This window comes from Myxococcales bacterium, assembly GCA_016720545.1.
Classification (GTDB): domain Bacteria; phylum Myxococcota_A; class Polyangia; order Polyangiales; family Polyangiaceae; genus JAAFHV01.
The window spans coordinates 56,640-113,248 of sequence record JADKKK010000034.1; the positions used below are offsets into that span (position 1 = coordinate 56,640).

At 70.6% G+C, this 56,609-nt stretch carries 51 protein-coding genes and 1 tRNA gene (2 of these 52 cut by a window edge); 13 read left to right on the forward strand and 39 right to left on the reverse strand.

Going from position 1 to position 56,609, the window contains the following annotated elements:
* The 3 genes from IPQ09_26950 to IPQ09_26960 all read right to left on the reverse strand — a co-directional run.
* Nucleotides 1-169 carry the 5' portion of a hypothetical protein gene (locus IPQ09_26950; GenBank protein MBL0197787.1) on the reverse strand. Its footprint begins 992 nt before the window's first position, so only the first 169 of its 1,161 coding nucleotides appear in the window; its start codon is at nt 167-169; its stop codon lies off the left edge, out of view.
* Between the two features lie 86 nt (nt 170-255).
* Nucleotides 256-327, reverse strand: a tRNA-Gly gene (locus IPQ09_26955).
* Between the two features lie 329 nt (nt 328-656).
* Complete coding sequence (locus IPQ09_26960; GenBank protein MBL0197788.1) at nt 657-1,040, reverse strand: hypothetical protein; 384 nt, start codon at nt 1,038-1,040, stop codon at nt 657-659.
* 67 nt (nt 1,041-1,107) lie between these two features.
* Here IPQ09_26960 and IPQ09_26965 point away from each other — a divergent pair, with 67 nt between their 5' ends.
* Nucleotides 1,108-2,973, forward strand: a complete 1,866-nt coding sequence (locus tag IPQ09_26965) for a hypothetical protein (GenBank protein ID MBL0197789.1) — start codon at nt 1,108-1,110, stop codon at nt 2,971-2,973.
* 500 nt (nt 2,974-3,473) lie between these two features.
* Here the strand turns inward: IPQ09_26965 and IPQ09_26970 are convergent, their stop codons facing one another.
* The 3 genes from IPQ09_26970 to IPQ09_26980 all read right to left on the reverse strand — a co-directional run bounded on the left by IPQ09_26970 (nt 3,474) and on the right by IPQ09_26980 (nt 5,752).
* A complete protein-coding gene (locus IPQ09_26970) occupies nt 3,474-3,983 on the reverse strand; it encodes a hypothetical protein (GenBank protein MBL0197790.1) in 510 nt (169 codons plus the stop codon).
* A 38-nt stretch (nt 3,984-4,021) separates the two neighbouring features.
* Nucleotides 4,022-5,200: an acyltransferase gene (locus IPQ09_26975; GenBank protein MBL0197791.1), complete on the reverse strand. Its 1,179-nt coding sequence runs from the start codon at nt 5,198-5,200 to the stop codon at nt 4,022-4,024.
* Nucleotides 5,201-5,305: 105 nt separating this feature from the next.
* The gene (locus tag IPQ09_26980) at nt 5,306-5,752 is read right to left on the reverse strand and encodes a transcriptional repressor (GenBank protein ID MBL0197792.1); all 447 of its coding nucleotides are present in this window, start codon (nt 5,750-5,752) and stop codon (nt 5,306-5,308) included.
* A 176-nt stretch (nt 5,753-5,928) separates the two neighbouring features.
* On the opposite strand from IPQ09_26980, the gene IPQ09_26985 reads away from it, so the two are divergent.
* Entirely contained in the window at nt 5,929-7,404 is a 1,476-nt protein-coding gene (locus IPQ09_26985) for an MFS transporter (protein MBL0197793.1), read from the forward strand.
* Nucleotides 7,405-7,536: 132 nt separating this feature from the next.
* Complete coding sequence (locus tag IPQ09_26990; GenBank protein ID MBL0197794.1) at nt 7,537-7,770, forward strand: hypothetical protein; 234 nt, start codon at nt 7,537-7,539, stop codon at nt 7,768-7,770.
* 52 nt (nt 7,771-7,822) lie between these two features.
* Here IPQ09_26990 and IPQ09_26995 read toward each other — a convergent pair whose 3' ends face one another.
* The 14 genes from IPQ09_26995 to IPQ09_27060 all read right to left on the reverse strand — a co-directional run bounded on the left by IPQ09_26995 (nt 7,823) and on the right by IPQ09_27060 (nt 21,129).
* Nucleotides 7,823-8,635 (reverse strand): hypothetical protein, encoded by an 813-nt coding sequence (locus IPQ09_26995; protein ID MBL0197795.1) that lies wholly within the window; start codon nt 8,633-8,635, stop codon nt 7,823-7,825.
* Between the two features lie 137 nt (nt 8,636-8,772).
* Nucleotides 8,773-9,741 carry a hypothetical protein gene (locus IPQ09_27000; protein MBL0197796.1) on the reverse strand — a complete coding sequence of 323 codons (969 nt, stop codon included), beginning with the start codon at nt 9,739-9,741 and terminating at the stop codon, nt 8,773-8,775.
* A 57-nt stretch (nt 9,742-9,798) separates the two neighbouring features.
* The gene (locus tag IPQ09_27005; GenBank protein MBL0197797.1) at nt 9,799-10,314 is read right to left on the reverse strand and encodes a hypothetical protein; all 516 of its coding nucleotides are present in this window, start codon (nt 10,312-10,314) and stop codon (nt 9,799-9,801) included.
* Nucleotides 10,315-10,384: 70 nt separating this feature from the next.
* Complete coding sequence (locus tag IPQ09_27010) at nt 10,385-11,152, reverse strand: hypothetical protein (protein MBL0197798.1); 768 nt, start codon at nt 11,150-11,152, stop codon at nt 10,385-10,387.
* Nucleotides 11,149-11,880 (reverse strand): GntR family transcriptional regulator, encoded by a 732-nt coding sequence (locus tag IPQ09_27015; GenBank protein ID MBL0197799.1) that lies wholly within the window; start codon nt 11,878-11,880, stop codon nt 11,149-11,151. Before IPQ09_27015 ends, IPQ09_27010 begins: the two co-directional genes overlap by 4 nt.
* Nucleotides 11,881-12,086: 206 nt before the next feature.
* Nucleotides 12,087-12,317: a cold shock domain-containing protein gene (locus tag IPQ09_27020; GenBank protein ID MBL0197800.1), complete on the reverse strand. Its 231-nt coding sequence runs from the start codon at nt 12,315-12,317 to the stop codon at nt 12,087-12,089.
* 136 nt (nt 12,318-12,453) lie between these two features.
* Complete coding sequence (locus tag IPQ09_27025; protein ID MBL0197801.1) at nt 12,454-13,641, reverse strand: tetratricopeptide repeat protein; 1,188 nt, start codon at nt 13,639-13,641, stop codon at nt 12,454-12,456.
* The gene (locus tag IPQ09_27030; GenBank protein ID MBL0197802.1) at nt 13,638-14,069 is read right to left on the reverse strand and encodes a hypothetical protein; all 432 of its coding nucleotides are present in this window, start codon (nt 14,067-14,069) and stop codon (nt 13,638-13,640) included. The genes IPQ09_27025 and IPQ09_27030 overlap by 4 nt, the downstream gene beginning before the upstream one ends.
* 7 nt (nt 14,070-14,076) lie before the next feature.
* Entirely contained in the window at nt 14,077-15,642 is a 1,566-nt protein-coding gene (locus IPQ09_27035; GenBank protein ID MBL0197803.1) for a SpoVR family protein, read from the reverse strand.
* A gap of 7 nt (nt 15,643-15,649) precedes the next feature.
* Nucleotides 15,650-16,762 (reverse strand): DUF444 family protein, encoded by a 1,113-nt coding sequence (locus IPQ09_27040; GenBank protein MBL0197804.1) that lies wholly within the window; start codon nt 16,760-16,762, stop codon nt 15,650-15,652.
* A 50-nt stretch (nt 16,763-16,812) separates the two neighbouring features.
* A complete protein-coding gene (locus IPQ09_27045) occupies nt 16,813-18,576 on the reverse strand; it encodes a peptidase S8 (GenBank protein ID MBL0197805.1) in 1,764 nt (587 codons plus the stop codon).
* A gap of 108 nt (nt 18,577-18,684) precedes the next feature.
* A complete protein-coding gene (gene lipA / locus IPQ09_27050; protein ID MBL0197806.1) occupies nt 18,685-19,701 on the reverse strand; it encodes a lipoyl synthase in 1,017 nt (338 codons plus the stop codon).
* A gap of 73 nt (nt 19,702-19,774) precedes the next feature.
* A complete protein-coding gene (gene mtnA / locus IPQ09_27055; protein ID MBL0197807.1) occupies nt 19,775-20,842 on the reverse strand; it encodes an S-methyl-5-thioribose-1-phosphate isomerase in 1,068 nt (355 codons plus the stop codon).
* The gene (locus IPQ09_27060; protein MBL0197808.1) at nt 20,839-21,129 is read right to left on the reverse strand and encodes a hypothetical protein; all 291 of its coding nucleotides are present in this window, start codon (nt 21,127-21,129) and stop codon (nt 20,839-20,841) included. Before IPQ09_27060 ends, mtnA begins: the two co-directional genes overlap by 4 nt.
* 116 nt (nt 21,130-21,245) lie before the next feature.
* Between IPQ09_27060 and IPQ09_27065 the strand changes: the two genes are divergently transcribed.
* From IPQ09_27065 to IPQ09_27075, 3 genes are read left to right on the forward strand one after another with little or no spacing between them, the layout of a single operon-like run.
* On the forward strand, nt 21,246-22,127 hold the full coding sequence (locus IPQ09_27065; GenBank protein MBL0197809.1) for a 3-hydroxybutyryl-CoA dehydrogenase: 882 nt from the start codon (nt 21,246-21,248) through the stop codon (nt 22,125-22,127).
* A gap of 28 nt (nt 22,128-22,155) precedes the next feature.
* The gene (locus IPQ09_27070) at nt 22,156-22,935 is read left to right on the forward strand and encodes an enoyl-CoA hydratase/isomerase family protein (GenBank protein ID MBL0197810.1); all 780 of its coding nucleotides are present in this window, start codon (nt 22,156-22,158) and stop codon (nt 22,933-22,935) included.
* A 53-nt stretch (nt 22,936-22,988) separates the two neighbouring features.
* Complete coding sequence (locus IPQ09_27075) at nt 22,989-23,990, forward strand: DNA polymerase III subunit delta' (protein MBL0197811.1); 1,002 nt, start codon at nt 22,989-22,991, stop codon at nt 23,988-23,990.
* 114 nt (nt 23,991-24,104) lie between these two features.
* Here IPQ09_27075 and IPQ09_27080 read toward each other — a convergent pair whose 3' ends face one another.
* Genes IPQ09_27080 through IPQ09_27090 form a run of 3 tightly spaced genes read right to left on the reverse strand, consistent with a single transcriptional unit; the run spans nt 24,105 to nt 26,604 of the window.
* Nucleotides 24,105-24,764 carry a hypothetical protein gene (locus tag IPQ09_27080; GenBank protein MBL0197812.1) on the reverse strand — a complete coding sequence of 220 codons (660 nt, stop codon included), beginning with the start codon at nt 24,762-24,764 and terminating at the stop codon, nt 24,105-24,107.
* Nucleotides 24,755-25,429 carry a thiamine phosphate synthase gene (gene thiE / locus IPQ09_27085; GenBank protein MBL0197813.1) on the reverse strand — a complete coding sequence of 225 codons (675 nt, stop codon included), beginning with the start codon at nt 25,427-25,429 and terminating at the stop codon, nt 24,755-24,757. Before thiE ends, IPQ09_27080 begins: the two co-directional genes overlap by 10 nt.
* Nucleotides 25,426-26,604, reverse strand: a complete 1,179-nt coding sequence (locus tag IPQ09_27090; protein ID MBL0197814.1) for a hypothetical protein — start codon at nt 26,602-26,604, stop codon at nt 25,426-25,428. The genes thiE and IPQ09_27090 overlap by 4 nt, the downstream gene beginning before the upstream one ends.
* Nucleotides 26,605-26,986: 382 nt before the next feature.
* Between IPQ09_27090 and IPQ09_27095 the strand changes: the two genes are divergently transcribed.
* Entirely contained in the window at nt 26,987-27,880 is an 894-nt protein-coding gene (locus IPQ09_27095; GenBank protein ID MBL0197815.1) for a hypothetical protein, read from the forward strand.
* Between the two features lie 246 nt (nt 27,881-28,126).
* Here the strand turns inward: IPQ09_27095 and IPQ09_27100 are convergent, their stop codons facing one another.
* The 12 genes from IPQ09_27100 to IPQ09_27155 form a co-directional block, all read right to left on the reverse strand.
* The gene (locus tag IPQ09_27100) at nt 28,127-28,648 is read right to left on the reverse strand and encodes a polysaccharide export protein (protein ID MBL0197816.1); all 522 of its coding nucleotides are present in this window, start codon (nt 28,646-28,648) and stop codon (nt 28,127-28,129) included.
* Between the two features lie 116 nt (nt 28,649-28,764).
* Nucleotides 28,765-30,243, reverse strand: a complete 1,479-nt coding sequence (locus tag IPQ09_27105; protein ID MBL0197817.1) for a hypothetical protein — start codon at nt 30,241-30,243, stop codon at nt 28,765-28,767.
* Between the two features lie 183 nt (nt 30,244-30,426).
* Entirely contained in the window at nt 30,427-30,978 is a 552-nt protein-coding gene (locus IPQ09_27110; GenBank protein ID MBL0197818.1) for a hypothetical protein, read from the reverse strand.
* Nucleotides 30,979-31,272: 294 nt separating this feature from the next.
* Nucleotides 31,273-32,700 (reverse strand): AgmX/PglI C-terminal domain-containing protein, encoded by a 1,428-nt coding sequence (locus tag IPQ09_27115; GenBank protein MBL0197819.1) that lies wholly within the window; start codon nt 32,698-32,700, stop codon nt 31,273-31,275.
* A 90-nt stretch (nt 32,701-32,790) separates the two neighbouring features.
* Nucleotides 32,791-33,426 (reverse strand): hypothetical protein, encoded by a 636-nt coding sequence (locus IPQ09_27120; GenBank protein ID MBL0197820.1) that lies wholly within the window; start codon nt 33,424-33,426, stop codon nt 32,791-32,793.
* 24 nt (nt 33,427-33,450) lie between these two features.
* A complete protein-coding gene (locus tag IPQ09_27125) occupies nt 33,451-33,687 on the reverse strand; it encodes a hypothetical protein (protein MBL0197821.1) in 237 nt (78 codons plus the stop codon).
* Nucleotides 33,688-33,742: 55 nt separating this feature from the next.
* Nucleotides 33,743-35,152 carry a tetratricopeptide repeat protein gene (locus IPQ09_27130; GenBank protein MBL0197822.1) on the reverse strand — a complete coding sequence of 470 codons (1,410 nt, stop codon included), beginning with the start codon at nt 35,150-35,152 and terminating at the stop codon, nt 33,743-33,745.
* Nucleotides 35,153-35,313: 161 nt separating this feature from the next.
* Entirely contained in the window at nt 35,314-39,594 is a 4,281-nt protein-coding gene (locus tag IPQ09_27135; protein MBL0197823.1) for a hypothetical protein, read from the reverse strand.
* 132 nt (nt 39,595-39,726) lie between these two features.
* The gene (locus tag IPQ09_27140) at nt 39,727-40,095 is read right to left on the reverse strand and encodes a hypothetical protein (protein ID MBL0197824.1); all 369 of its coding nucleotides are present in this window, start codon (nt 40,093-40,095) and stop codon (nt 39,727-39,729) included.
* 10 nt (nt 40,096-40,105) lie between these two features.
* On the reverse strand, nt 40,106-41,620 hold the full coding sequence (locus IPQ09_27145; GenBank protein MBL0197825.1) for a tetratricopeptide repeat protein: 1,515 nt from the start codon (nt 41,618-41,620) through the stop codon (nt 40,106-40,108).
* On the reverse strand, nt 41,605-42,102 hold the full coding sequence (locus tag IPQ09_27150; protein MBL0197826.1) for a hypothetical protein: 498 nt from the start codon (nt 42,100-42,102) through the stop codon (nt 41,605-41,607). Before IPQ09_27150 ends, IPQ09_27145 begins: the two co-directional genes overlap by 16 nt.
* Complete coding sequence (locus tag IPQ09_27155) at nt 42,102-42,749, reverse strand: hypothetical protein (protein MBL0197827.1); 648 nt, start codon at nt 42,747-42,749, stop codon at nt 42,102-42,104. Before IPQ09_27155 ends, IPQ09_27150 begins: the two co-directional genes overlap by 1 nt.
* Nucleotides 42,750-43,383: 634 nt before the next feature.
* Here IPQ09_27155 and IPQ09_27160 point away from each other — a divergent pair.
* From IPQ09_27160 to IPQ09_27175, 4 genes are all read left to right on the forward strand, one after another.
* Entirely contained in the window at nt 43,384-43,980 is a 597-nt protein-coding gene (locus IPQ09_27160) for an RNA polymerase sigma factor (protein ID MBL0197828.1), read from the forward strand.
* A 61-nt stretch (nt 43,981-44,041) separates the two neighbouring features.
* Nucleotides 44,042-45,223: a hypothetical protein gene (locus IPQ09_27165; protein MBL0197829.1), complete on the forward strand. Its 1,182-nt coding sequence runs from the start codon at nt 44,042-44,044 to the stop codon at nt 45,221-45,223.
* A gap of 3 nt (nt 45,224-45,226) precedes the next feature.
* Nucleotides 45,227-45,817, forward strand: coding sequence for a hypothetical protein (locus tag IPQ09_27170; protein ID MBL0197830.1), 591 nt, complete (start codon nt 45,227-45,229; stop codon nt 45,815-45,817).
* A gap of 49 nt (nt 45,818-45,866) precedes the next feature.
* Nucleotides 45,867-47,630, forward strand: a complete 1,764-nt coding sequence (locus tag IPQ09_27175) for a hypothetical protein (protein ID MBL0197831.1) — start codon at nt 45,867-45,869, stop codon at nt 47,628-47,630.
* Between the two features lie 131 nt (nt 47,631-47,761).
* Here the strand turns inward: IPQ09_27175 and IPQ09_27180 are convergent, their stop codons facing one another.
* Nucleotides 47,762-50,716, reverse strand: a complete 2,955-nt coding sequence (locus IPQ09_27180; GenBank protein MBL0197832.1) for a glycosyltransferase family 39 protein — start codon at nt 50,714-50,716, stop codon at nt 47,762-47,764.
* Between the two features lie 214 nt (nt 50,717-50,930).
* Between IPQ09_27180 and era the strand changes: the two genes are divergently transcribed.
* On the forward strand, nt 50,931-51,941 hold the full coding sequence (era, locus tag IPQ09_27185; protein MBL0197833.1) for a GTPase Era: 1,011 nt from the start codon (nt 50,931-50,933) through the stop codon (nt 51,939-51,941).
* Entirely contained in the window at nt 51,938-53,374 is a 1,437-nt protein-coding gene (der, locus tag IPQ09_27190; protein ID MBL0197834.1) for a ribosome biogenesis GTPase Der, read from the forward strand. Before era ends, der begins: the two co-directional genes overlap by 4 nt.
* 20 nt (nt 53,375-53,394) lie before the next feature.
* On the opposite strand, the gene IPQ09_27195 is transcribed toward der, so the two are convergent.
* The 3 genes from IPQ09_27195 to dnaB all read right to left on the reverse strand — a co-directional run.
* Nucleotides 53,395-53,892, reverse strand: coding sequence for a VOC family protein (locus IPQ09_27195; protein ID MBL0197835.1), 498 nt, complete (start codon nt 53,890-53,892; stop codon nt 53,395-53,397).
* Nucleotides 53,893-53,926: 34 nt separating this feature from the next.
* Nucleotides 53,927-55,102 (reverse strand): ArsA family ATPase, encoded by a 1,176-nt coding sequence (locus IPQ09_27200; protein MBL0197836.1) that lies wholly within the window; start codon nt 55,100-55,102, stop codon nt 53,927-53,929.
* Nucleotides 55,103-55,200: 98 nt separating this feature from the next.
* Nucleotides 55,201-56,609: the 3' portion of a replicative DNA helicase gene (gene dnaB, locus IPQ09_27205; protein MBL0197837.1), read on the reverse strand. It continues 61 nt past the right edge of the window; 1,409 of the gene's 1,470 nt are visible here — the last part of the coding sequence; its start codon lies beyond the right edge, outside the window — the gene reads right to left on this strand; it ends in the stop codon at nt 55,201-55,203.

Genomic DNA, 56,609 nt, shown 5'->3' on the forward strand with positions numbered 1-56,609 from the left:
CTTCGACCGAGGGAGTGGGGGCGGCCTCCGCCGACCGATCGAACAGGTCGCCGGCCACGTACACCCGGGCGCCAGGGTGCTCGGTGAAGAGCCGCGCGAGATCGGCGACCACCGGACGCGGCGTCTGGCGAGTGAGGTGGACGTCGGCGACGACGAGGGTTCGGCGCATGGCAAGAGACAAAGAAAAAAGGCGCGCGGTGCGAGGAGCACTGCACGCCTTCGTTCATACGCCCTCTTGCGAGGGAAAGCGACTTGAGCGGGAAAAGGGATTCGAACCCTCGACGTCCACCTTGGCAAGGTGGCACTCTACCGCTGAGTTATTCCCGCGGTTCGTGGGAGGTGAATTACCCAACCCCACGGCCCGTGTCAACGGGAATTCGCACGCAGGTGTTCACGAAGGGTGGTGATGGCGCGCCAAGCGACGCGGGCGTGATCCTCGGCGGGTGTACGGGCGAGGCGCCCGCCGTGGCGGGCCTCGATCGCGCAGGTCGCCGCACGAGACGCCCCGAGCCCCTGCGCGCCCGGCGTGCGGCACGTCCGCTGGCACGTTCGGCACCTCCCGACGGAGACCGACGTGGCGAACGACGCCCACAAACGACGACGCCCCACGACGAATCGCGGGGCGTGCTGGCGGCGGACGAGGCGCGCGCGCGGCGTCAGGGGGACGTGGTGGGCGGGCCCGAGTCCGGGGGCGGCGGCGGCGCCGGGCACACGGCCGCGCTCGGGTAGCACTTGTTGAGGGCGGTGTCGCAGCAGAAGGTTCCCTTGGCCGGCTTGGCGCAGCTGGTCTGGCACTGCTGGTCGGTGGCGCACGCGGGAGCGCAAGTGTCCGTGGGTGCCGCGTCGACCGGAGGCTTGGCGGCGTCCACCGACGACGTCGCGTCGGCGGCGGCGGCGTCCTTCGCGGCGCCTGCGTCTTTGGCGGGCGTCGGCTCCTCGACGGCGGGGTCCTCCGAGCCGGCGCAGGCCGCGAGCGACGCGCAGGCGAGACCGAGGAAGGCCACCGAGAGGAGGGCGAAAGGAGTATAACGGGCGCTCACGCCCCTTGTACTACTCGATGCCCCCCGCCTCGACAACCCTGACCCTCGAAATAGATACACGCCACGCATGACAGACTCGCCGGACGCCGCCGAAGCCAGCGCCGCCCCACCTTTGGCCGCCGGCCGGGGCGGCGCGGCGGGCCCCGCGCCGGGCGGGCGCCTGAGGAGGCTGCTCGACGACGGCCCCACCCTGTTGGCGTTCCTCTGCCTCGCGACCGTGGGCGTCTTCGTGTTCTGGCCCTCCCTCGCCTGCCCACTGTGGCTCGACGACTACATCCATCGCGCGATGGTCAATCACGTTTACCCTTCGCCGAGAGGCCCCCTCGACCTCTACGACTTCGTGAGCGAGCGCGACCGCGGCGTGCTCATGACCCGCGGAATACTGCCGTGGTGGACCAACCCGCGCCTCGAGATCCGCTTCCTCCGGCCGCTGTCGAGCGCGCTCCTTTACGGGGACCACTCGCTCTTCGGCGAGCACCCGCTCGTGATGCATCTGCACTCGTTCGCGTGGTGGCTCGCGGCTGTGTTCGGCGCCCGCGGGCTCTTCCGCAGGTTCTTCATTCCGCGGATCGCCCTCTTGGCCACAGTCGTGTTCGCCCTCGCCCCGTGCCACGCGATCCCGCTCGCCTGGCTCGCCAACCGCGAGGCGCTCGTGTCGCTCGCCTTCGGGCTGTTCGCGCTCGGGCACTACGAGGACTTCCGGGCGTCGCGCAGCCTGGCGCGGGGGGCCGCCGCGGCGGCCCTGTTCGCCCTCTCCATGGCAGGCGGTGAGTACGGTCTCCTGCTGGCCGGCTACGTCGTCACCGCGGAGGTCTTCGCGCGCGAGGCGACGCCCAGCCCGTCGTACGCGGGGCGCGCACTCGGCGTGCTGCCGTGGCTCGCCCCGACCGCGGCGTACCTCGCCATCCGCCACCACTTCCACTACGGCGCCGCCGGCTCCGGGTTCTACTCCGACCCGACGCAGGCGTTCGGCGAGTTCATGAGCCACGCGCCCAGACGCCTCGCTTCGCTACTCCTCGACGCGTGGCTGTCGCTCGACGGGAATGGCCTCCGCGCGCTCGGCGGGTCGCAGGTGGGCCTCCTCTTCCTCGTGGCGCTCGCGCTGCTCGCCGCGCCCGTGCACGGCGCGATCGCGAGGCTCGACGCCCGCGCCGCCGGCCACGCGACGGCGATGCTCGCGGGCTCCGTGCTCGGCCTCGCGCCCGCCCTGGCGGTGAGCACCTCGCCTCGCCTGCTGGCCGCAGGCATGCTCGGCGTCGCGTCGACGGTCGCGATCGTGCTGAACGACGCCTGGTTCGCGCCACCGGCCCCCGAGGGCGCACTGGAGAGCGCGCACGCGCCGCGGGGTGCGCTCACGGCCAGCGTCGCGTACGCTTTGGGCTTTCTTCACCTCATCCACGCCCCGATCACTTCGTGGGTCGTCGGCAAGGAGATCGGCTTCGGCGCTCGCCTCTTCGCTTCGCACGCGCGCTCCCTCGGCAAGCGCGCGGGCGCCGTCGACGCTCAAACGCCGAGCGAGGTCGCGGTGCAGCTCGTGCGCGCGCCGAACGCGGCGCTCTTCATGCCCTTCGCGCTGAACCCGAGAGCCGAACCGCCCCGGCGGTGGAGGGTGCTCGCGCGGGCGCCCCACGTGCTCGCGATGCGGGAAGGCCCTCGAACCCTGGTGCTCACCGCCCCGCGGGACGTGAGCCTCTTCACCACCGAAGACGGCGACGTGTTCGGGGCGGCGCCCATGTCCCTCGGCGCGGTGCTCCGCGTAGAAGACATGCGGATCGAGATCCTGCAGGTGGGCGCCGAGGGACCGGAGCGCGCGCGCTTCACCTTCGACCGCGACCTCGACGCCGAGGGCATGGTGTGGGCCACCGAGACCGGGCGCGGGTACCCCTCGATCACGCCGCCCGAGGAGGGCTTTGGCGCCCCTTTCGACCCCTAGTCCCCTGGAGTCGTGGTTCGTATCAGAAGTCCGGTCTTCGGTGTCATGCCGAGGAGCGAGGGGGTGCCCCGTTTTCGGCGGCGGCGGGCCCGTCCTCAACTCGGACGTCGTTCCGCGCGGTGGAGGCGGCGCTTTGCGCTCAGGGGACAGTGGTTTCGGGTGTGACCGCGCGAGAACGCCGACCCTCGAACATGAGTATCCTCCCACCGCCGCCGAAAACGGGACACCCCTCGCTCCCTTGTGGCGAAAGGCCGAACCCGCGCGAGTTCTGGAAGGGATCACGCTTCCAGGGGACTAGCAGCCCGTTGATAAGCTCCCGTCGCCCGCGCGCCGCCGCATCGGCACGGGCTGCGCTGCGCTCCCTACAAAAGCACAAAAGTAGGCTCCGCGGGCTCCTCGGATCGCGCCTCGCCCGATGCCGCGCGGGCGACGCGCGGGCTCGGTCCGTTTCTCAGCGGGCTGCTACTAGTCCCCTGGAGTCCATCAAGCGGTTCGGCGCTCTAGCTTCGCCTGCGGCTCCACCGCGCCGCTCGCCACGGATGCGACCGGGCCGCGAGCGCCTCCGGGCGAGGTGACGGCGGGATGTCCTCGTCGTCGGACGGCAGCAAGCGCGCCCTGCGCATCTCGCCGGGCATCGCGCGCGCCCACGCCTCCGCGCGACGGCCGAGGTTGGCGAGCTCGGCCTCGGTGAGCGCGCTCGCGTGCGCGAGCAGAGAATCGAGCGGCCACGCGGACATGGACGCTCGCGATGGGGCCGCGCGGGCCGTGAACCCCACCGGGCGCTGCGCGAGAGCAGCAAGTGCGGCCGGCAGACCTCGCAGCGCCCCGAAGCGCGCGTGGACGACGGCGCCGTCGTCGAACGTGAGCGCGCTCACTGCGCCACCTGCGTAGAGGAGCTCCACACGCGTGTGAGCCGCGAACGAGGCGGCAACTTCGAGGACCTCCGGCAGGGAGAGCCCGTCGAGCGTGCCAAAGAAGCAGAGCGGCGCGGTCGTCAGGAAGGCGGGCACACGCGGCGCGAAGCAACGTTCACGCCACGCGCCCCCGCTCAGGCCGCGATCCGCTCGCGGAGGCGAAGGCTCGGCTTCTCGACCAGCACGTGGAGCGCGTACGAGAGCGCGAACGACGCCACCATCACGAGGACGAACGACAGGGGCCACACGACGAGCATCGGCCACTTGCGGGCGCCGAGCCCCTTCGCCATCGGCAAGATCACCCGCTGCAGGATGGGGATGTGCACGAGGTACACGCCGTAGCCGAGGGTCGCCATGCGCCGAAAGACGGGCCGCGAGAGGGCGCGCGTCACGCTCCCGGCGCCCGAGAGGAAGAGCAGCAGGCTCGTGAAATACATCACCGTGGTGAGCGTGCCCCACGCGAACACGTGGAAGATCGGGAGGTTCTCGCGCCCAAAGAGCTCGGGCCTCACGAGGAGCCACAGGCAGCCGAGCGCGGGCACGGCGAGGAGCGCGCGGTGGAAGGGATCGGCGAGCCAGGCCGTCATTCGGTCCTTGTGACGCACGTGGACGAACGCGAGCCCGATGCCGCACACGAGGGTGTCGTAGCGCGTGTAGGTGCTCACGTAGATGGCGCGGAAGAGGGCGAAGTCCTCCCAAGGGCCGTACCGGTAGAAGATGAAGAGTCGCACGGCGAGCGCGCTCGCCCATAGCGCGCCCAGGAGGGCGAGGCGCGCGCGGTCGGTGGGCAGCTTCCACAGGAGAACGAACAGGAGCGGCACCGTCAGGTAGAACTGCTCCTCGAGCGCCAGCGACCAGCCCCAGCTCATCACCAGCTGTGTGTGCCCGCCAGGCATGAAATTCGTCGCGTAAATGAGCTCGTACGGCAAGTGCGCGCGTTGCTGCGGCGTGAGCGTGGTGCCGAGCGCGAGGGCGACGAGCACCACGTAGTAGAGCGGAAATGTGCGGAACGCGCGCCGCACGTAGAACCGGCGGATGTTCTGCGAGCCGTGTTGCTCGAGCGAGCGAAGCAGGATGGTCCCTATGAGGAAGCCGCTCAGCACGAAGAACATGTCCATGCCGAAGAAGATCGACACCGAGAAGCCGCTGAGGTCGGGATCGAGCGTGATGTGCTGTTCGCCAGCCATGACGGCGGTCACATGCAGCTGCACGACGCTCAAGATGGCGAGCACCCGCAGCCCATGCAGCACCGGGAAGCGGTTGTCGAGCAGCTCGAGGGCGAGGAAGCCCGGTCGAGGCTTCTCGGGCGACATGGCCGGACCGTACCACCCTCCCGCCGGCCTACGGGGAAAAGTGGCGTCCCGCTCGCGCTTGGCCCGAGCCGTCGCGGCGCAGCCGGGGCGGTGGAGCGCGAGGGGTCAGCCGCAGTTGTCGCAGCGGCCCTTGAGCTGGACGGCGACCTTGTGCCTCGCCACCGATTTGGGCATGTTCGACGAGCCCTCGAGGCGGATCGACAACCCCGGCAGGCACGAGACCTCGCCGCAGTCGACGCAGAGAAAGTGGGGGTGCTCGTCCGTGTGGTCCACGCCGCCGACGCCGCGCTTCAGTTCGAAGCGCCAAACGTGGTCGCCGAGGTCGGTGCGCGACAAGATCTCAGCGTCCGACAGGTCGATGAGGATTCGGTAGATCGTGGCGCGATCGAACCCTCGGTCCGCGAGAGCCTCGAAGATCTCGGCGTGGCTGTTCTGCCCTCCGTGGGTGTGGAAGTACTCCAGCACCGAGAGGCGCGACACCGTGCTGCGCAGGCCCGCCGAGCGGAGGAGCGCCTGCAGGTCTTGGGTCTTGGGTGGGCGCGGTCGGGTCACGGGGGAGGCTCTGGGCGAGGCACACGCCTCGCTCGGCTAGGGTAGCGCTTCCGCATCGGAGTTGCATCTACTTCAGGCCGGCGTCGCGGCGAAAGCGACGCGCGACCCGGCTTGACTCCCCTCGGGCCCTGGCGAACACTCGCGCCGATGCGAGCACGCGGCGTGGGCGCGCGACCTTGACGACCGACCCGCCGGACACACCCGCCTCGGACGCGCGACGCGCCGACGACGGCCCTACGTTCCGCGATGGCGAGCCCGGGCACGGCGTCTTCGGGCGGGAGCGGCGCGCCCTGACCTTCGGCGTACTCCTCGCGGTGGCGTCCTTCGCGGCCGAAGGCATGGGCGTCGTGCCGGCGCTGCCCACCGTCGTGCGCGAGCTCGGCGGGATGTCGCTGTTCGGCCTCGCCTTCTCCACCTTCATGCTCGCGTGGCTCCTGGGCACCGTCGCCGCCGGGCAGCTCGCCGACGCGCGCGGCCCGGGGCAAGCGATGGCCGCGGGGCTCTCGGGCTTCGGCGCGGGGCTGCTCCTCGCCGCGGCGGCGCGCGGCATGCCACTCTTCCTCGCAGGACGCGCGCTCCAGGGCGCGGGCGGCGGGGCGATGCTGGCGGCGGCGTACGTGGCCGTCGCGCGAGGCTACCCCGACGCGCTTCGCGCGCGCATGATGGCCCTCACCTCCAGCGCGTGGATCGTGCCCGCCGTGTGCGGCCCTGCGCTCTCCGGGTACGTCGTGCAGCGCGCGAGCTGGCGGCTCGTGTTCGTCGGAGTCGTCCCGCTGCTGGTGGTCACGGCGCTGGTCGTGCTCCCGCCCATGCGCGCCCTCGCGCTCCACAAGCCGCTCGGGGACGGCGTACGGCTGCGCAAGGCGGCGCGACTCGCGGCCGGGGCGGGCCTGTTGCTCGGCTCGGCGGCCCTTCGTCGCGACACCTGGCCATGGCTCGGCGGCGCGCTCGCGACCGGAGCGCTGGGGTTCGCGCTGCTCGCGCCCGCGCTCCGCGCGCTCCTGCCCGCGGGTGCCCTCACGGCGCGGCCGGGGCTGCCGGCGGGCATCGCCGTGCGGGGGGTCCTCGCGTTCGCGTACTTCGGCACCGAGGCGTTCGTGCCCCTGGGGGCGAGCGAGCTGCGCGGCGCCTCCCCCACTCGCGCGGGGCTGGTGCTGAGCGCCGCGTCGCTCGGCTGGATCGCGGCCTCGTGGGTGCAAGACCGCCAAGAGAGCCGGACCGGCGCTTCGGGGCGCGCCGCGCGTGTCCAGCGCGGGTTCGGGGTGCTCACCCTCGGGATCGCCCTGGTCGCGGTCGGGCTGCTGAGCTCGTTGCCCGCGGCGCTCGCCGGCGTGGGGTGCCTCATCGCGGGAGCGGGCATCGGCACGACCTACGGCGCCACGACCCTCTACTGCATCGCGGAGGCGCCCCCTGGGCGCGAGGGCGAAGTGTCGGGCCAGCTCCAGCTCGCCGAAGCGCTGTGCACGGCCGCGGCCACCGGCCTGGGCGGGGCCGTGTACGCCGCGGTGGAACACCAAGGCCACGGCCCGCGCGGCGCCCTCGCCGCGGTACTGGCGCTGACCCTTGCGGTCAGCGCATTGGGCATCGCCGTCGCGGCCCGCCTCCGGGCAAGACGCGGCAGCACCCCCACCACCAACAAGGGGGCAGCGTGAGGGGAGCGCCCTCACCTCCGACGCTCCGTGCCGAGCGCCACCGCGCCGTACCCCACACAAATCACAATCATATCGAGCACATCAGTGGTCGCGATACCCAGAAGCCCCTGGGTCACCTCCAGGCCCAGAAGCATGCCCACGCCGGCCGCGTGCCAGGCTGCACGCGCGCGCCGCGACGAGGGCGCCTGCGCGTCGGCCACGAACGCCGCCGTGGCCACGGCCAGCGCGGCGTCGCTCAGGTGGCCCATCACCCAGGGGCCGAGCGCTCTCCGGAGGGGCTCGGTGCGCGACGACCACCCCGGCCACCCGCGCGAGATCGCCGCGGAGCGCGCGAGCAGCCAGACCGGCTCCTCGCGCAGCGCGTAAGGGGCGCCGCCGAGCAGCAGCGCGAGGGCGACAGCTACGCGAAGGGGTCGCTTCAGAAGCCCTTGGCCGACCAGTGCAGATCGCCCCCGGTGAACTTGGCCTCGACCGTGCCCTTCTTCTTGGTCCGCTTGTCGACGGCCTCACACAGGTGCGGATCGCCCTCGGGCAGGTAGAGCTTCCCCGTGCCGCAGTCGACGGTGACGTTCAGCTTCCCTTTGGTCTCTTTGGCGACCAGCTCCGCGAGGTTCGTCGCCAGGGTGGCGGCGTCCACGTCGACGACCTCGGTGCGGAAGCTGTAGTCGCCCTTCGACGCGTTCTTGAGCTTCACGTTGACCGGCGCCGTCTTGCCGTTCTTGAGGGTCGCGGTGCAGACGAACTCCGGCTGGGTCACCGAGGCCGGGCACACGACCTTCGTGATGCCCTTGCTGGCGAACTGCGTGGCGATGCTGCCCTCCAGCTTCGTCTTCACCGAGGCGCCCTTCCCCGCGCCCGCGCCTCGCTTCGTGAGCGCGTTCCCGTCGACGGTCATGGTCCACACGCCGTCCTCCTCGGTAGGCGCCACGTCGACCTTGTATTTCAGCTCGATGAACGCGGCCTTCACCACGATCTGCCCTCCTTGGATGGCCTTCACTTTGCCGTTCGCCGACGAGCTCGTGGAGCCTTTTTGCTTCTTGAAGGTGAAGGTCTTGTCCGTCGCGATCGACAGGGTCACTCCCTCGCCCTCCCAGTCACCGATGTACTTGGCGGTCTCCGCGTCGACGGGCTCCGCCGAGGTCTCCTCTTTGGGCTTGCTCGTGGCGAGCGAGAGGAAGGCGGCGGTGCCGAGGCCAAGCGCGGTCACGAGAGAGCGGAGACGGCTGTTCATGTTGTCGAGGCTAGAGCACCGCGCTCGTTTTCTGAACACGTTCTCCGGGACGGACACACCACGCGGGCGCGAGCCCTCCCGAGCGCGAACCGCCCCGGCGCGGCCCGGGCCGACAGCTCTCGGCGGCGGTGGGTGTCTCAGAAGACGCAGAGGCCGATGCGCGCCCCCGTGCCTGGCACGGTCGGTGCGCTCGCGCCGAGCACGTCGGAGCACCTGTCGCCGAACGAGCAGTCGGCGTTGCTGCCGACACGGCACCAGCGCTGGCACTCGGGCCCGAAGATGGGGTCGTTGATGCACACGAGGCCCTGGCGGCAATCGGCGGTCGAGGTGCACGCGCCGTACTCGGGCCGCGTGCCAGGTGGGCGGCAGTCGGCCACGCCGGCCGACGCGAACCAGACGCAGGCGTTCGTCCCGCACACAGCCGACGCGCGCGACGGATCGCACTGGACGGAGCACACGTCGAGGTTCGGGGTGGTCACGCCCCCGGCGTCTTGGGGGGCGAAGCAGAGCGTCCCCGGGCCGCAGGTGGGTGTACCGCGGGAGCAGAACGGCCGGCACGCGCCGTTCCAGCACGTGAGGCCCCGCGCGCACCCGCTGGTCGTCGTGCACGCGCGCCCCGCCGCCGCGGAACCCGCGCCCACGCAGCTCACCGCGCCGCTCGTGAGGTTCGTGACGTCGCAGGTCTGCGTGGCCGTGCAGCCGCACTGTGGATTCACGCCGCAGGCGTTGCTGGGCGGCGCGGTGACGCACGCGCCCGCGTCGACCGGCCCCGCGTCGACCGGGCCTCCGTCGACCGGGCTCGCGTCGACCGGGCTCGCGTCGACCGGGCTCGCGTCGCGGGCCGCGTCGACCGGGCTCGCGTCGCGGGCCGCGTCGGGAGGGGCACCGTCAGGTCCAGCGCCATCCGGCGAGCTCGTGTCGGAGGCGGAGTCGGAGACCCTCGCGTCGGGCGTGACGCCGGCCTCCGGGGCCGTCGGCGGGTTGAGAGGGTCGGGATCGTCGCCGTCGACGACCGGCGAGCCGGTGGCGCACGCCGGCGCGGCGAGCGCGACGAGCGCGACGAGCGCGAGGGCGAGCCATGGGCGCGTGCAGGCGGCGGGGTGCATCGTGGACAGCACGAGCGTAGCACGCGGCCGAAGGCGGCGGCCAAGTGCGCGCCCGATTCAGCGCTCGCGCTCGAGCGTGAAGAAGCTCGGGGTGCGCAGGCGGAGCCCTCCCAGCTCGACGTACAGCGCCCCGAACAGCAGCGTGTGCTCCGGGTCGAGAGCCACCACCACGTCCCGCGTGAGCGCGATCGGGTTCCAGGCGGGGTGCGTCGCGCCGTAGTCGAAGACCACGCCGGACTCGCACCCGAACGGGGTGCCTCCCGCAGGCAGCGGGACGACAGCGAACGGGCCGAACGAGACCACCTCGCCTCGTGCGTCGCGCCTCGGGAGGGGAGCGCCGTCGAGGCCGGTCTGCTCGAGTCGTACGTTCAGCCCCGAGACCGTGCCGGCGGCGTCGCGTCGAAAGGACTTACGGAACGTCTTCCATGTGAGGCGCTCGACCAGCCGCGGGAGCCCAAGCGATACGCCCCGATAGTCGGCGCCGGCGAGCCTCTCGGGCGCGACGGCCGCACCGCCACGCAGGCACGCGAGCCGCTCGTCGGCCGACATCGCCCATACTTCGTTCGCCTTCATGGCGACACCTCGCCTGCGGCTCGGGCTCGCCGTCGACCTTCGTTCGCCCCTTCGGGGCGCGCTTTCAGGTTCATGCAGCACCTCTCTGCGCCGCTGCCGCGACGCCCTTCGACACCGTGAAGTCTCGCGCGAGCGCCGCCGCGAGCGTGGCCTCGGGGGTCGCCGGCTGCCGCGCGCACCAGGCGAGGTAAGCGTAGAAGCTCGTGTCCGGGTCGGCGGCGGGCGGCGGGGGCGCCTTGGGCGCGGCGGCGCGGGCTTCGAGGGCGGCGAGGAGGGCCTCGTGGTAGCCCTCGAACACGCACAGATCGCGGAGCCAGGCCGCCCGCGGGCTCTCGCCGCTGACGATCGCGAGGGCGCGGTCTCGGAGCTCGCCGAGCGCCCCGGGATAGAGCTCCAAGAGCTCGAAATCGTAAATGAATTCGTCGCATCCATGGTGAGCCGCGAGCAGGTGTCGGACCCCCCGCTCCCGCGAGCTCCGGAGGCCGGAGAAGTCGAGCGGCGCGATGGCCCGCTCCGCGACGAGGAACGGGAACCGCAGGGGCCGCAGCGCGAGGGCCCGCGCGCGCCACGTCGCGCGTGGGGGCGCGCCGCCACCCGTGCCCACCGACTCCGGGCGGAACACCATGCGGTGCCACATGCGCGCGACGCCGAGCGTGAGCTGCCACTCGTTCGGGATGGCGCAGGGCAGACCGGCAGCGCGAGCGCGCGCGAGGCCCTCGGACACCTCGTGGGGGCGCACGAGGAGGAGGCGCCCGGCGCCCTCGAGGGCGCGCGCGGCGAGCGGGAGCCACGCGGCCGCGGCGGCGGCGGCGGCGCTGCCGACGTGGGCCGATCTCACTGTGCACCTCGGCGCGCGCCCCGAGGGGTGATCCGCGCGAGACGGGCGAGCGTCGCCGCGTCGAGGGCGGCGAGCCCGGCGAGCGTGGCCTCGACGGCCAGCGCGCCCCCTGCGAGCGCCGCGAGGAGGCCTCGCCAGGCAGCGACGTTGAGCGCGGGCTCGGCCATCATGGCCTGCCCAAGCTCGGGCACGTGCGCGAGCGCGGCCGCCGCGGGGTTGAGGAACAAGCGCAGGACCGGGCTCCCGGTCGCGTCGAGGAGCGCTGCGAGCACCGCTACGTCGCCGCGCACCAGCTCGACGGGCGGGGCGCGCCGGGCCGCGAGCGCGGCGAGCGCGTCCACGCGCGCGAGGGCCTCGCCGAGCGCCACCTCCCCGGGTGGCCATGCGGCCAAGCGCTCCAACACCGCGCGCGCCAGGTGCCGCCGGACCGACAGCAGCTCCGCCGCGAGGCCGACAAGGCGCCCCTCCTCGCGGGCGAGGTCCGCGAGGGGTGCGAGCAGATCGGGGCCGCCCGAGGTGAGGTAGTCGTGGACCGCGTACCCCGACCCCTGACGCGCCGTGACCAGGCCGCTGGCCTCGAGCTCGTGCAGCGCCGCGCGTACGGTGGCCCGGTTCACCCCGAGGGTCACGGCGAGCGAGCGCTCAGGGGGCAATCGCTCGCCCACCTGGAGCTCGCCCCGCAGGATGGCGTCCCGAAGCTGGGCCGCGCAGGCCGAAGTGGCGCCCACCCGGCGAGGTATGGCATGAAGCATAGACGGTATATTGGCTCAGCCAATCTACCCGTCAAGGCGATTCGCGCGACCCCGCGCTCCGCGACGCCAGCGCGGGATCACGGCGCGCGGCTCCGACGGGCCAACGGGCGTCTCCCAAGGGCGCTATGGATCGAGCGCCGGGAGCTCGATCACAGGTCGCGGTGCGGGCCAGCCGCGCCGCGCTAACCCACCGCGAGCTCGGCGGGGGCGCCATCTTGGCGAAGCACGTTCACCGCCTGGAGCCCCTTCGGGCCCTCCTTGATTTCGAACTCGACGAGCTCGTCCTCGACGAGGCGACGGCGCCCGTCGCCGCTGATCTGCGAGTAGTGCACGAAGACGTCGGGCCCCTCATCTTGCTTGATGAAGCCCCAGCCCTTCTCGTCGTTGAACCACTTCACGCGACCAACCGTCATCGAAGCCTCCACCTTGCTGCGGCGCCCGGGCGAGCCATCACGCCGGATGCCCAGCGCCACGCTAGGCGGCGATGGACAGACGGGTCAACCAGGAACGGCCAACGAGGGGGCGACGGGGCGCCCGCCGGAGGCGAGATCAGGGCTTCCTCGACTCCTTCTCGAGGGCCTCCAGCTCCTTGAAGTTGGCCACGACCCGGGGGTCCTGCGGATCGAGCGCGCGCGCCTTCTCAAGCGCGGTCCGCGCTTCGGCCCGCGTGGCGGGGTCCTTCGCGAGGACCGTGGCGAGGTTGATCCACGCGCTCGCGAGCTTGTCGTCGAGCCGGATGGCCTCTCGATAGCTCGCGATGGCCTCCGTGTGCTTGCCTTGGAGCTGGAGCGCGTACCCGATGTTCGAGCGAAACGTCGCGCGCTTCGGGTCGAGCTCGACCGCACGCTCGAGCTCGCGCATGGCCCCGACGAAGTCGTTCCGCGAGAGGAGCGCGGTGCCTAGATCGGAGTGCGCCCGCGGATCCGCCGCGTCGAGGGCCACCTGCGCCTCGTACTCTTTCACGGCCTCGTCGATGCGGCCGCGCATGAAGAGCACGGTCCCCAGGTTTCCCCGCCGGGGAGCGCTCCCCGGGTCGAGCTCGACGGCCCGCGCGAGGGAGCCGACCGCCTCCTCGCCACGGCCCGACGCGAGCAGCGCCACCCCGAGCGCCGAGTGGACCTCGGGCTCGTTGGGGAGCTTGCCAGCCGCGCGACGAAGCGGGTCGATGGCGAGCGGCGCGTCCCCCAAGAGGAGCAAGGCCCGGCCGAGCTCCGCCTCGGCGGGGCCAAACTCGGGGTCGAGCTTCAGCGCGCGGCGCAGGTCAGCGAGCGCGTTCTGAACGAGCCGGTTGCCCTTGGCGGCGGCGAAGTTCAGCGTGGGCGTCTCCCGCGCGACGATCGAGCGGGCGACGCCGACGAGCGGCGCTGGATGCTTCGGGCTCAGCCTCTGCGCCTCGCCGTAGAGCTTCAGGGCGGCCGGGAACTCCTCCTTCGCGAAGGCCGCGTCGCCCTCGGCGAGCTTGGCGTCGAGCTCGGGGTTGCCAGTGCGCGCGAGCGGGATCGCGGTGGGCTTCGGCGGTGGGAACCAGCCGACGGGGCGATGGGGGGTGGCTGCCCCGGCGTCCCCGGGGTCGTGGACGCTCGGCGACGCGACCCCAAACGTCGGCAGCTCCACCGGGACGACGGGCGGCAGATTGCGTGCGGGCGCCGCGGCCTCCCGAGGGGGATCGCACGCGGCGACGGCCCCGACGGCCGCGAGCGCCGCGAGCGAGGACAGCAGGAATGAACTACCTTTCATGACAGCGGCTCCGCTCGGCAAGTGACCGTGAACGCGTGCGCGATGACGTCCCGTGCGGCCTCGACGACGCGCTCCGTCGTGCCCTTCGTACGCAGTACCACGAGCTGAGGGCCGCCGGGGCGCGCGGGCGCGGCGTCGACGAGCACCCGCGCCGCCTCCCGGACCGCGTCGGGCAGGTCCGGCTCGCCTCGAAGCGCGACGAGGTGCTCGATGTAGGTCCGCCCCCACCCCGCGTTGGGCGCGACGATCAGCGCACCATTCAAGGCCATCCCGGCGGCCCTTCGCGCGCCCGCGAGCCCGCCCCGGCCGTCGCCGCTGGAGTAGGCGCGCTCGGCGCGCTCGAGCTCGGCCTGGGCGGCCCGAATCCACTCGGAGGCGCTCAGGCGATACAGCCAATGTCCCTCATCGCGCACGAACGTCGGGCTCATGTGGCGCTCACGTCTTGGGGAGGGCTCGGGAGCTGTGCTCGCGGCCGTCGTAGCGGAGGTGGATCTCCTTGCCCTCCGACAGGGTGTGGAGGAGGACCGGGCGCTTCCACACCCGCGCCAGGCTCTTCAGCACTTCCTTCGCATAGTCGCCGCGCAGCTCGAGGCCCTGGTGGTCGTGGGTGAGCAGCAGCTCCCCGCGGTTGTCGTGGTTCGCGTCCTCCACGTAGATGAACGGGTTCCCCGCGTTGGTGAGCTGGAAGAGCAGCTTCTCCTTCACCTGCTTGAACTCGCGGCTCTCGATCTCGTAGCGGTCGTTTCGGTTGGACCAGCCGAACGAGAACAGCTTCTGTTCGGCGGCGAACTCCGGGGTGAGGAACTCGTCGATGAAGGTCACGTCGTTGTAGAGTGCGCGCACCTCGAAGATCTTCTTCTTGCCGAGGCCGAGGCGGAGGTTCCAGGTCTTCTTCGCCGCGAGGTCGTCGCAGTCCTCCCACGCCTTGCCGAACTGCCCTCGGTCCCACCGCTCTTCGATGTTGCGGTAGAGCTCGACGCCGAGCTTGTAGGGGTTCAGCTTCCCCCCGCTGGTCGCGAGCACGCCCGCGGCGTTGTCGGCGTAGTCGATGATCTCGGAGGCATCGAGGATCTTCTCGGTCATGAGCTTCGAGTGCCAGTAGGTCGCCCAGCCCTCGTTCATGATCTTCGTCTGCATCTGAGGAACGAAGTAGAGCGCCTCCTCGCGGATGACCTCGAGCACGTCACGCTCCCAACGCTCGAGCGGCGCGTGCTCGAGCAAGAACCCGAGCACGTCGCGCTGGGGTCGCTCGGGCCAGCGCTTCGAGCGTTCTCTCGCCGCCGCGCGCTTCTGACGCTGCTCCTCCAGGTACTCCACCGGGTTGATGAAGGGCTCCATGTAGTCCTTCGACCGCAGCCGAGGCAGCTCCTCCTCGACGGCGTCGTCCTCGTCGTCGAGCGGCGGCGCCTCCCGTCCCGAGAAGGCGGCGTGCGGGTCGATGAGGTTCTCGAGAGACAAGCAGCTGTCGACGAACTCCTCGACCTTGGTGACGCCGTGGCGCGCGACGTGGCGGCGCACGCGGGCGCCGTGGTTCGCCATCTTGTCGATCCACCGGCGGTTCGGATCGTAGCTGGGCGGGCGCACGGCCGGGTCGGAGGTTCGACCACCGGTGTCGAGGTCGGTCGAGCGAAAACAGAAGTTGTTCTTGAAGAAGTCGACGTGCGCGTACACGTGCGCCATCACGAGCTTCTGGTCGGTGAGCGAGTTGCCCTCGAGCAGGTAGGCGTACGAGGGGTTGTTGTTGATGACCATCTCGTAAATCTTCGAGAGGCCATACTCGTAGCTCTTCGAGAGCTGCTCGTATTCCATGCCCCAGCGCCAGTGCGGGTAGCGCGTGGGGAAGCCGCCGTACGCCGCGATCTCGTTCATCTGGTCGTAGGTGAGGATCTCGAACACCGTCGGGAAGAAGTCGAGCCCCTCGTCCGAGGCGATCTTCTCGATGCGGCGCTGCTCGTCGTGGAGGTAGCGCGGCAGCGCGGTCTTCAGCGCAAACTCGCTCATGCGCGGCCTATCTCCCGGTTCCTAGAAAGTCCTTGATACTCTTCATGATCGCGTCGCGATCGCGGATCTCGCTCGTGATGACGCGGGGGTCCTTGCCGAGGTGCTCGCGGAGGTCTTTCACGAACTGCCCCGAGCCGTACGGGCTCTCGACCTGGCCGTACGCGAACATGTTCACCCGCGGCAGGATCTTCTGCTTCAGGAGCTCGATGCAGGCGAGGGTGTCGTCCATCGACCAGTTGTCGCCGTCCGAGAAGTGAAACGGATACACGTTCCACTCCTCTGGCGGGAAGTGGTCGTCGATGAGCTGCGAGCACAGCTTGTACGCGCTCGAGATCATCGTGCCGCCGCTCTCCTTCGTGCGGAAGAAGGTGTCGCGGTCGACCTCTCGCGCGGACGCGTCGTGGATGATGAAGCGGCTCTCGAGGCCTTTGTATTGACGCTGGAGCCACGTATCGAGCCAGAAGCTCTCGATGCGCACGATCTCCTTCTGTTCGTCGCCCATGCTGCCCGACACATCCATCATGTAGATGATGACGGCGTTCGCGACGGGCTCCGAGATGGTCTTCCAGCTGCGGTAGCGGCGGTCGTCTGGCACGGGCACGACGAGCGGGCGGTCGGGCTGGTAGCTGCCGGTGGCGATCTGCCGCTTCAGCGCCTCGCGGTAGGTGCGGCGGAAGTGTCGGAGCGACTCGGGCCCGACGCGGCGGACGCCCGTGTAGCGGTCCTTCGCGTTGATGAGCTTCGACTTGCCCTTGTTCTCGATGTCGGGGAGCTTCAGCTCCTCCCCGAGGATCGCGGCGAGCTCGTCGAGCGTGACGTCGACCTCGAGCGTGTGCTCGCCCGCGTCTTTGCCCGCCTTCTTGCCGTCGCCCTCCTGCTCCTGATCCCCGCCGCCCATGGGATCGCCAGGGTTGCCCTCGCCCTGGCCGGCTCCCCCCTGCTGCTTGTCGCCGTAGCGAAAACGCGGGATGTCAATCTGCGGAATGGGGATGGACACGAGGTCCTTCCCCTTCCGCCCGATCAGCTCCCCTTGGGAGATGTAGCGCTTCAGGTTGTCGCGGATCTTGCCGCGCACGATGTTCCGGAAGCGCGAGTGATCTTGGTCGATCTTGAGGGACATTCGGCCTGCGGGGAGCGTACCGAAGTCCGGCGCTCGACGGCGTCTTTTCGTTAGCCGACGCTCTTGCCGTTCTTCTGGTCGAGGGCGACCCGCGCGATCCACACGCACACGAGCGCGTTCGCCACCGCGAAGAGGCGCATCGGCACCGGCCCGAGGACGAACACGACGTCACCGCTCGCGGCCATCTGCATGAGCAGCGCGGCGGAGCCGAGCGCCAGGCCGCCGACCCACCCGCGGAGCTGCTTGACGCCGAAGAGCAGCGCCAGCGCTCCGAGCGCGGGGAGCGCGTTGGCCAGCGGGAGGAAGCGGTGCAGGTTCACGTCGAGCGCGAGATCCCACTCGCCGATTGGGTGGGTGAGCAGCGCGTCCACGAGGCCGCGCGCGGGGCCGAGGTGCGGAAGCACGCCGGTGAGCCCGGCGAGCGGGAAGAGGCCGAAGCCGCCGAGAAGCACGCCGAACCACACCCCCGGGCCCGTGGCGAGCGCGCCACGGCGCGCGCGAATGTGGCGACCGAGGAGGAAGAGGAGCCCCGCGAGAGCCAGGAGCCGCGGCAGGTAGTGCTGCGTGAACACCGCGCGGAGCGTGGCGCTCGACGCGCTGAGGATGCCGGCGCCGAAGAGCTTGGCGTCCTCCTTGGGGACGGCGCTGCGCTCGAGCGTGGCGCGCACCGCGTCGGGATCGGTGACGCCCGTGGCGACGACCATGGCCGCCGCGCCCGCGACGTGGGGCGAGGCCATGCTGGTGCCGTTGAAGACGCCGAAGACCTCGCACTTGTCCCGGCCTTTGTTGCACACGGTCTGCTGGACGACCGCCACGCCGGGCGCGCCGATGCCCACCTGCGGCCCGCGAGAGGAGAACCAGGCGATGTTGTCGTTCTTGTCGGTGGCGCTCACGGCGAGCACGCCGGGGTAGGCCGCCGGGTAACCCACGGATCTTCCTGAGTTTCCGGCCGCGGCGACGACGAGCGAGCCCTTCGCTCGCGCGTGGTTCACGGCGTCTTCGAGGATCTTGCTGCGGATGGGCCCGCCGAGCGAAAGGTTGATGACCTGTGCGCCGTGATCGGCCGCGAAGCGGATGCCCTCGGCGACGTCGGCCGTGGACCCCGAGCCCGCGGCCGAGAGCACCTTGACCGGCATGATCTTGGCGCAATACGCGAGGCCCGCGACCCCGAGCCCGTTGTGCGTGGTCTGCGCGATGGTGCCGGCGACGTGCGTGCCGTGGCCGTGGTCGTCGGCCGCGCGATCGTTCTTGTCGACGTAGTTGTAGCCGGCGACGCAGCGGGTGCCGGCGAGGTCGGTGCCCTTCGTGAAGGGGCCGTCGTCGTAGCAGGCGACGCCGGTGTCGATGACGGCCACGGTGACGCCCGCGCCGCACGACAGGTTCCAGGCGCGCTCGGCGCCGACCCGCGTGAGGTGCCACTGCTCGCCGAATTTCGGATCGTTCGGGACGAACGTGGCTCGCAGCTGCCCCATCGGCTCGGCGCGCTCCACCCGCGGATCGCGCGAGAGGCGCGCCACGAGCTCCGCCATGCGACCGCGTGCGCCGCGGGCGACGGCGATGTTTGCGTCGTCCTTCCGGCCGGGGCTGTTGTCGCGGAGGTCGATGCCGTATTCGCGGCCGAGCGCGGCGATGGCGTCGTCGGAGAGGCCGTCGGCGACGTCGACGGCGAGCTCGTCGTCGAGCTCGGAGAACGACGGGGCCATCCCCATCGTGGGGACCGCTACGGGCTCAGCGGCCGCGGGAGACGCGACGGCGAGGCTGGCGAGCGTGACGGCGGTGGCGGCGAGGACGAGCGGTGCGACGGATAGTTTCATGGGCCTCCCGGAGTGTACGTATGACGCCCCGCAATGATTTCCCATTCTGAGCACGCCCCCGACATTCCGCTAGCCTGACACCTCCCTACATGGGCGCGGGCGTGCGGCTCAGCGGCGGACGAGCGAGGACGCGGACAGGAGCGGTGACGGGACCGTGGCCGTGGCCGGGTCCCCGCCCGCCGCCACAGCGGCCGCCTGCGCGGCGGCGAGCCGGGTCGCGAGCACCTCGCGCACGCCCTCCGGCCCCTCGGGCTTGAGCACGCCGCGCACGAACACCTCGGCGGCCTTGTAGCTGCTCCGCACGAGGGGACCGCTGGCGACATAGGCGAAGCCGAGCTTGCGGCCCTCTTCCGCGTAACGCTCGAAGGCCTCGGGTGTGACGAAGCGCTCGACCGCGAGGTGCTTCGGGCTAGGCCGCAGGTACTGCCCGAGGGTCACGAGATCGACGCTCGCGGCGCGGAGATCGGCGAGGGTCTCCAGGACCTCCTCGTCGGTCTCGCCCACCCCAACCATGATGGAGCTCTTGGTGAGCGTCTCGGGGCGGCGCTCCTTCGCGCGCCGGAGGACCGAGAGCGACCGGTCGTAGCCGCACCTCACGTCGCGCACCGTGCGCTGAAGGCGCCGCACGACCTCGACGTTGTGGGCCCACACGTGCGGCGCGGCGTCGACCGTGGGGTCGACGTAGTCGAAGTTGCCGCCGAAATCGCCGAGCAGCGTCTCGACGAGGATGTCGGGGCGGAGCTCTCGCAGGCGCGTCACGGTGCGGGCCACGTGGGACGCGCCGCCGTCGAGGAGGTCGTCGCGATCGACCATGGTGAGGACCACGTACTGGAGCCCGAGGCGCGCGATCGCGCGGGCGACGTGCTCGGGCTCGCGCACGTCGACGGCGCCGCGTGGATCGCCAGTCGTGACCGCGCAGAACCGGCAACCGCGCGTGCACACGTCGCCGAGGAGCATCACGGTGGCCGTGCCCTCGGACCAGCACTCGCCGACGTTCGGGCAGCGAGCTTCCTCGCACACTGTGTGCAAGTCGAGATCGCGGAACGTGCTCTTCAGCCGCCCGTACGACTCGCCCCCGGGTGCGCGGACCTTCAACCATGCCGGCTTGGGCGCGAAGCGCGAGATTTGGCTCACGTGGCTTGGTTAGTCGGCCGCGGCGCCGCTGGCAAGGAGGGGGCGACCCGGGAGCGCTTCGACCTCAGCCGCCGAAGAGCGCCGCGAGCGAGGCGTCGTTCAACGGCGAGGCCACGCCGCGCTCGGTCACGAGCGCCGTCACCAAGCGCGCGGGGGTCACGTCGAACGCGGGGTGGAGCGCGCCGACCCCGTCGGGGGCGATCCGCACGGAGCCCCCGGGGAGGTCGAGCTCCACGACCTCACGGGCGCTCCGCTGCTCGATGGGGATGGCGTCGCCGTCGGACACGTCGCGATCGACCGTGCTGAGCGGCGCCGCGACGTACAGCGGCACGTCGTGGAGCCTCGCGAGGCACGCGAGGCCGTACGTCCCGATTTTGTTCGCGACGTCACCGTTGCGCGCGACACGATCGGCGCCGACGACGGCGCACGCGATCTGCCCCTTGGCGAGGAGGTGACCTATCATGTTGTCGCACACGATCGACACGTCGAAGCCGTCGCGCGAGAGCTCCCACGCGGTGAGGCGCGCGCCCTGGAGATAGGGCCGGGTCTCCGAGGCGAGGACGCGGTGGCGCTTGCCCATGGCGCGCGCGGCGCGGAGGAGGCCGAGCGCCGTACCGTAGCCGCCGGTGGCGAGCGCCCCCGCGTTGCAGTGTGTGAGGACGGTGCCCTCGTCGGGCAGGAGCGCCGCGCCGAGCTCTCCGATGCGCCGACAGGACGCGACGTCGGCCTCGTGCAGCGCGCGGGCGAACGCGAGGCACGACTCGGCGCGCTCGTCGGGGCCGAGCGGCGCGACCGAGCGCGCGTGGGAGAGGCACGCGCCGGCCGCCCAGGCGAGGTTCACCGCGGTTGGGCGGGTGGCGGTGAGGCCCGCGGCGGCCCGCTCCATGTGCGTGATGAACGCCGAAGTCGCGGGAGGTGCGCTGTGGGCCGCGAGCGCCATGCCGTACGCAGCGGCGACGCCGATCGCGGGCGCGCCGCGGACACGCATGTCGCCGATCGCGAGGGCCATCGCCTCCCAGGTCGTGACCTCGTCGACGATCTCTGCCCAAGGGAGGCGCCGCTGATCGAGCACGAGGGCGCGCCAGCCGGACGTCGGGAACCGAATCGCCGCGAACGGCTCGGCGGCGCTCACGACGGGCTCTCGTGGCTTGCACGCCGGTAGCGAGCTGCGATTTCTTCCGCGGCGGTCGCGAGGTCCTCGGCGGCGCGCGCGTGGTGGCCGTCGAGGTACGCGCGGAGGCCGTCGCAGGCGACGAGCGCGAGGCTGACGTTGAGGCCGCGCTCCGCGAGTGCGCACCCGACCTCGCGATCTTTGAGGAGCCTCTCGAGCTCGGAGAACGCGTGCTCGAGCGGGGCAAGCGCGGCAAGCGCGGCGGGGGCGGCGAGCGGTGCGGCGGCGGGGGTCTTCGTGTCGACCATTGGCGCCAACCTAGCGCGAATTGGTGGGAGCGGGGCGCCGGCGCCGGCCCACGGGCGCGCATTCTTTGGTATAGCCACCACGGGCGCCGGTCGGCCGCCACCACGAGGAGACAGCCATGGAGATTCGTACGGTCGGAGTGCTGGGTGCGGGGCAAATGGGCGGCGGCATCGCGCAGGTCGCGGCCACCGCGGGCTACGAGGTCGTGCTCGCCGACGCGAGCCTCGCACTGGCGGAGAAGGGAAAGGCGAAGATCGCCGCGATCCTCGGCAAGCAGGTCGAGAAGGGCAAAGTCACGGCCGAGCTCGTCAGCGCGATCGTCGGACGAATTCGGCCTGCCGCTGGCCCGAGCGAGCTCTCCGAGTGTCACCTCGTGGTGGAGGCGGCCACCGAGAACCTCGAGCTCAAGCTCAAGCTGTTTCAGGCGTGCGACGAGGCGATGAAGCCGGGGGCGATCTTGGCGAGCAACACGTCGAGCATCTCGCTCACGAAGCTCGCGGGGCAGACGAAGCGGCCGGCCGAGGTCATCGGTATGCACTTCATGAACCCCCCGGCGCTCATGAAGCTCGTCGAGATCGTGCGCGCGGTCCAGACCTCCGAGGAGACCCTCGCGGTCGTCAAGGCGACCGCCGAGAAGATGGGCAAGACCGTGACGGTCAGCAAGGACGCCCCCGGCTTCCTCGTGAACCGCATCCTCATCCCCATGCTCGTCGAGGCGTGCTTCACGCTGCAGGAGGGCCTCGGGACACCGGAGGACATCGACACCGGCGCGAAGCTCGGCCTGAACCACCCGATGGGCCCCCTCGAGCTCGCCGATCTGATCGGGCTCGACACGGTGCTCGCCATCGCCGAAGTGCTCCACCGCGACCTCGGCGACTCCAAGTACCGGGCCCCTACGCTGCTGCGGAACCTCGTCTCCGCGGGCTGGTACGGCAAGAAGTCCGGTCGCGGCTTCTACGTGTACGATGACAAGGGCCAGCGCGTCGGCCGAGCGCTCTGAACGAGCAAGAGAAAGAAGGAGACACCCCATGAGTGAGCTCGTCCTCCGCGAGCGTGACGCCGGCACGGTGCTCGTCACGCTGAACCGCCCCGAGAAGCTGAACGCGCTGAACCTCGCGCTCGTCCGCGCGCTCTCGGACACCATCACAGAGCTCGACGCCGACCCGACCGTCCGCGTGGTCATCCTCACCGGCGCGGGCGAGAAGGCGTTCGTCGCGGGCGCCGACATCGAGGCGATGTCGACCATGACCCCAGCCGCCGCAAAGGCGTTCGCGGACCTCGGGCACGCCACCGGCGAGCGGATGGAGCGCGCTCACTTTCCCGTCATCGGCGCGATCAACGGCTTCGCCTTGGGCGGCGGCTGCGAGCTCGCGTTGGCGTGCGACTTTCTCTACGCGAGCGATCGCGCGAAGTTCGGCCAGCCCGAGGTGAACCTCGCCGTTATTCCAGGCTTCGGCGGCACGCAACGCCTGCCTCGACGCGTGGGCATCGGGCGCGCGCGCGAGCTGTGCTTCACGGGTGACATGCTGGGCGCGGCCGAGGCGCTCCGCATCGGGCTCGTGAACGCCGTGGTCCCGGGCGCAGAGCTGCGGTCGAAGGTCCTCGAAGTGGCCAAGAAGATCGAACAGAAGGGGCCCCTCGCCATCGCCCAGTGCAAGCGCGTGCTCCTGCGCGGACAGGACATCCCGCTGCCCGTGGCGAACGAGCTCGAGGCCCAGGCGTTCGCGACGCTCTTCGGCTCCGAAGACCAGCGCGAGGGCATGGCGGCGTTCCTCGAGAAGCGCGCGGCCAGCTTCACAGGCCGGTAGAGACTCTCCAGGTCACCGTTGACCGCGGGACGAGGATTGTCGAAGGTAGGCGCGTGCCCGCCACCCTCGACACAGTCCTCGGTCAGGCCACGGCGCTCGAGACCCTGAGGCGCGCGCTGGCCACAGGCCGGACGCACCACGCCTACCTCTTCGACGGACCCGAGGGCGTCGGGAAAGAGCGGGCCGCCTTCGGGCTGGCGCAGTGCCTCGTGTGCGAGCGCCCCTCCGCCGGGCTCGCGTGCGGGTCGTGCTCGGCGTGCGGCCGCGCCGTCCCAGCGGAGCCGGGGGGCCTCCCGCTGCACCCGGACATCGCCGTCCTCGGGAGGGGCCTCTACGAGCCGGCGCAGATTGGTCGTAAAACGCCGGAATCCCGAGAGATTTCGATCGACCAAGTGCGCACGATCGTGCTCTCGCGGGCGGCGTTCCCCCCGCACGAGGGGCGCGCGAGGGTGTTCATCGTGCGCGCGGCAGACGAGCTCGGCGTGTCGGCGGCGAACGCCCTGCTGAAGACCCTCGAGGAGCCCCACCGGGCGACGACCTTCGTGCTCCTCACCGCGCGGAAGGGATCGCTGCTCTCGACGATCCGCTCGCGCGCGCTCGCCCTGCGGTTTGGCGCCCTGCCGCTGGCGGTCGTCGCGGAGGTGCTCGTCGCGGGCGGGCTCGCGCCGGAGGCCGCGGCGCGCGCGGCCGCCGACTCGGGCGGCAGCGTCGCGAGGGCGCGAGAGCTCGCGGACGCGGAGATCAGCGCGGCGCTCGACGGGTTCATCGGCCGCGTGCGCGCCGCGATCGACGCGCCCTCGGCGAGCGAGGCGTACGCCCTGGCCGAAGACGGCAAGAAAGGAAAAGCCGAGCTCCCGCTGCTGCTCGGCGGGCTGGCGCTCGCGTTCGCCCGCGACGCACGCGAGGCGGCACGAGGACGCGGCGCGGCCAGCCCGGAGGTGCACGCGGGGCGCTACGATCTCGCGATGCGCGCGATGAAGCAGCTCCACGCCAATGGGTCGACGCAGCTCGTCATGGAGTCGCTCCTCCTGGGGCTGCGGGCCTCGGCGCGCTGAGGCAGCGGCCACGCTCTTCGCCGCTGATTTGGCCTGACTCGTCACCCGAGGGCGCTGTTCCACGCTCCGCCCCACGCCCAAGGGAAGGCGCGAGGCGCGGCGCGCGAGCGGCGGCTATTCGAACGTGGAGCGCCCGGAGGGCAGCACGTCGACCATGCCCGGCTCGAGCATGTCGCCGTGCCAGACCCGCGCGCGCCCGTCGTGCTGCACCACGAGCATGCGCTCGGTGCCGGGCGAGGCGTACTCGGCGACGATCACGCTGGAGCCCACGTCGGGCGCTCCCGTTCCGATCCGTCGCGCGCTCAGCGGTAGGCGCCTGCGCCGCTCGAAGCGCACGCCCTCGTGCTCAATCGACGAAGGGGGCTCAGCGAGCGAGACGAGGGCGCCTGGATCGACCGGCTTCAGCCACAAGAACGGCGCGTCGGTCTCTCGACGCGCGTAAATCGCCCGGTCGTGTCCTGCGTCGGGCGCGATGAAGAGGACCGCGACGGGCACGTCTTCCGAGAGCACGAGGCCTCCGGCGAGCCACGCCTCGTCGCCCCCTGGGCGCGTCAGCACGTCGCCCAGCTGGCAGGGGAACCCCTCGAGCGCGTCGGAGGTCGGCGATGGCGCGGGAGGCCCGGGCGCCGCGGGCGCAGCAGCCGGCGCCGCAGCCGGCGGGGGCCCTTCCCCCCCTTCCTGGGGGTCCTTGGCCACCAGGCTCCGCGCGATGACCCGCCCGAGGGCCATCCCGCCGAGCACGAGCGTGGTCGAAACGACGAACGTTATGAGCATGGCGACCTCAGCGCGGAAGCATACGCCGCGGTGAGCGCACGCACCGTCGAAAGCGCTTGGTCGAGGCGGCGGCCATCGCGCTCAGGAGCTTCGGGGAGCAACCCGGAGATCGCCGCCACCATGGAGGCCCCCGCCGATCGGGCCGACGCCGCACGGGACGCCGTGAGCCCACCGATCGCGACGAGCGGCGTCGCCCCGACGAGCGCGGCGGCCTCGCGCAGACCGTCGAGGCCCACCACCGGCTCCGCGTCGGCTTTGGAGCGAGTGGGCAGTACGGGCCCGAACGCCACATAGGACGGCCGCGCCGCGAGCGCGGCGCGGAGCTGCGCGAGGGTGTGGGTCGACAGGCCGAAGGGCGTCCCTGGAGCGATGCTGCGAAGGCACGCCACCGGGAGATCGGACTGTCCGAGGTGGACCCCAGCCCCGACCGCGAGCGCGATGTCGACGCGATCGTTCACGAAAAAGGGGACGCCGAAGCGGGCCGCGAGGGCCGCGAGGGCCGCGGCCTCCGTGAGCAAGGGGCGCGTCGCGAGGCGCTTCGCCCGCAGCTGCAGCGCAGCCGCCCCGCCCTCGAGCATGGCCTCCGCGACGCGGGCGACCTCGAGACCTCGGGAGGCGACGGCGTCCACGTCGAGCACCGCGTAGAGCCCGCGGAGCTCCCTCATCGCGGGCGCTCCCCCAGCGGCGCGACCGCGGTGGTCTCTGCCACGCGAGGGTGCCCGCCGAGCTCCGGAAGGACCACGCCGCGGCCGAGGCGCTCCCACGCCGCGTTCGCCGCGCTCGCGTGACGATCGAGGCGTCGGATTCGCTCGCGCCCCGGCCCCGAGGGCAGCTCCCCGCACACGAACACCTCGGACTTGCCCTTCGTGCGAAGCAGGTCGGAGACCACGCGCAGGCGCGCGCCGCCCAGCGCGTCGCGGAGCGTTCTCCCGTCGCGCCGCAGCACGAGGTAGCTGAATGAGAGGCCCTGCCAGCGCAGCCCGGCGGCCCGCGCCACGGGCACCAGCCACGAGGGCAGATCGATGGCGAGCTCCTCGTGGCACCAGTCGCCCGCGGCGCTGAGCGCCGGGCAGGGCGCGGCGTGGAGGCACGGCGCGAAGACGGCGCCTCGGGTCGCGACCCACGCGTCGCGGAGGGCAGAGAGGTGCCTCGCGCGCTCACGCAGCGCGGGCTCGACGACGACGAGCGACCCCGTCGGTGTCAGCCGCTCGAAAAGCGCCGCCAGGAGGGCCCCATGGCGCGCCTGTCGCTCCTCTGGCGGCGCCCCCTCGTCGAGCTCGCTCAGCACTTGCCCAACGAGGACTACCTCGAAGGGTCCCGGGGGCGGCGGGCGCTCGGCGACCACGCACGAGGGGCGCGCCTCGATCCGCACACGGTCGTCGGTCGTCGTCCGCGCGAGCGCGCTCGCCAGGTCGAGGGCCCGCGGATCGGCGTCGACGAGGTCGACCTCCAGGCTCCCCTCGTGACCCGCGGCGGCGAGGGCGCGCGCCAAGCCGAAGGTCATCGCACCGAGCCCCGCGCCGAGATCGAGCACGCGCAGAGACCGCCCCTCGAGCCCTACCAGGCCAGCACCGACCAACTCGCGCACCGCGGCCGCGCCCTTCGGGACGTCGCGGGGGAACGAGAACGCGAGGCGCGCCCCGAGGTGGTCCCGTGCGGCGCTAGCGACGTGAGCCTGGGCCGCGCCGCGGCGATTGTACACGTCCGAGAGGGCTCGCACGGCGGCCGCGAGGCGCGCCGGGTCGGCCGATGTGACGAGCCCCTTGCGCGCCGCCAGGGTGTCGAGCCGAGCGCGAAAATCCGACTCGAGCGGTCGAACGAGCCAAGAGAACGCGGCCATGCTCCCCCCTCTAGTGCACCCCTGTCGAGGTGGCATCCATATCCGCGGCTCCCTTCCGCGATCGCGCGCGTTTCGAACGCTTAGGATAGCGGCAGTATGGCACCGGGAGACGGGCGCCGACTCAGAATGAGCCGCCGCCCTGGGTCGCCACGAGCCCCACAGCGAGCGCCGAGCGGAGACCACGCGAGGAATGAACAACAGAAGGCGACATCCCCCGCATGGAGCACCCGCCGTGCCAAGGGCAGCCGCCAAAACAGCGGTCGGCCGGACACACGCTGTCACCTTTTGTTGTCCCTCCGTCGCGTCGCAGTGTCCACATTTCGGACACCGAACGTTCGGCGATCGACCCACGCGGCGACGCGTGGCCGTGTAGAGTGGCCGAATGCAGCGCCTGGGCTCGCTCGTCCTCCTGCTCCTGTCACCGACCCTCGGCGGTTGCTTCCTGACCGCCGTGGCACCGCCGTCGTCGCAGCTGCCGAGCGGGGAGGCGGCCCTCGCGCGTGTCGCCGAGACCCAGAGCTGCGGTCACGGCCTCCGCGCGCGCGCAAAAATCGACCATTTCGGAAAGGAAGGGCGTGTGCGCGCCGAGCTCATGCTCTACGCCGTGGCTCCCGCCAGCCTGCGAATGGACGCGGTGAGCCCGTTCGGCGCGACCCTGGCCACGCTCACGAGCGACGGGCGGCGATTCTCGCTGTACGACATCCGCGAGAAACGCTTCCTGGAAGGCCCCGCAGCGCCCTGCAACATCGCGCGGCTCACCCAGGTCCCCCTGCCCGGCCACGTGCTGATCGGCCTCCTCCGGGGCGTTCCCCCCGTGCTCGCTCACGCCTCGCCACCCGCCATTCGCTGGGACAGCGCGGGCTACTACGTCGTTACGGTGACGGGGGCCAACCAGGCGCGCGAAGAGGTGCGTCTGGCCGTCCACCCCGACGACTTCGCGAAGCCCTGGGCGAGCCAGCGGCTCAGGCTCGCCCGCGTGCGCGTCGATCAGTTCGACGGAACCCTCTACCAGGCGTCTCTGGAGGAGCCGACCCCGGGAGCCATGGCGAAAGCCTGGGAAGACCCCGATGGCCTGCCGGGCGAGGGCCTGCCGCCTTCGGGCCCACAGTGCACCGCCGACCTGCCCCGGACCGTACATCTCGAGGTGCCTCCATCCGCCTCCGACGTACTTCTGCGCTTCGACGAGGTCGTCTGGAATCCCCCGATTCCCGGCGGCACATTCTCACAGCCACGGCCACCTGGCCTGACGACGGACTTCGTCGACTGCGGCGGGTGATAGCTGGGGCGCTCCGCTCGGGGTGCACCCATCCACGGCCCGTGTCCAGGAGCTGGCGCTCCTCGCTCGGACAACTCATGAGGTTCATAGTGCGACGAGGCACGCGAGACCGCAGCGAAGAGCTCGACCTCCGCGCCGCAGAGCCGAGGCCGACAGTTCCTAGTTCGGAGGCGACAAGGCGCGCAGTCCGACCTTGCAGGGCGAGGCTCGGGATGGCTCGCGTGGAAGCCTCGCGGGCTGTCCGGACTAGAAGACGCGCTCCGGCACCTTGATCGTGTCGCCCGCCTGCAGGAGGACGTCGGGCTGCTTGCCGTCGGTGATCGCGTCCAGGTTGATCTCGACGGTCACCGTCCCCTTGCCTACCTGGCGGGTGAGGATGACCCGGCTGCTCTGGGCGAGCGGCGTGAACCCGCCCGCCGCCGACAACGCCTCGACCAGGCGCAGCGACTCGGTGTACGGAATGGCGCCCGGGTGAGTCACCTGGCCGAGCACCGAGACCTTCTTCGAGTAGTACTGCTTGACCGCGACGGACACCTGCGGATCCGTCAGGATCTTCGCCTCGATCAGCTTCGCGCGGATGAGCGACGCCACATCCTGCGGCTCCTTGTTCGCGACCGTCAGGCGATTGACGTACGGGAAATCGATCGTGCCGTCAGGGCTGACGCGGTACTCGTGCGGGAGGTTCGCCTCCCCGAGTACGTGCACTTCGAACACATCCCCCGGACCGATCGTGGTGCTCGGCAGAGCGCGTGGCAGCGCGGGGCCCATGGCGGGTCGCCCAGGGCACCCGGAGAGCGCGGAAATGAAGGCGAGAGCGAGGAAAGGTGACTTCATGGGTGAGGAGGGCTCGAGCGGCTACGGCCGCCCGGCCCGGCCGCACTCGCTCACATGAACCAGCGCGCGCCGAGACTCGCCTGAACGCGGCGGTTGTTGAGATCGAAGACCTGATTGCCGCCGACGGGGACGACCACGTCGCTGATTTGCTGCGCGTAGTCGACGGTGAGGTTGAGCCCGAACGAGTCCACGAAGCGGTACTCGCCGAAGAGCGAGGCGCCCGGACGGAGGTTCGAGAACCCGCCCGCCGTCCCCGCGACCGTCCCGCCGTTCGCGTCGAAGAGGGCCGGGAGCGTGAGGATGTCGACGAAGCCGTCGAGCGCGAGGATCGCGCGCCCCGCGAACATGTAGCTGAGTCGGCCGTAGATCTTGTCGAGCCCGGTGTAGCTGCCGAGCACCGTGTTCTGCCCGCCGCCGTAGAGATAGGTAGGCTTGTTCGCGAACGACTGGGCCGAGCCGGTGAGCACGTCCCGGCTGTACCCGAGGGTCAGCGTAGAGACGGCGGTGACGGCCTGGGTCGGGTCGGGCGCGGCGGCCCCGGTGAGGTAGATCGTCGCTTCGGCCTGCGCGTTGATGCTGTCGAACTGCGACGTCTGATTGAGGCCACCGCCCGCGAGGAACGTCGCGGAGTACCCAAGGGCACCGACGACCGACAGGCGAGGAAGCACGAGTCCCGTCACGCCTGCGCGGGTGCGCACAGGCACCGCGTCGTTGAGGGTGAGAATCGACCGGTCGGAGTTCGGGTAGCTGACGAACTGGACCGAGGTCTCGGTGAAGAGCGCCGTCTTCGGCCTGAACTTCCAACGGTTCTTGAATGAGACCTCGTGCGTGAGGTTCGACAGCGACGTCGCCCCAGTGTTCTCGTACAGAGCCCCGAAGAACTGGTAGCCGAGGTGCAGGTCGAGCGTGCCCTGGCCGGGGATCACGATCACTTCGGCGCCCGCGTTCAGGTCGCTTCGATCGAAAGTGAGCCCGCCAGCGCCGGCGGGAATGGACGACGGCTGCACCATGCGCTGGTATCCGCCGAAGAAGCCCACACCGACAGGGCGACCTGGGAGGACGTCGCCGCGGAAGAACGCGTGAACGTTCATGTTGCGCTCGGCATTCACCTCGGTTCCGAAGAACTCGCGGTAGGTGCCGGCGACCGAGCCACGGTAAGAGAAGCTCGGCGCTGCCTGCCCGAGGCGCTGCGGCCCAAGGGACTGGATGGTCAGCGATGGGGTAACACGCAGCGTTCCTGCCTCGCGAACGCCGCCGTTGGCTAGCACCTGGCCCGCCGGGGGATCCTTGTGGGACCGCGCGTACCAGTTGGAGTCGTAGCCAACCTCGGCGCCGACGCCGGGATGCAGCTCGGAGTCGCCAACGCGTACGCCGATACCCTCTTGGTACGAGCGATCGCGAAGCCACGCCTGCGCGCGAGCTTCCTTCGCTCCACCGAAGGTAGCTACCGCGAAGGGAATCGCGACAGCGGCAAGAAGAGGAATGCGCCTGGCGAGCCGCGGCCCGCCCAAAGTTCGGTGGTCACTCATGTTGTATTACGCGGTCTACCCGGCCCCGTGGCCCGTCCATAACACGAGTGGGCCCAACTTCTCCCCCTCAAACTGGATTCAACTGAGATTAATTTGGACGCTGCGGGGGGACCGCTGGCACCTATGACGCTCAACGCCAAGGGACGCGATGGAACCCCCCCCACATGCACGCCCGAAGTCGAACTACCGCTGGCAACTAAGGCACGGCGGAGGCAACGGGTTCGGGGTCACCGGGAACCCGGGGTACGTGGCGTCGTCCGGCGCGACCGTAGGGTCGATCGTCGTCTTCACCGCAGTGTCACCGACGAAGGCGGACTCCTCGCCCACGCACTGGCTGGCTTCCGAGCCGAGCTGCTCCGAGCGCTGCGCGAGCACCGCCAAGACTGAGTATTCGTGGTTCGCAGCCTCAGCGTCGTTCCGCGCCACCGACGACTTCAGCGCCGCTGCACGGTCTGCCGCGGTGCGGCTCGCGGTGTTCACCTGCGAGAGCTTGTCGTTCAGGCAGAGCGACTTGACCACGTCGCGAGACTGGCGCGCCGTCTGTAGCTTCTTCGCGATCGCCGCAGACTGGTTCTGCATGCGCGTGAGCCGGCGGCTCGCCTCTTCCAACTGCTCCTGCGGAGTGAGCTGGGTCTTCTTTGAGAAGTCCACCTGCGCGTCCGGGCTCCGGGTCCCGGCCCCAGACTGCTGAGCGACTGCGGGCGACGCGAAGTACGCGACGGCCCCGAGAGCCACAACCCATTTGAGTGTCAGTAGACGCATCCCCGTCTCCTAAAGTGCGGGCACACCCGCGTTGTCAACGATGAACCTACTCTGGTTCCGAGAGTAGTGTCAACGAACTCATTGTGTCGTTCTTTTTTTTTTGGACCTTGGTCGGCGGGTCCACGAGAGCCGCGAAGTTCCGGGTGTGTCCATTCCCCACGTGTACGTTGCGCGCGGGGGGCCGTGCGTTCAGCAAATCGTCGTTGGCCTCCAAATGAGAGACGGGCCGGTCCGAAGACCGACCCGTCGGAGAATCCGGGGCGAGAGCTACTTCGACTGCTGCACGAAGGTGACCGGGATCGAGAGCGTGGAGCCGCTACCGCCGGGGGCCGCGAACTGGGCGTTCTTCACGTGGCGCGCGATGCACGAAGCCACGCTGGCGGACAGGCCCGTGTTGGAGCCCACGCTCGCGGAGTTCACCTCGCCGTTCGGGCCGATCTTAGCCACGATCTGGACCTTGCCGGCCATCGAGGGGTCGGTGTTGAGGCCCGCCTGGTAGCAGGCGCGGAAGCGGGGTCGAAGCCCGGCGATGACGCGGTCTGCGTCGGAGACGGGGACGGTCGCAGCGGTGCCGCCGACCTGCGCGACGCCCGTGGGGCCGACGACCTTGGTCTCGGTGCCCGCCGACGTGCCGGTGCCGCTGGAGCCGGTGCCGCCGCCGATGCCACCGAGGCCCCCGCGACCGCCACCGCCCTGCACGGGGCCACCGCCGCTACCCGTGCGGAGATCGCCGCCGGTGCCGCTAACGCCAGCGCCGCTGGCGGCCGCCGCGCTGAGGTCCACGGGCGGAATCTCGCCGTTGCGGCCGAGCGCGCCGGAGACCGACGACTGCCCGCCGAGCGCGGCGAGGAGCTGCATCTGCATCGCCTCGGCCTGCTGCGTGAGAGCGGCCGCCTTCGCGTCGCTCACCGAGCTGCTCTTTCCGGCGCCCGCGTGCGACGCGTGCTGACCGCCACCGGCGGGCTTCGACGCGGCGGCCGCGGTGTTCGCCGCGGTCGCCGTGGGCGACACCGTGTTGTCGGTCGGGACCTCGAGCGGAGGCGGCGTGGGGATGTTCTTTAGCTGATCGATCAACGCCGACACCGAGATGCCCTCGCTCACCGGCGGGTCCATCCAGTCGGAGTACATCGCCCCAACGAACCCGAAGTGAACGAGGAAGCTGAACGCCGCGATGATGGTGAGCGTCCAGTCGATCTCGTTCGCGACCCCACCGCGCACGGAGAGCGGAAGCTGCGGGCGCGGCTGCACGGGAGGGGGCGCGACGAACTGGAACAAGAACGTCGTGTCGCCTATGACGACCTTGCCACGCGCGTCTTCGGTGAGACGCACCTGGTAAGCGTTGCCGACCTTCTTCGCCTGGCCGCGCAGCGCGGCCAGATCGGTGATGCCGCTCGTGAGAGCGAGGCGACCGTTCATGCCGTCGATGAAGTTCAGGTAGTAGTCGGCGCCAATGAGCTCGAACAGCTTGAAATTCGCGGGCAGGTTCTGCGCCTGCAACACGAACATCGCCTTCTCGTTCGCGCCCACGGTGACGCTCGTGCGCTGCTTGATGATGCGCTCTTCGAGCACGCGCCCGCCCTGTACGAGACCGAGGCGCAGCACCTTCGGACCGGTCTGGACCGACATGGCGCGCATGACCGCGGTCATTTGGCCCGGGCGGGTCGAGTTGTTCGGCTGCATTCCCATCTGAGACATCTTGGGGCCTTTCCGTCGCGGATCGCGGACGCAAGGTGGAAAGCGATTCGTCCCTAATGACAGCGCTGGAGGACGAAGGTTCCGACGTTTTCACTCTACAGGACGATTCTCCTCGGGTGAGAACTTTTCGTCGCCGCCCAGACCGAGGAGGCCTCGGTCGCCGAGCACCTCGAGGCGGGCGACGAAGGCGTCGGCGGCGAGTGAGCCGTCCTTGGCCGCGCGGCGGCCTCGCGCATGCAACGCGGCGCATCCCACCGCCCCTGCGAGCCCGAAGCCCACCACCGTGAGCGCCTGCCCTACGAGACCTGTCGTGACGAGCTCCTGCACGTCGCCCGCCAGACTCGCAGGGTCGGCGAGCCCGCGGCGCATGAGAAGCGCGGCGAGCAAGAACCCCACGCTCGACGAGAGGCTCGCGCAGACCCGCGGCACGCGGCTCCAGCGGGCCAGGCGGTGGTCGAGCTCCGTCATCTGCTCGTTCAGCTCCGCCGTTCGACGGACCACGTCGCGGTGCGCCACCGCGGCGAGCGTCTCGGCCTCCCACGACGAAGCCTCCCTCCGCATGGCGCGAGCGATGCGCCCCGCTCGCCGCGCGCCCGCGTCACCGCGGAGCTCCTCGACGACACGATCGAGATCGTGGGACGTCGCGCTGAGCACGAACCACAAACGGCGAGCGCTCGCCAGGAAACAGGCGAGCGCTACCAACGCTGCAGCGAGCGGGATGATCATGAGCTCGGCGAGCCCGTGCGCGACTCAGAACGGGTCGTGGTGGGTCGCCTCCTCGATACGATCGAGGAAGGGCTGGCGGAGCTCGGCGAGCGTGAGCTTCGCCTGGATCTTGCTCACGTCGACGGAGGCCACCGGCTTCTGAACGCGGCCGACGATGGTGACCTCGTTGATGGTGATGACCCCCTTGCCCTCCGCGCTCGCGGAGCCGGGGATCGACATGAGCAGCACACCCAGGCACGCAGCGAACAACGACTTCTTCATTGGGGAACTCCTGAGGACAGCTTGAGGCCAGCGGGGCTCGTCCGCCAGCGGATGATCAGCCCGCGTCAGCGGCGGGCGTGGCGGGCGCCTCCGCGGGGGGAGCCGGAGCCGCGGGGGCCGCGGGGGCCTCGGGCGGCGTGGGGGTCGGCTGCGGCCCTACGGCGGCGCTGCTCGCAGGGGCGGCGGGCGGGGCCGACGCGGCGGGCGGGGCCGACGCGGCGGGCGGGGCCGACGCGGCGGGCGGGGCCGACGCGGCGGGCGGAGCAGCCCCGGCATCGGGCGCCGCTGCCGGAGTGGCGGCGGGCGGCGGGGCGGCGGCGGCGGCCTTGACCTCGGCCTGCTTCGCCTTCGCGCGGTTCAGGAGGTCGTCGACGTCGTCGCCCTTTTCGGCGCGCGCACCGCGCATCGTCTTGTAGGCCTCGAACTCGCGGATGGCCTGGGCCGCCTGCTCGTTCGCGTTCATGCCCGGGATGCTCTGCGAGACCAGGAACAGCAGCCCGAGGTTGTAGTGCGCGATGCTGAGGGTCGAGTCGAACGCGAGGGCCTGCTCGAGCTCGCGCTTCGCATCCACCGGGCGACCCACGAGCCGGTAGGCGTCGCCGAGGTTGAGGCGCGCGTGAGGGCTCTTGGGGGCGAGGCGCACGCCGCGCTCGAGGACCGGGAGCGCCTCTTGCGCGTTGCCCGCCTCGAGCTTGATGGCGCCCAGCTGGATGGCGCTCTCGGCGAGGTCTGGGCGCTTCGCGTAGGCCGCCTCGAAGGCCGCGAGCGCCGCCGCTCGTCGGCCGTTCTCGCGAGCGATGAGGCCGCGAAGGAGGTGCGCCTCCGCGTTGTCCTTGTCGCGCGCAGGCGCCGTGTCGCCGAAGCCGTCGAGGATGGCCGTGATGGCGTACTTCGCGAGCTCCATCTTGCGTGCGCGGAAGTGGTCGCGCGCGATCGCGACCATGGCCTCCTTGTGGTTTGGGTTCATGCGCAGCGCGTCTTGCGCGAGCTGCTGCGCGGTTCCGTGGTCCTTCTGGAGCGACTTGATCTCGGCCAGATAGGTGGTGAGCGTGGGCGAGTCGGGGCTCTTCGCGCGCTTCTCGGTGAGGAAGGTGTCGGCCTCCCCCACCTTGCCCGAACCCGCAAGGGCGAGCGCGTAGGCGCCAATCGCGTGCTCGTGGTCCGGTTGGAGCGAGATGGCCGTGCGGTACTCCTGCATCGCGCCATTGCTGTCACCGAGGCGGTCGAGCACGACGCCCAGCGAGTAGTGCGGCGCGGCCGCCTTCGGATCGGCGGCCGAGGCCTCGGCGAAGCCCTTCCGGGCGCCCTCGATGTCGCCCTCGACCCAGGCCTTGAAGCCGCGGTCGTAGGCGTCCTTCGCGGAGCCCGAGAGCCCGGTGCCGCCGTCGCCGACGCCGGTCTGAGCGAAGCCCGGGCTGCCGGGACCGGCACCGGGACTCGTGCCCACCCCCGAGGGGGACTTCACCGCCGGTGTGTCGCCACCGCAGCCGGTCGCGGAGCCGGCAAGCGCTGCGAGAATGGCGCCAAGGCCGGCCGCGGTCGCGAGCGACCTCCCGAGCGACGGACGACGCGAGCGAGCGTGGGGAATTGACGAGAGTGGCATGACTTCCTCGGAGTTCATCGGGATCACGGGGACGCCGGCAGGGGCGACGGGGCGCCGGAAGGCGGCGGCACGGCGGTTTGACCCGAGCGTGTCTGAACGAATTGGCCGTCGGTGTACGTGAGCTTCTTCGACTTGTCGGAGGGATCGGTCGTCCCCTCGACGTAGGTCCGCATCTTCGCCTCGCCGATGACCTCGGTGAAGTACGCGAGTCGGGCGACAGCGCGCTGGATGGCCGGATTGCGCACGTTGAACTTGCGAGCGAGCGCGACCGCGGTCGCGTAGCGCCGCACCATGACCTCGTCGGAGCCCGTGAGCTCCTTCTCCTTCTTGGTGCGCCACTCTTCCTTCACTCGGTCACGGATCTCGCCGGCCTTCTCTTCGAGCTCCGGGCGACCGCTGTTCTCGAGCTTCTTGAGGTTGTCCTCCTGCGCCTTGGTGAAGTACTTCAGCGCGGGCGGGACCAGGTTGTAGAGGCCGGTACGGAGCGTGTCGTACAGCGACCCTTGGCGGGCAATCATCGCCGGGAGCCAGTCGGCAGAGGGGTACTTCTGCACGAGACGATCGAGGGCGACGTCCCACTTGTCGGCGTCGGCGGCGTTGAGCTGGTACTTGCCCTTCCGCCCCTTCCCGTCACCGATGACGTCGGTGATGGCGCCCTGGTACTTGTGCTTCGCGTCGATCTCGTACTTCTCGCGGACCTGCTCGTCGATGAGCGTGAACTCGGCCTCCGCGACGTAGTCGATGAAGGGAGGAGACATCGCCTCGGGCTTGCCATCCTTCCCGGCGCCGCCGCGCGACTTCTGGTTCTCCCAGGCGTCGACCGTGCGCTTGAACCAGAGGTGGTACTCCTTGTCGCCCGCGGTCTTCTTCATTTTGGCGACGCTGAACGCGGCCTCGACGACGTACTTCGTGGCGACCGCGCTGGTGCGGTAGGCGTTGTGGAAGGAGATGAGCGCGGCCTCGGCGGAGAGCCGGAAGGTGCGGTTCTGCCCCGTGTCACCGCCCTGCGAGTTCCACTGCTTGTGGTCGAAGTCGGCCATCAAGTAGTCGGCGTTCGCCTTCTCGTCGGGCGAAGGCGTGAGCTTCATGAACGCCTTGTGCGTGGCGCCCATCTTGTCGCGCTGCCCCATGGCGGCGTAGAGGATCATCGCGTTCTTCGCGGCGATCTTCCGCTTGTCGGCGGCGAAGCGCTCGTTCGTCGCGACCTTCTCGTAGGTCTCGGCGGCGCGCTGGTAGTTGAAGAAGCTGTAGTACGTCGTGCCGAGCGCGTCGTACGCGTCGTCGAGGAACTTGAGCCGCTCCGCGTACTTCTTGGGATCCGGCGCGGCCTTCGTCTTGAGGTCGCCCTTCTGGAGCTTGTCGAGACGCTCGTCGCTGCCGTACTCGCTGATGAACTTGTTGTAGAGCTCGATCGCGCGGCTGAACTCGCCCACCTGCTTGTAGGCGTAGGCGGCGTTCATCGCGGCCTCGGGCGCCTCGTCGCGGGCCGGCGCGGCCTGAAGCGCCGCGTCGTACATGCCGGCCGCCTCGCGCCAGAGCGCGTCGCGAGCTGCGCCCGGGGGAGCGCGCCGCGCCTCCTCGAACTTTGCACGGGCGCGCACGAAGGCGGCCTCCTGCAGGGTCGGGTTGACGATGAGTCCTTCCTTCGCCGTCTGCTCGGAGGTGATCGCGCAGGACTTGGCGCGCATGGCCTCGGCGAGCTCGGTGGAGCGCTTGGCGTCGCGCATGAGGTTGCTCATCGTGATGAGCTTCTCCCAGGCGCGGTAGCCGAACTCGTCCTTGCCGCAGTGCTCCTGGTACATGGGCTCGAAGCGCGCTCGCGCGAGCTCGAACTGTCCGTACACGAAGTAGGTGTCACCCGCGTAGAACTGGTAGTCGACGGCGTGCTTCTGGAGGTCGCGGTTCGCGGGCACCCGCGCGACAAAGTCGTCGCGCGCCTGGATGCTCTGCTGGACCACCGGCGGTACGGGGTCGGCGACCACCTTTCGCGTGGCGACGTCGGGCCCGTCGAACTTCACCTCGACCCGCTTCTCGACGCCTCCGGAGCCCTTCGTGTCCTCGAACTGCTGGAACGCGATGTCGCGGTCCACGTCGCTCACGTCGACGACGAAGAACGCCGCGTTGTCGAGGTACTTGTCGTCCTCGTTCGAGTCTCGGACCTCGATCGCCGAGGAGAGCGCGTCGTCGATCTCCTTGCGTGTAGGCTCCCCGTATTTCTCCTTCTGGAGCTTGTGGAGCACCACCTGGATGCGCACCTGCTGGTGCCGCGCGTCGGCGAGCCAGTAGCGCGTCTCGTAGGCGTCGGGGGCGTTCTCGTCCTGCTTCAGGTAGCCGTCCCAGCCGATGCCCGCGAGCTTGTACTCGCCGTACGCGCGGGTGAGGAGGTCGAGCTGTCGCGCGGCGTCGCCGGTCTCGCCGGCTGCGAGGAGGGCCGCCTTGCCGTTGTTGGTGTGCGCCGCGGCGGCCTGTCGGAGCCCGCCACGCACGAGGCGTTCGGCGTTCTGGATGGCGGCCGGGTTGTCCTTGTTGGCGTCGACCCACGGCTTGTTGCCGACGTAGTTCGCGAGCGCCGTGCGGGCCTCGAGCGCCTTCTGAGACGCGGCCTCGTGCTCCGCGGTGCCCTGCTTCTTGCTCAGCGCGAGCTGGTCGTAGGTCTCCGCGAGCCCGTTCTGCACGTCGGGCGCGGTGGGATCCATCGGCCACTTGGTCAACATCGCCGTGTACACTTCGATGGCGTTGTTGAACTGGTTCAAGCTCCGGAACTCGGAGGCGAGCGCCCGGTAGATCTCGATGGTCCAGGGCTTGTCCTGAGGGATGAGGCTCGAGTCGCGGACGCGATCGACCGCGACGTGGAGCTTTCGCTCCGCGACCTCGGGACGAGGCTCGGTGTCGACGATGTCCGGCCGCTGGATGTACGGCTCGTTCGCGCCGGGGCCCGCGAAGTCGATGTTCGTGAGCGAGCCCGCGATGTACGTGTAGGCCTCGTTGCGGAAGTCCGCGCCCGTGTCGCCCGTGAGCTTCTGCTGCTCGTCGGTGTAGTTGAGGAGCTTGACGAACTCCTTCGTCGCGTGCTCGTAGCGTTGCTGCTTGAAGAGCGTCCACGAGTACTTGTAGAGCGAGACGCCGTAGATCGGCGGCTTCTGGTATTTGAGCGCGCGGGTGTACGCGCTGGCCGCGCGGTTGAAGCCGTAGACGCTGGCGGGCTCATCGCGGACGTAGCCGGCGCCCAGGTCGAGCTGGTCGAACTCCCAGTTGCCAATCTGCCACCAGATTTCGGCGACGTACTTGGGGTCGTCGCCGGGGAGCACGTTCGGCTGCGTGAGGTACTCGCAGGAGCTCGGGAACACCTCCACGTAGCTCGAGTCGGCACCGTTCTTCTTCAGGTTCCGCGGATCGCGGTTCAGGTTTCGCCACGCGGCCCAGTAGGTCTCGTCGTGGTCTTGCGGCATCGGGAGGATGCTGTCGCGCTCGGGCCGCTTGGGATCGGGGGGCGTGGGGTACGCGTACTTGTTGTGGCACACGAGGGAGCGCCACACCTGTTGGCCTTCGTCGTTCCGGCCCGAGTCGACGTACGCGTGCCCGAGGAAGTAGTAGACGCCGGCGAGCTCGCGGTACCGCGGGAAGTCGACGATGATGCGCTTGTAGAGGGCGATCGCGTCCTTCAGGCCCACCTCGAGAGGATCGGTCGCGTCCTCCGAGCGGGCGCGCTCTTCGTACAGCGCCGCGAGGCGATACATCGCGTCCGGGGTCGCCTCGGGCTGCGCGCGAGGACCCTGGTAGCGCTCGACGAACTCCTGAAGCCGCTTGATGGCCGTGTCGCGCGCCTTGCGGAGCTCGGCCTTCTCGACGAGGAGCTCTCCGTCGAGCCCCGCAAGAATCTCCTTCTTCTTGGTCTCGTAGTGGAGGCGAATGATCGAGGTGACCGCGTCGCGATAGTCCTTCGCGCCGCGTTCGTAGGTGCCCATCTGTCCGCGCATTTGGTCGAGCGCCGCCACCTGGCCGGGCGTCGGCGGAGGCGGAGGGGGTGCGGCCTTGCGGAGCCTCGGCGACCCCGTGGGGGCCGTCTGCATGCCCTTGATCTGATCGGGCGCGCCGACCGCGGGTGAGGCGGGCTCGGGTGCCGCGTCAGCAGCGGCAGCCCCCGCGTCGGACGCAGCGGTCGTCCCGGCGTCGGCGTCGGTGCCCACCGCGGCCCCGGCGTCACCCGTCGTCGCGCCCGCCGGCTGCGCGGCCCCCGAGCCAACGTACAGCGCCAGAGTGCTCAGGGTCAGGAGGCCAAGAGTCGATCGTCTAAAATTCTTCATCGTCGAATCCCCACACGCAGAGGAGAGCGGAGTTTGGCTCGAACAGACCCGGATCGCCCTGCGGAAGCGGCGCGCTCATCGGGTCATCGGCCGGGGCGCGAGCCGAGCGCGCCGCGGCCGGTGGAGGCGGGGTCACTTCAGCGGCTTGCCCGCGCTGTCGCTGGAGTCGTCGAGGACCTCGCGGAGCTCCTCGTCGAGGAGGGTCTCCTGCTTGGCGCGCTCCTTCTGGAGGGCGTGGACGCGGCCGAGCTCTTCCTCTCGAACCTCCCACGCCTGCTCCGTAATGCCGACATCGGCGCGGAGCACGATGCTCCTGAGCTTGTCGCTGACCACCTCGAAGTTGCGCTTCGCGACGAGGCCCACGAGGTCCTGCGCTTCGTTGTCGAAGGCGCCGAGCTGCGTGTTGTAGCCGTTGATCTTCCCACGCTCGGTCTCGATCTTGTCCTTGAGCGCACCGACGCGAGAGGCGACCTGCGCCTCCAGCTGGGCGAACGCGGCCATGATGCGATCTTCACCGCCGCGGGCCTGCGCGAGGACCGGTGTGATGCTGGTCGCGAGCGTGGCCGCCGCGGGGCCCGCCTGTCCGCGCGACGCCAAGGCGACCTCGCGATCCAGGAGGTTGCGGAACTGCTCGCGAGCTTGCGCGTCGGCCTGGTAGCGCGCGTCGCCGAGCCCCACCTGCAGTCTCCCCATCTCGATCTGCCTGCGGAGCGCGACGATTTCCTCGCGCCGACGCTTGAGATCGCGCTCGTTGGCCTCGAGCTCGCTCGCGAAGCGCTTCGCGGTCTGGGGATCGCGCGTCACGCCTCGCTGCGCGTCTTCCCTGAGGACGCGGCGGAGACCGTTCACGGTGGCCTGCAGGTACTCGGCCTCGACACCACGCCGGGTGAGCTCCTGCGAGACCCGGTTCCACTGGCGCTGGCCATCGTAGTCGCGTTCCGCGAATCCTCCGGCGCTCGCCGGGAGCGAGGCGACGAGCGGCATGAGGGCTCGGCGCTGCGCGCGGACCTCGGCGATCTCCCCCGTCAGCGTGGAAGGCTCCTCGCCGTCGAGCTCCTTCGCGAGCGCGAAGCCTCGCCTGCGCCATGCGGTTGAGCAGCGCGAGGGCCTGCTCCTCGCCGGCGGCGATTTCGGGGAACGCGCGGACGCGGTTCGCGGCCCCAAGAATCGCCGTGAGCTTGTCGATCAGGACATACGACTGGCGGATCAGCGTCTTGCACTGAGTGACGTCGTCGATGACACGGAAGGCCGAGGCGCCGTCCTCGGCTTCGCGCGCCCAGCGCAGCGCGAGGGGCGGCAGCTCGTCCGCCTGATCGAGGACCTCGAGCTGCTGGTCGGCCAGGCGGTGGTAGAACTTCCGCGGGTCGCGCGTGCTGTCGAGGAACGCGTCGACCTTTGCGCGCATCGGCTCGTAGCGATCGCGGACGCCCTGGTAGAGCTCCAGCGACTTGTCGAACGAGCCAGAGCGGAGGAGCAAATCGGCGCGGAGCAACGTCCCGTCGCCCACGAGCGTGGACCCGGGATCCGACACCTGGAGGAGCTCCAGCGCGCGTTCGGCGCGCTGGACGTCGCCCAGCCGCACGTAGACCCAAGCGAGCTCGTACAGCATCGTGTCGAACTCGGCGGAGCCTCGCGTGACCTTCGAGTACGCCTCGGTGGCCTGCTGGTAGCTCTCCATCTCGTAGAAGAGCCGGCCGATGGCCATCCACGCGAGATCGACGATATGCCGATGGTCGTCGGTGTCGGAAGGGAGCTCGATCACCTGGCGGAACGCGTCGATCGCCGCCTTGTAGCTCTTCGGCGGAACGCGACCGTCAGCGCCCGCAGCGGGCGTGGTGGCCGTGCGCATCGCGACGAGCGCGAGGAAGTAGCGCGCCTGGTGGGTGTAGGTGTTGCCGTTGCCCACCGACTGGAGCGACTGCGCCGCGTTCGCGTAGTCCTTCTTGGCGTAGTAGGCCTTCCCCTTGGCGTAGTGCAGCGCCGCGTCGACTTGCGCCGGAGGCACCATGTTCAGCTTGGAGAACACCTCGTCGAGACCCGCCAGGTCGCCCGTACGGAGAGAGACGTCGACGAGGCGCGCCAGGCCCGCCCGAAGTACTGCTGGAACCGCGGCTCGCTCGCGCGCTGGACCATCAGCCGGTAGTCGCGACGCGCCGAGAGGTACTCTCGCGCTGCGTAGAACGTCTCGCCGCGAAGCCAGAGCGCGTCCGTGAAGCTCGGCGTGTCGGGGAACTCTTCGATGAGCTCACCGAACACGACCGTCGCGCGCGCGTAGTCCTTGCCGCGAAAGAGCAGCTCGCCGTTGGCGAGCCGCTGCTCGGGCGATAGGCGTTGGGTCTTCGCTCGCTCGACCGCGGACTGAACGCTGCCGATCTCGCGATCGACGTTCGTGACCTCGGTCCGCGCCTCCTCGAGCCCAGAGGCATGCGCGCCCGTGACCCAGCCGAGCGCCAGAGGGAGCACCACGGCCCCCACCCGGAGCCGGAGGTGACGATTCCGTGGGCTCACTACTTTCCTCCGCCGATGGAAATCGAGCCGCCCACCCCGCTAGCCGCCGGGGCCGTCGTGACCGTGGGACCACCGCCACCGGCGGACGCGGCCGCGCGGCTCGGCGCGCTGAGCGGCTGGACCTTCTCGTTCCACTCGAACTGGGGGCGCTGCTCGAGGGGCGTCGTGACGCCGCCCTTCTCGAGCGACGTACCGGTCACGACGATGGCCTTGCCCTCGACGACCGTGAAGGAGTGCGCGTTGCGGACGTCGAACTTGTAGCCGCGGAGGTAGGTGAACACGCCGTAGCCGTTGCCCTGGAACTGCAACACGGCCTGCACCATGTGGTCGCCCGGGGGCATGGAGCCGCTGAAGAGGGGGATCTCCTTCTGCTCCGCGAGGACGCCCGTGTCGTCTTGGCGGTTGTACTGCACCGCCCCGTCGATGATGAAGGCGGCCTTCACGAGGCGGAAGGCGGTCGACATCTCGTTGCGGTAGATGATTTCCGCGCGCGAGCCCGCGGCGCCGCCCGTAAGGATCGTGTCCGACAGGAGCGAGAGGCGCGTGTGGCTCCGGCGAATCTGATCCTTGAGCTCATCGACGCGCGCCTCGAGGTCGCGGAGGCGAACCGAGTAGGTCGCTCCGTCGGCCTGCGCCGGGATCGGCACGGCGGGCGCGCCAGTCGCAGGAGCAGCGGTCGTCGCCGCGGGCGCGGCCGACGCGGCTGCGGACGGTGCAGCGGCCGGCGTTGGCTGAGCGAAGGCCGTCGCCGAAACACCGACGCATAGGAAGAAAGCCAGCCCAATCGCTTGACGTCGCATCGCGTACTCCCCTTGTCCGCACCCGGGCGGAACGATTCTCAGAACCCATCTACAAAGTCGAAGCCTGTGGCGAGGCTCGCGCCTTCCGGCCCGGCCACGCTGCGCGTGGACGATCCGTTCGCCTCCCCCACGCCCTCGCTAACGCAGGGCAGTGTAGACGTGGCGCAAGCCTCGTTGCAACCTTGGAACGCACGTTGCCGAGCGACCCGTGGAGAATCTCGCCCCACCGGACAGTGCGTAAACCACTTCGCACTTGCACGGAGGCCTCGTGGCGCACGCATTGGCACCGCCAAGGGCCGCCGGTTTGTTAGTGTGCGGGTCGGTCGGGGGGCAACGCCGCCCCTCGTAGAACTTTGGCGACTCTCATGCGTCTCCTTCCCCAAGAAAATGAACCGACGGGTGTCCGCGAGCGCGGGTCCACTCCAGCGGCTCCTCGCGGCGCGGGCTCCCCGCGGCGCGGGCGAGCCTTGGGACGGACCGCATGACGACCGACAGCGACGAGCTGCTCGTGGCGCGATTTCAAGCGGGGGACCGCGCCGCGTTCACAGCCCTCGTTCGACGTCACCAGGGGCCTCTGTTTCACTTCGCGTTTCGACAGCTGCGGAGCGCCCCGGCCGCGGAGGACGTCGTCCAGGAAGCGTTCGTGCGCGTGGTGCAGAGCGCCGCGGAGTTCAAGAACGAGGCGCGCTTCACGACGTGGGTCTACACGATCACGCGAAACCTCTGCATCGATCAGCTCCGCAAGCGCGCCCATCGCCGGCACCCTTCGCTGGACGAGGCGCGGGGCGACGACGGGGACCGGACGCTCGGGGAAGTGGTCCCGGATCGGGGGGCGGACGTCGAACGGGACGCCGTCGGTGCAGAGCTGCAGCAGCAGGTCGCGGCGGCCGTGGAGCTGCTCCCGCCAGATCAGAAGGAGGTCTTCTTGATGCGCGAGGTCGCCCACCTGCCCTTCAAGGAAATCGCGGCGATCACGGGTGTGCCCGAGAACACGGTGAAGAGCCGCATGCGCTACGCCCTCGAGCGACTCCAGGCGGCGCTGAAGGACCACGAAGAGTACGCACGTGCGCTCCGCTGACCGAGTGCACACATTCAACTAAGAATACCCACCGTCTGCGCCCGCCCCTCCGATAGCCACCATGGACTGCGAGAAATTCGACTCCCTGATCATCGACGAGCTCTACGAGGAGCTCGACGAGCTGACGAGCGCCGCGATGAAGCGGCACGCGGCGGGGTGCGAGAGTTGCGCCGCGAAGCTTGGAGGGTTGCGCGCGACCCGCGCGGTCGCCAGGCTCGAGACGCCTGAGCTCCCCGCGGGGCTCGAGGAGCGCATCCTGGCCTCGTCGCGTGACGCGCAGGTCGTCGTGCCCATCGCGCGTGGCCGCTTCTCGCGCGCGGTGTCGCTCGCGGGCACGTGGGCCATGCGGCCGCAGACCGCCATGGCGGCGCTCTTTCTGCTCATGATCGGATCGAGCGCCGTGCTGCTCCGGTCGCGACAGCCGCGCGAGTCCGCGGCGCTCACGGTGACGCAGGAGGGCGCGCCTTCGCCTCAGTCGGCCGCGGCAGAAGAGCGCGAGTTCGACGACAAGGGCGCGGCGGCCGCCCATGGCGCGACGCCCACGGGGGCCGTCGCGCTCGCGACGAACGAGCGCGCGAAGAAGTCGGCCTCCGACGAGCCGGAGGCCCCCCCGCCGGCCGCGTTCGCCAATCGCAACGAGGGCAAGCGTGAGCGTGGCGATCTCCAGGAACCCCAGGCGCAGCGGGGGCTCGGGGGGGCGGCGGGCGGCGGGGCGCCTCTGCCGGCGGCAGCGCCGACCGCGGCCGCGGGCCCGGCTGCCGAGTCGCGCGACGACGGCGACGGGTACGCGGCAGGCCTCGCCGCCTACAGGGCGCAACGGTACGCGGAGGCGACGAGGCGCCTCGACGAGGCGGCGGCGCGCGGCAACGCGACGGCCGCGCTCTGGGCCGCCCGCAGCGTTCGTGACTCGAGCGGGTGCGGGGCCGCGCTCGCGCGATTCGACGCGGCCGCCGCGCGAGGGGGCCCTGCCGGGCACGACGCGACCTTCGAGGGAGCGCGATGCCACGAGGCGGTGGGCGACGTGGACGGAGCCCGCGCGCGCTACCGCTCGTTGCTAGGGGTCCCGGCGTACGCCGCGCGAGCACAGGCCGCGCTCGACTCGGGGACGGAGCTCGCCTCACGGAGGGCGGCCCCGGCGAAGGCGGCGGCGGCGCCCCCAAGCGGAGGCGCCCGCGAGCCCTCGAAGAACGCCGCGCCGAAGCCCGCCGCCCCTCCCGCGGTCGACCGAGCGTCGTCGTTCTGAGCGATGAGCGAGCGCGCTCCCCCCTCCCCGCGAGCCGGGCACGCGGCGCACGGCGCGCTTGGCCTCACCGAGGCCGACGCGCGGGCGCTGTCCGCCACCGCGAGCCTGCGAGAGCGTCTCGTTGGCCTCGCCGAAGCCCCGCTCGACAACGATACGCTGCTCCTGTCCTCGACGATCGGCCGGGTGCTTGCGCAGGCCGGGGCGTCGCCGACGCTCGCGGCGACCGTGCTCGACCCGGTGGTGGCCCGCTGGCCGGCTGCCGGCGCGCTCCGCGCAGCGGCGTTCGAGGCGTTCGCGGCGACCCGCGCCGAGGAGGCCTCGCGCGAAGCGATCGCGGCGTGGCGCTACCCGCGCTGCGTCGTCCCTCTCGAGGACGGCGCGTTCGGTGTGTGCGTGAGCGTGCCGACCGACGACCCGGAGCAGCTGGCCGACTGGGCCGATCACGTGGCGGCGGGGCTGGCGCGCGCGGGCGCGCGCCACGTCGTGCTCTCGGGGGAGGCCCCCGCCGCGCGGGCGCTGTTGGACGCGCTAGCGCTCGTCGGAGTCCCCACTGGGCCGCGCCCACTCCACCTCCGGCTCCCGTGGGGGCGATGACGCAGAGACCGTTGGCCCGGGGTGGAATCCCGGCTAGGTTGCTCCGCGCATGATCGTTCGGACCGTAGGTGCTCGGAGATGGTCACGCGGGCGCGCGCCAAAGGGCCTCGGCGTGGTCGGCGCGACGCTCACCATGGCTCTGCTCGGGGCTTGCGGCGCGACCGACGAGCGCGCCGACGTCACGCTCGACGCCCGGTTCGTATCGCCCAAGGGGCTGCTCGATACGGTAAGCCGCATCACGCTGGTCGTGTACGACAAGTCCGACGCCGTGACCTGCGATCCGGCGAGGGGCGCCTCGACGGCGAAGCCCGACACCCCGAAGATAGCCACGCGAGAGCTCTCGCGGGCCGGGTGCGCCGACCGCGTGAAGTTCTGCGGCGACGTCCGCGTCACTCGGTCCGACCTCGAGCGCGTGTTCGTGGCGTCGGCCTCCGACGACGCGGGCGACACCATCGCGCAGGGCTGCGCGGTGGCGAAAGTGAATCAAGACGCCGTGCCCCTCGAGATCAAGATGGTGCGCGCCATCCCACCCTCGACGTGCGGCAACAAGGTGATCGAGGGGCTAGAGCAGTGCGATCCGCCAGGCGCCGCCTGCTCCGCGACCTGCAAGACCGAGGAGACCGCGCTCTCGGTCGGATCCATCCTCGCCAACACGAAGACGGGCGGACCGAACGAGAAGAGCGAGACCTCGCTGCTGGCGACGAAGTCGCGATTTTTCGCGTTCTTCACCGACAAATCGAGCGGCAAGGCCGACGTCGGCGTCCGGGCGCTCGACGCCACCTTCGGGCCGGTCTCCAGCCCGCCGGCGGCCGCGCAAGGGTTCGTGTACCTGCCCAACGGTTCGAACCCGCCGGAGCCCGCGACCCGCGCGGCGGGAGGCGCCGAGGCCGCTGCGCTCGCAGACACGACGTGGGTGGCGTTCCACGCGGTGGCGGCGGACGGCGCCGCCGACGTCTTTCTGCGCTCGTTCGACGCTGAGCTGACCCCGGGACAGGCCGCGTCGATTGGCGTCAACGGGGCGAACGGGGCCGGTGAGGCAGGTGCCCAGACCTCGCCGAGCGTCGCCGCCGGCGCGAACGGAAAGCTCTACATAGCCTGGCAAGACGAGAGCGGGGGCGCCGGCAACGGGCGCATCTTCGCGCGCACGTTCACCCCGCCCAACGTGCTCGGCAACCAGCAGGAGATCTCGACCGGCACGTCGAACTCGCACGTCAGCGTAGCGGCCCTCCCCGCAGGCTTCGTCATCGTGTGGGAGAGCGGCGGCGACGTGAAGCTTCGCGTGGTCAACGGCGACGGCATCCCGGCCGGCGGCGAGAGCGTCGTGAACGACAAGGCCGCGGGTGTCCAAGAGCGCCCACACGTCGCCTCGCTCGACGACGGACGCTTCGCGGTCGTCTGGGCCGACAAGGCGAGCGGGAACGCCGACGTCGTCCTGCAGCGCTTCTCCGCCCAAATCGTGAAGCTCGCCGGCGACCAGGCGGCGCCCATCAACGACCTCGTGCGCGACGGCGATCAGGCGGCCCCTCGCGTGGCCGCCACGACGGCCGGGGCGGGCGTCTACTTCGTCGCCTGGGCCGACGAGCCCCGCGGCGACATTCGCGGGCGCTACGTCCGGCTCACGACGGGCTTTCCCTTCAACCCGGTCGACGGCACCGACAGCGAGTTCTCGGTGGGCACGCGGTCAGGGCGAAAGCGCGCGGCGCCATCGGTGGCCATCGGCGGCGCCACGCCGTTCCTCGCCGTCGCGTGGGACGACCAGGCCGCACAGGGCGCGGGGGTGTACGGCCGCCGGCTGCCGGTGCCCGCGAAGTAGCCGCGCACCACTCTCCGCCCGCGGGTCGACCGTGGCCGTGCGCAAGCGCCGCGTCGAGGTTGGCCCTGGCTCGAGGCGGGGCGGCGGCGGCCCGCGGCGGCCCGCCCACCGCTGCCGACGAGCAGTCGCCGCTACTGGACGTTGAGCTGGCCGGCCACGATGCGGTTCTCGCCGTCGTGCGGCCCCGATTTGACCTTGAGCCGGGTCTCTCCGGTGTAGAGCCCGAAGTAGATCGTGTAGGTGCCCTGCGTGAAGTTGGGCTCAAGGGCGAACACGTGGTCGTCGACGATGATGTCACCCTTGTTCCACATCGACAGCGGGTATTTTCCCTCCGCCATCTTGTGATCGCCGTTGTGCCGCCGGCGGTACCCGTCGATGTGGATGAAGCCTTCCCACTCGGTGGTGATCGGGGCGAGCACCTTGAAGTAGGTCTTCATGTGGTATTTTCGCCCCGGCCCGATCGCGTCGACGAGGCGACCGCGCTCGTCCACCAGGTCGATGCCCAGGACCTCGAGCTTGTCCTCGAGGTTCACGTCGAGCCGACGCTGGGGCTTGGGCGCGGCGCTGAGGACGATCGTGTCGAGCGGACTCTCGCTCGTCTCGCCGGCGCGCAGCTCGGAGGCGATGAGCACGATCTGGCTCGATCGACCGTCGAGCACGGGCACGTTGGCCCCGCGGGTCGTGCGGTAGAGTTGGTTCAGGCGCCCCAGCTGATCGGCCTTCGCCGAGATGAACCGACGTGAGCCCGCGGGTGCGCCCGTGAGCCACGCCTGCGCCGCGGGCGCGTCTGCGAGGAGCAGCGGCTGCCCACCTGCGTAGTACGCGGCGGTGCGCCCGCCCACGCCGAGGAGCGCGAGCGGCTCGTCGCCCTGCTTGAATCGCCGGTAGCTCTCGAAGACGTCCTTCGGGGAGAGTTGGTTCGCGAGCGCGGGGTAGTACCCGGCCGAGAGGACGAGGCCCGTGACGACGCCGAACACGACCAAGAAGGCGGCGCGGCTCCGGCGGAGCAAATCGCCTATCACCCCGAACGCGAGGAAGGCGAGCACACCCGCGGGCACCGCGAGCGCGCTCGCGACCATCGGGCGCACGCCACCCTTGTGGAGCGCGACGTAGACCACCCCAGGAAGCTGCAGGAAGAGCAGCGGCGCGAGGATGCCGAGCGAGGTCGCGGAGAGGGCCTCCTCCTCCGTCGCTTTGTCGGAGAATGCCACACGGAAGAGCGCGACGTGCGCGGGAACTGGCTTCTTCCCAGCGGGCGCCGGGCCCCCGCGGAGGCTCGCGACGAGCGCCTCGAACGGTTCGAATCCTCGGCCGAGGCTGCGGCCTCCACCCTGCCGGGAGAACGCCCACAGCCACACGTCACACCAGAAGAGCAGGCCGAAGAGCAGCGCAGGCGGGCCGAGCGCCGCCTTCCACCACGCGCCGACGGCGATCTCACGCACCTGCAGCGGCACGGTCGTGAGCCACCGCGCGTGGTTCCGGGTACCGAACCACACCGCGAGGCCCGAGAGAGACGTGCCAGCGACGAGGGCGAAGTAGGCGAGAACGAGGAAGCCGTCCCACGCGTCGCGGACCGAGCGGAGCACCGCGAGGTAGGTCTTCGGATCGAACGGTCGGCGCTTCGCGTCGCGCTCGACCCACGTGAGGAACGCGACGCCCGCGAACCCGATGAGCACCACGGTCCACAGCGCCAGCGACTTGTCCTTGAACGACTCGGGGAACGGGATCGCCTGGGCGATGCCGAAGGCCTGGTAGGCCTTGTCGGGGACGTTGTGGTAGTCGTGGTGGAGGAGGCCGAGGAGCACCATCGTGCCCACGCCGAGCGCCACCGAGGCGTGCGCGCCCCGCTCGTAGTCGCGCAGCGCGATGCCCGCGATGGCCGCCAGCAGGGCCGGGCCCGAGAACGCGATGAGGTCGGCGCGCGCCGCGAGCACGCCATGAGCGACGAGCGCCGCCGTCGCCCCCAAGAGGAGCGCCATCCGCGCTGCGCTCTCGCGCGCGAGCGCCGGAGACGGCCGCCCCTTCGGCGCGATGAACAGTCGACCTACGGCGAACGGCACGAAGGCGCTCCACGGCGCCATCGCGTGGGCGAGGTGCCCAATCACGTAGTCAAACGTGGGATACTTCGCCGGGGGATGAAGCGTCGCCCCGATCCACGGGTTCATGTCGGTCGGGGGCGTGTCCGCGAAGAGCACGGAGGTGACGGGATAGAGGGCCAGGGCCGCGATGAGGCCGCTTGCAACCCCCACGGCGTGCGCCATGGGGTCGAGGCGCCGTTCGGCGCCCACGAGGACGCCCCACGTGAGCCCCACGGCCCCGGCGGGCACGACGACCCCGAGCAGCGCCCCGCGGCTGTAGTACCCCGCGACCAGGCCCAGCACGCCGACCGCGAGCCACGGGAGCCGCACGCCGTGAGCGGGCGCCCCATCGTCGTCGTTGCCGAAGGCGGCGACGGCGAGGCCTCCGAACGCCATGGCGAGCGACGCCATCGTGGTGATGTCGCCCAGCATCGTGCGTGCCTGGACGAAGTAGAGCGGCATCGTGAGGAGGGCTACCGCGGAGAAGACGCCCGCGCGCCGGTCGACGAGCCGCGCGACGAAGCCGTAGGTGACGACGGCCCCCAGCAGCCCCCACACCGCGAGCGGCGCCCGGCCGGCCCACTCTCGGAGGCCGAAGAAGGAGAACCCGAGCGCGATGGACGTGAAGGGCAGCTGGGGGCGACCGAGGTCGTTTAGGTGCGGGAGCGAATTGTCGGCGCCTTCGAGCGCGAGCGCGGACGCCCCGTGGAGCTTGAGCGCGACGCGCCTCGCGAGGTCGGCGACGTTCAGCTCGTAGGGATCCCAGATGCCCGCCTTCGTCAGCGGCGGGAGCACGAAGAGCACGACGAACGCCGCCGCGAGCACGACGAGGAGCGGCGCGAGCCACCCCTTCGCATCTTCGACGGGCTCCGGCGCTGGCCCATCGTCCTCCGGCGCCGCCTCTGGCGCCACGCCGACCGGGGTCTCGGCCGCAGGAGCGGGCTCGGCGGCCACCTCGACGGGGGCTTCGGCGGGTTCGGCGGGGGGCGTTTCGTCGTCGGATGCCATGAAAGCTCGTCGGTGAAGGAAGGCCGGGGCCGCAGCGCCTCCCGCGCGCGGGGCGCGGGAGCGGGCGGAGGGGTCGGCGATAGCGTCATACCGAGACGCGGCAGCCGAAGCAACCGCCCTCTTCAGAGGCTTTCCACGTGGAGTTGCGCGCGAAGCCGCGGGTGGCGCGAGCGAGTGAGCGTGCCCACGAGGGGTGTGCTAGAGGGCCTCCGCCATGGCCGAGTCACGTAGCGCACCGGGCGGGAAGAGTCGCGAGGCGCGAAGAACCGCGGACCCGCAGGAGCCCCGCGCGCTGCGTCGGGCGGGCACCGTGGCGCTGCTTGGGCGGCCCAACGTGGGCAAGAGCACCCTCATGAACGCGCTGCTCGGCGAGCGCCTCACCATCACGAGCCCGAAGCCTCAGACCACGCGCGATCGCATCGCGGGCATCCTCACCGTGGAGGCGACGCAGTTCGTGTTTCTGGACACGCCCGGCGTGCACGCCGCCAGGACGAAGCTCGGCGCACGCATGAACCACGTGGCCGAAGAGGCGGCTCGCTCCGCCGACGTCGTGCTCTTGCTGGTGGAGCTCCCGAGCTCGCCCAAGGCCGAGCTCGCCCCGGAAGACCTCGCCCTCTTCGACAAGATCCCCCCGGGCACCCGCACCGTTCTTGTCCTCAACAAGGTCGACCGGGTGAAGGACAAGGCGGCGCTCCTCCCTCTCCTCGAGAGCGTCGGGCGGGTGCGCGACTTCGCGGCGATCGTGCCCCTCTCGGCGCGGCGGGCCGACGGCGCGAAGCGGGTGCTCGCCGAGATCGCTCCGCTGCTGCCCAAGGGCGACTTCCTCTTTGCCGAGGACGAGCTCACCGACAAGCCGGTGCGCTTCTTCGTCGCCGAGTACGTGCGGGAGCAGGTGCTGCGCTTCACGCGCAACGAGGTGCCACACGGCGTCGCGGTAGAGGTCGAGTCCTTCGAAGAGGGCCTGCGCGTGCCGCGCATCCAGGTGGTGGTGCACGTCGACAAGGAGTCGCACAAGGCGATCGTGCTCGGGGAGAAGGGCCGCCTCATGAAGGAGATCGGCACCGGCGCGCGCGCGCGCGTCGAGGAGCTTGTGGGCCGGCAGGTCCACCTGGCGGTGCACGTGCGCACCACGGCCGGTTGGTATGAGAACGAGGCCCGGCTGAACGAGCTCGGATATGGGGCGACCAGCGTGCCTGGCGCTCGCCGCGAGGAGCGGAAACGATGACCAAACATTTCAAGCCGCGGCCGAACCGCGGCATCCCTGGCGGCACCTCGGGGCTCCCGATCGTCGCCGTCGTCGGACGGCCAAACGTCGGCAAGTCCACGCTCTTCAACCGCCTCGCGCGAAAGAAGCTCGCGATCGTCCACGACGAGCCCGGCGTGACCCGCGACCGGCACTACGTGGACACGTCAGCGTTCGGGCGCGACTACACGCTCGTCGACACCGGCGGCTTCGATCCCGAGGACGACGACCCCATGCGCGCTGGCATCGCGCGGCACGTGAAGGCGGCGATCGCCGAAGCCGACGTGATCGTCTTCGTGACCGACGCGACCGAGCCGCTCACGGCGGCAGATCGCGCCGCCGTCGCGCTCCTGCGCCGAACGAGCAAGCCCGTGCTGTACGCCGCGAACAAGGCCGACTCCGCCCGCGTGGAGGCCGACGCCTACGAGCTCTACCAGCACGGCGTCGAGAAGGTGTACGCGGTGAGCGCGCTGCACGGCCGCGGCTTGGCCGAGCTCGAGGGCGATCTCGTCGCCGCGTTCGGGGAGCCGATGCCCGCGCTGGAGCCGAGCGCCCTCACCCGAGTCTCGCTCATCGGTCGCCCCAACGCCGGCAAGTCGAGCCTGATGAACCGCCTCCTCGGCGACGAGCGCATGCTCGTGGACGACAAGCCCGGCACGACCCGCGACGCGATCGACGCGGTCGTCGCGAAGGGCGACCAGAGCTACGTGTTCGTCGACACCGCCGGCATCCGGCGCAAGGGCAAGGTCAACAAGACCGAGGACGTGGTCGAGTCGATGAGCGTGCTCTCGTCGATCCGCAGCATCGAGAACTCGAGCGTCGTCGTGCTGCTCTGCGACGCCAACGACGGCGTGGCCGAGCAAGACGCGAAGATCCTCGGGCTCGCCGACGACCGCGGCCGCGCCATGATCATTGCCTTGAACAAGTGCGACCTCATCGATCGCGACGCCCGAAAGCGCGCCGAGGCGCTGGCGCGCGAGAAGATCTCGTTCGCGCCGTTCGTCCCGATCGTCTCCATTTCCGCCAAGACGGGCCGGGGCGTCGGCGAGCTCTTCTCCACCGTCGGCGCGGTGAGCGAGGCCTACCGCAAGCGCGTGGGGACCGGCGAGCTGAACCGGTTCTTCGCCGAGGTGCTCGAGACGCGGCCGCCGCCGACGCAGGGCGGGAAGGCGCCGCGGCTCTACTACGTGACGCAGGCCGACGTCGCGCCCCCGACGTTCGTCATTCTGACGAGCGCGCCGGAGGCGATCCACTTCTCGTATCGACGCTATGTCGTAAACCAGCTCCGAAAGAAGTTCGGCTTCGAGGGCGTGCCGGTACGTGTACACTACAAGGCTCGCCGCCGAGGCCGGAAGAGGGGCGAGGGCGAGGCCGCCACCGAGACCGACACCCCCTCGGTCGACGTCTCGGAGTGAGGCTCACGCCGCGGTGACCCTCAGGCGCCTTCGGGCTGAGCGTCGCCGCGCGCGGCCGCCTCGATGGCTGCGACGTCGATCTTACGCATCGTCATCATCGCCTCGAACACGCGCTTGGCCACGTCGCCGCCCTGGGCCATGCCGCGGGTGAGGGCGCGCGGCGTGATCTGCCACGACAGGCCCCACTTGTCCTTGCACCAGCCGCACGCGCTCTCCGCGCCCCCGTGTTCGACGATCGCGCTCCAGTAGCGATCGGTCTCGGCTTGGTCGTCGGTGGCGATCTGAAAGGAGAACGCCTCGGTGTGCTTGAAGCGAGGGCCCCCGTTCAACCCGAGGCACGGCACTCCGCACACAGTGAACTCGACGGTGAGGACGACGCCCGCCTTGCCGCCGGGGAAGTCCGATGGCGCCCGGTGGACCGCGCCCACCGCGCTGTCGGGGAAGGTGCGCGCGTAGAAGCTCGCCGCGCCCTCGGCGTCGTCGTCGAACCAGAGGCAGAGGGTGTTCTTTGGGGTCATGATCCGCCGCATCCTACCCGACGCGGGGCCCGGCCTACACGAGATCGCCGCCCGCCATCAGCACGGCGCCGAGATCGGCGAGCACGCGGACGTCGTGGACGTCGGTCGCGCGCTCCGCCACCTTCACGATGGGCACGCCGGACGCGACGTCACCGTCGAGCGCCTGGATGTTGTGGGCGTCGAGCGCGGCCATCTTCGTGGCGTCGCCGTGCGCCTCCGCCAGGCGCGCCGCCGCGTCCGGCTCGAGCGCGAGGCCGTGGAGGCCTAGGCCCGCGGCCGCCTCCCCCTCGCCGACCTGGCCCGCGAACGGAGGGGCGCGACGCACGCGGTTCACCACGAAGGCGCCGCGGGGCATGGCCGCCTCCGCCAGACGATCGCCGAAATAGAGCACCTCACGGATGCTCGGCGGCGACGGCGACGTGACGAGGATGAAGGCGACGTCCGGCGAGCGCAGCGTGCGCTCGACGTGCCGGGCGCGCTCCTTGAACCCGCCGAAGAGCTCGTTGATTTCAGCGATGAACTCGGCCATCGCCTCGAGGAGGCCGCCGCCGGTGATCTTGCTGATGCCCTTCAGGACCGCCGACGCGCCCTTCGCGAGGATGTTGAGGGAGAACTTCCCGGACGACTCGAAGGCCTCCGAGAACCACTTCATGGCGGCGCTGTCGAGCATGCCCACGAGGCGCTCGGGGGCATCGAGAAAGTCGAGCGCGTTGGCCGTAGGAGGCGTGTCGAGGACGATGAGGTCGTACCGAGGGTCGGCCTTCACCTCGACGAGCTTCTCCATCGCCATGTACTCCTGCGTGCCGGCGAGGGACGCGGAGATGTACTTGTAGAGCTTGTTGTTGAGCAGGCGGTCGGCCTTCGCTCGCGAGGACGAGTGCTTCACGACGAGGTCGTCGAACGTGCGCTTCGTGTCGAGCATGGCGGCGGTGAGCGTGCCGGACAGCTCGACCCCCACCTCCGAGAAGAGCGCGCGGTCGACCTCCATGGCCTCCGCGCCCATCTCCTCGAGGCCGAGCGACTGCGCGAGGCGCCGCGCCGGATCGATCGTGAGGCAGAGCACCCGGCGGCCCTCGCGCGCGGCGGCGACCGCCAGGGCGGCCGCGGTCGTGGTCTTCCCTACCCCGCCGGCGCCTACGGTGATGAGGACGCGGCGAGCCCGGACGAGCTCGGAGAGGGGCGGAGAACCGGACGCGATGGGGCCAGACATCGTGACGGGAAATATCACGAGCGCGGGGCCCGGGATCGGTTGATGCGACCCCTCGCGTTCGGCTCGCCTTCGGGGTTCGCGTCAGGTGCTGCGAAGACCTACTCCTGCTCCTCGGGGTACTCGCCGACCGCGAGGTTGTCGAAGCGGGTGTACTCGCGATCGAAGCGCACCTTCACCGTGCCGGTGGGCCCGTTTCGCTGCTTGGCCACGATGATCTCGGCGGTATTGGGCTCTTCCGACGCTTCCTTCGTGTAGTAGTCGTCGCGGTAGATGAAGAGGATGTTGTCGGCGTCCTGCTCGATGGCGCCCGACTCGCGAAGGTCCGAAATCTGTGGTCGCTTCGACTTGTCGCTGCGGGTCTCGACGGCGCGGTTCAGCTGGGAGAGGGCGATGACCGGCACCTTCAACTCCTTCGCGAGCCCCTTCAGGCCGCGCGAGATCTCGCTGATCTCCTGCTCGCGTGACTGAGCGCCGTCGCGCCCCTTCATGAGCTGGAGGTAGTCGACGACCACGAGGCCGATGCGGTGCGTCGGCTGACCGGCCTCGTCCACCCGGTTGAACTCCGACTGGAGCCTGCGCACCTTGGCGCGCAGCTCGAGGATGCCGAGCGACGGAGAGTCGTCGATCCAGATGGGGAGCTTCCCCAGGAAGCCGGCCGACTGCGTGAGCTTCTGCCAGTCTTCCTGGCTGAGGTAGCCCTTGCGCATCTTGCTGACGTCGACCCGCCCCTCCGAGCACACCATGCGGTTGGCGAGCTGTTCGCGGGGCATTTCGAGCGAGAACACGACCACCCCGACGCCAGGCTCTTCCCAGCGCTGGTTCGGGTCGGCGGCGAGCTCGCGCCCCCTCGGGCTCGCCACGTTCGCGGCGATGTTGAGGACGAAGCTGGTCTTGCCCATGCCGGGGCGAGCCGCGATGATGGTGAGGTCGCCGTCGTGGAGGCCCGAGGTCAGCGTGTCGAGGCGGTCGAAGCCGCTGGGGACGCCGATGATGCGGTCGCCCCGCTTCATGGCCTCGGTGAGCTGCTTGAACGACTTCTTCATGACGTCGAGCAGGCGCTCGACGTTGGAGGTCTGGCTGACGCGCGCGATGTTGTAGACGGCCTGCTCGGCGCCGTCGATGAACGCCTGCGCCTCGCCGTAGTCGAGGTACGCCTGCGCCGACACCTTCTGGCAGGCCAAAATGAGCTGGCGGATCCGGTACTTCTCGAAGATGACCTGCGCGTAGGCGGTCACGTTCGCGACCGCGGGCGCGCTGTTCAGCACCTCGGTGAGGTAGCCCATGCCGCCGACCTGCTGGATGCGTCCGCGGGTCTTGAGCCACGAGCCGACTGTGACGACGTCCACCGGCTTGCCGACCTCCCGCAGCTCGAGGCACGCCTCGAAGATGCGGCGGTGGGCCTCGGAATAGAAGTGCTCGGGGCGCAGGAACTCCTGGACGCGGTCCATCGCGGAGCCATCGATGAGCACGGAGGAGAGCACGGCCGCCTCGGAGTCGAGGTCGTGCG

Excerpts from the sequence above, each read along its gene's own strand:
- IPQ09_26965 (MBL0197789.1), top strand. The coding sequence starts at position 1,108 with ATGACAGACTCGCCGGACGCCGCCGAAGCCAGCGCCGCCCCACCTTTG.
- IPQ09_26975 (MBL0197791.1), bottom strand. The coding sequence starts at position 5,200 with ATGTCGCCCGAGAAGCCTCGACCGGGCTTCCTCGCCCTCGAGCTGCTC.
- IPQ09_26990 (MBL0197794.1), top strand. The coding sequence starts at position 7,537 with ATGCCCACGCCGGCCGCGTGCCAGGCTGCACGCGCGCGCCGCGACGAG.
- IPQ09_26995 (MBL0197795.1), bottom strand. The coding sequence starts at position 8,635 with ATGAACAGCCGTCTCCGCTCTCTCGTGACCGCGCTTGGCCTCGGCACC.
- IPQ09_27000 (MBL0197796.1), bottom strand. The coding sequence starts at position 9,741 with ATGCACCCCGCCGCCTGCACGCGCCCATGGCTCGCCCTCGCGCTCGTC.
- IPQ09_27005 (MBL0197797.1), bottom strand. The coding sequence starts at position 10,314 with ATGAAGGCGAACGAAGTATGGGCGATGTCGGCCGACGAGCGGCTCGCG.
- IPQ09_27020 (MBL0197800.1), bottom strand. The coding sequence starts at position 12,317 with ATGACGGTTGGTCGCGTGAAGTGGTTCAACGACGAGAAGGGCTGGGGC.
- IPQ09_27025 (MBL0197801.1), bottom strand. The coding sequence starts at position 13,641 with ATGAAAGGTAGTTCATTCCTGCTGTCCTCGCTCGCGGCGCTCGCGGCC.
- IPQ09_27030 (MBL0197802.1), bottom strand. The coding sequence starts at position 14,069 with ATGAGCCCGACGTTCGTGCGCGATGAGGGACATTGGCTGTATCGCCTG.
- IPQ09_27035 (MBL0197803.1), bottom strand. The coding sequence starts at position 15,642 with ATGAGCGAGTTTGCGCTGAAGACCGCGCTGCCGCGCTACCTCCACGAC.
- IPQ09_27040 (MBL0197804.1), bottom strand. The coding sequence starts at position 16,762 with ATGTCCCTCAAGATCGACCAAGATCACTCGCGCTTCCGGAACATCGTG.
- IPQ09_27045 (MBL0197805.1), bottom strand. The coding sequence starts at position 18,576 with ATGAAACTATCCGTCGCACCGCTCGTCCTCGCCGCCACCGCCGTCACG.
- IPQ09_27060 (MBL0197808.1), bottom strand. The coding sequence starts at position 21,129 with ATGGTCGACACGAAGACCCCCGCCGCCGCACCGCTCGCCGCCCCCGCC.
- IPQ09_27065 (MBL0197809.1), top strand. The coding sequence starts at position 21,246 with ATGGAGATTCGTACGGTCGGAGTGCTGGGTGCGGGGCAAATGGGCGGC.
- IPQ09_27070 (MBL0197810.1), top strand. The coding sequence starts at position 22,156 with ATGAGTGAGCTCGTCCTCCGCGAGCGTGACGCCGGCACGGTGCTCGTC.
- IPQ09_27080 (MBL0197812.1), bottom strand. The coding sequence starts at position 24,764 with ATGCTCATAACGTTCGTCGTTTCGACCACGCTCGTGCTCGGCGGGATG.
- thiE (MBL0197813.1), bottom strand. The coding sequence starts at position 25,429 with ATGAGGGAGCTCCGCGGGCTCTACGCGGTGCTCGACGTGGACGCCGTC.
- IPQ09_27090 (MBL0197814.1), bottom strand. The coding sequence starts at position 26,604 with ATGGCCGCGTTCTCTTGGCTCGTTCGACCGCTCGAGTCGGATTTTCGC.
- IPQ09_27095 (MBL0197815.1), top strand. The coding sequence starts at position 26,987 with ATGCAGCGCCTGGGCTCGCTCGTCCTCCTGCTCCTGTCACCGACCCTC.
- IPQ09_27100 (MBL0197816.1), bottom strand. The coding sequence starts at position 28,648 with ATGGGCCCCGCGCTGCCACGCGCTCTGCCGAGCACCACGATCGGTCCG.
- IPQ09_27105 (MBL0197817.1), bottom strand. The coding sequence starts at position 30,243 with ATGAGTGACCACCGAACTTTGGGCGGGCCGCGGCTCGCCAGGCGCATT.
- IPQ09_27115 (MBL0197819.1), bottom strand. The coding sequence starts at position 32,700 with ATGTCTCAGATGGGAATGCAGCCGAACAACTCGACCCGCCCGGGCCAA.
- IPQ09_27120 (MBL0197820.1), bottom strand. The coding sequence starts at position 33,426 with ATGATCATCCCGCTCGCTGCAGCGTTGGTAGCGCTCGCCTGTTTCCTG.
- IPQ09_27125 (MBL0197821.1), bottom strand. The coding sequence starts at position 33,687 with ATGAAGAAGTCGTTGTTCGCTGCGTGCCTGGGTGTGCTGCTCATGTCG.
- IPQ09_27135 (MBL0197823.1), bottom strand. The coding sequence starts at position 39,594 with ATGAAGAATTTTAGACGATCGACTCTTGGCCTCCTGACCCTGAGCACT.
- IPQ09_27140 (MBL0197824.1), bottom strand. The coding sequence starts at position 40,095 with ATGGCCGCGTTCGCCCAGCTGGAGGCGCAGGTCGCCTCTCGCGTCGGT.
- IPQ09_27160 (MBL0197828.1), top strand. The coding sequence starts at position 43,384 with ATGACGACCGACAGCGACGAGCTGCTCGTGGCGCGATTTCAAGCGGGG.
- IPQ09_27165 (MBL0197829.1), top strand. The coding sequence starts at position 44,042 with ATGGACTGCGAGAAATTCGACTCCCTGATCATCGACGAGCTCTACGAG.
- IPQ09_27170 (MBL0197830.1), top strand. The coding sequence starts at position 45,227 with ATGAGCGAGCGCGCTCCCCCCTCCCCGCGAGCCGGGCACGCGGCGCAC.
- IPQ09_27175 (MBL0197831.1), top strand. The coding sequence starts at position 45,867 with ATGATCGTTCGGACCGTAGGTGCTCGGAGATGGTCACGCGGGCGCGCG.
- IPQ09_27180 (MBL0197832.1), bottom strand. The coding sequence starts at position 50,716 with ATGGCATCCGACGACGAAACGCCCCCCGCCGAACCCGCCGAAGCCCCC.
- era (MBL0197833.1), top strand. The coding sequence starts at position 50,931 with ATGGCCGAGTCACGTAGCGCACCGGGCGGGAAGAGTCGCGAGGCGCGA.
- der (MBL0197834.1), top strand. The coding sequence starts at position 51,938 with ATGACCAAACATTTCAAGCCGCGGCCGAACCGCGGCATCCCTGGCGGC.
- IPQ09_27195 (MBL0197835.1), bottom strand. The coding sequence starts at position 53,892 with ATGACCCCAAAGAACACCCTCTGCCTCTGGTTCGACGACGACGCCGAG.
- IPQ09_27200 (MBL0197836.1), bottom strand. The coding sequence starts at position 55,102 with ATGTCTGGCCCCATCGCGTCCGGTTCTCCGCCCCTCTCCGAGCTCGTC.